The following is a 57,671-nucleotide window of genomic DNA, read 5'->3' on the forward strand; positions in this document are numbered from 1 at the left end:
TCCAAACTAGCTTGATAATCATAAGTCTTACGTAATTGATGAATCAGGTCAACCTCATTACCTTGACTATCTTCTACGGGTTCAAAGGCTGCTTGCACCAATTGGTCTACCTGCTGGTAATCAGTTGGTTGGATGGTCTCGAAACTTAAACTCACGTCGTCTACCTCTCATTTCTTAAAGCGATTGGTAACAATACTGTGTTATTATACACGTCTGTTAAGCAATAACGAAATGATCGGCAATGATTTTATAAAATCGCTTGAATTCTGACCCGTTTACCCCGTACACTGGATACAATACTATTATGGAGATGAGGCCGTTATTTTGACACAAAAACAGCGCTGGGCTGGCGTTTCAGTGGTACTCTATGTCCTTTTTGTCATCGCTGCCATCTGGCTGAACTTTTTGGACCCTGCTAAGATTGGTCTAGAGTGGACCATCTTCTGGTACTTTACCGCAGCGGGTGGTTGTTTTTACTTCTATTTCAAAAACTTTACTTACCGTGAGACCGTCTACTACGCCAAAAAACTAGGTCTCCACAAAGAAGACCTAGTCCCATTAATTCCTAAATTAAAAGCTAATCAGGATGTCCCCGATCCAGATCATCCCGGATTTCTGAGTCCCTTCGCTAAAGTTCCCTTTTCAGTTCTAAATGCCCTAACTGAGCAATTAGAGCCAAAAGCCAAGGCTCAAGGGATTCCACCCTTTCGGTAACTTACTTGCGACCAGAATAGGTCTGTGACTTCTTTAACCAAGCGGTATCGTCTGGGTCTGGACCCACTCGTTTGCCGGTATCGAGGTCACTAATCGCCTTCATTTCATCTTCATCCAGGCCAAAAGCAAAAATGTCTCGATTTTGTTGGATACGAGCTTCGTGAATTGACTTAGGAATCACAACTTCTTCACGTTGAACATGCCACCGTAAGATAATCTGGGCGGCACTCACGTCATGAGCAGCGGCCAATTCATTAATCACGGAATCGGTCAATGCGTTGTTGTTTCCCCCGCCTAGTGGACTCCACGCTTCATGCAAAATCCCTTGGCTTTCCAAGTAAGCGTGCATGTCGTTTTGTTGGAAATAAGGATGCGTTTCAATTTGATCGACAACCGGCTTGACCGTGCCGTGAGCCAAGATATCAGCCATCTGCGTCTGGTTAAAGTTCGACACACCGATATTCTTGATCTTCCCGGCCTTATACAGGTCTTCCATCGCCCGCCAGCTGTCTAAATAACCTGGGGCTGGCCAGTGAATGAGGTACAGATCCAAATAGTCTAAGCCCAGCTTATCTAAGGTTTCTTGGAAGGCGGCCTGCGTTTCATCGTAGCCGCGCACGCTGTTCCATAATTTTGAGGTCACAAAAATCTGATCGCGTGGCACATCACTTTCGCGGATGGCTTCGCCCACCCATTGCTCGTTGCCATAGTAAGCAGCTGTATCAATATGCCGATAGCCAGCTGCTAGCGCCCACTTAATGGCGTTCTTAGTATCCTCAGCATTATCAACCTGGAAAACACCCAAGCCCAACTGGGGAATCTGATGACCGTTATTCATGGGTAAGTCTGGAATATCATTATGCAAAATAAAACCACCTTTCAAACTTCGTTTCTCTTTCCATCATACAATACCCCGTCTCATTCTGGGGAAATTTGACCGAAAAAAGCGGAAAAATGAGGGTATCATTTTATTCTAACGCCCTTTTGCGGTATCATGAGGAGTGTGATAGTTTGTCGTTAAAACGACAAACTTGTTTTTTCACACCGTTCTGGACATGGAGGTTTTTCAGTTGAACAACCAAGAACCAAAATCACGCGTACAACGGTATAACTTTAATCAAGGGTCAGATCAACCGCCCCGGCGACGGCAACGCAAGCCCCGCCGTTGGTGGCCGTGGATTATGACGTTATTAACGCTGGCTATAGCTATTTTATTGGTCTTGGCCATCAATCATCACAATACAACGGGCTCGTCCACATCGTCGTCAACGAGTGCCAGCTCATCAGTGGCCGCAGCCAGTTCGTCAGCATCCGAACAAACGGCCTACGAAAGTTTTCGCTCAACGTACAGTAGCTACAACGACAACGGGTTAACCGTCACGCAAAAACAAAAACTACAAAGCATCATTAACGATGAATCTAATGATGCGATCCAAACCCGCGAACAAAATCTATTAGATCAAGCTAAGACGAAGAAAAGCTCAGCTAATACGACCAGTTCATCATCAGCACCGCAACAATCTTCATCTGCTTCTTCGGATTCAACATTCGATAGTACCCACACGTTCTCATCGGTCAATGACGCCCAAAACTGGGCTCAGGCCTCTAAGCAGCAGTGGTTACAAGCCGGATACTCTACCTATACCATTACGTCTGATGGTCAGGGTAACTATAATTTAAAGTTTGTCCGTTAATTGATAACAGCGGCCCCGTAGCATGACGATGCTACTAGGGCCGCTGTTATTTTTTATTTAGATTGATGCAGTCGCTCGATCTGTTGTTGTAATCGGTCAACTTTAGTGGTCAGCGTGTCGATCTTACTCAGCAATAACACAATGTCAGCTTGTTCCTTAGTCTTTTGGGCCGCGGCATTTTTTGATGCCCGCTCCGTCACAAAATCGGTAATGGTACTGGTTAACAAACCAATAAATCCGATACCACCAAACATCAGAAAACTGGCAATGATTTTTCCAAAAGCCGTGTGCGGCGTCTCATCCCCATACCCCACGGTAGTTGCCGTTGTAATCGCCCACCACAATGAATTAGCCAGACTTTGCTTTTCAGTTAACGAAAAGAGAAAGGCACTTAGAACAATGATGGCGACACTGATCGAAAATAAATAGATGAAGCCGGTCTTATAGATAAACCGATGATAAGCCTTCGTCCATTTTCCCGCGATTCCCAGCCGCCAGAAGAGATGGTGATAGCGAATCAGCCGGCCTAATCGCGCCAACCGAAAGAACGCAAACACCGGGTGTAACGGGATAATGCCCAACAAGTCAAATGCTGATTGGATCAAGAAGACCTTTCGATTTTTTGTCATGATAAAGCGGAACAGGTAATCGACCGCGAATACCACCAAAAGACCATTGGCAATCGCAAATTCTATTGCGTAATCGCCCCACTTCAAAAACATCAAGGTCACATTGACCACCGACCACAAGGTGAGTACTGTCACGCCTACATGATAGGCGATTAACCATGGGCGTTGTTGCTTTGCCATGTGCTATCCTTCTTCCCCCATTTACGAATTACCTTCTAATATACCTAGATTTCAGGAAATTACCAGTCACATTGGGAGAATTTTAAAGAATTACTGACGTTTGCTCGATTGCCCGATTTGCGCAAAGAAGGCCGGGACCAACGTTTCATAAAAAGTAATGGCCTGTAAATAATCATCCAATTCAATATATTCATCAACTTGGTGGGAGGTATCGCTTCCCGGGCCAATTTCAATACTAGTGAAATCCGCTTTGGCCCGTAAAAATTCGGCCCCATCGTTAGCTCCACCGGAACCCACAATCTGCGTCTCATGCTGACAAACGTCATCGCTAATCTGCTTGGCCAGCTGGACCAATGGTGCTTGAGGGTCGCCCGGAATGGCTTCTTCCGGATAACTATAACTCAGCTCCAGTTGAACCCCCGGTTCTTGATTTAACCGATCAATTAAGGCTTCCAGTTCGTCATAGAGGATTTGATTAGGATACGCTGGAATGGTCCGCATATTAGCCATTAATTCCGCGTGGGCGGGAATTGAATTGACCTGCTCCCCACCCGAAATCAGATCAACGTTATGGAGCAACCCGCCGAGTACGGGGTCAACTTTCGTATGTTTAGCCATCAGTGGTCCCACCGCATGATAAAACTTCATGAGGTTATCAATCGCGTTCACCCCATTTTCCGGCTGCGCACTGTGACTCGCCACACCCGTTGAGACCACTTTGTAATCAATCACCCCACGAGCGGTATAAACCACCTGGTCCAACCCACTGGGCTCCGCAATGACCAGGCCCGCCAGGTGATCGGCGTACCCCGCATCCGTGAGCGTTGCTGCTCCATATTCGCCCGTCTCTTCACCAACCGTTGCCAGCAAGCGTAGGCTTCCCGCGAGTGATGTACCCTGCTCTAGAAACTCTAGCATGGTAATCACAATGGCAGCCAGTCCACTCTTCATGTCCGATGCACCGCGCCCAAAAAGCCGGCCATCCACAATTTCGCCACCAAATGGTGGATGCGTCCAAGCGGTCTCATCGCCGGCCGCAACAACATCCATGTGGCCAGATAAACCAAGCTGAGGCCCAGCGGGATTACCGATCGTCACCACTAAGTTATCTCGTCCTGGCGCAAACGGTACCTTTTCAATCTGCGCTTGGGGATATGGCGCAAAGAGGCTTGCCAAATAATCAGCGACATCGGTCTCATGAGCATTAACGGATTTAATATGAATTAACGTTTGTAGAATTTCAATTTTTTGTTGGGGCGTCATCTCAGTCATCCTTCCTGAACTGCCAGTAATTGGTACTTATCATACACGAGTTCAGGGGAAAAACAATATATTTCTGGAATTATATTCGATATTTTTATTATATTCGGTTTTTTATACATAAATTATGAATATTCGCGAATAACTCCCCTCCTGCGGTATAATAAGAGTAAGTACCAATCATTAGGAGGGGTTTTATGCGAATCTTTGTGCCAACCGAAAATGGCTATCTAGCCGATGAATACAGTAAGCACGCCACAGGTGACGACGTCTATGCCGGTCAACCTGTAAAATCATTTCCGATCAGCTTATCCAAATTGCCTAAAAAAACGCAAACCATTGCGCTGAACCTCATTGATTTCGATGCCGTTCCCGTTAGCGGATTTCCCTGGATTCACTGGGTTGCCGCGAACTTTCCTGGAACCACGCGTGAAATTACAGCCGACGTTTCGCGCACCAATGCAATTCCACACACGCATGGCCGCAATAGCAATGCCGGTTCCCTAGTAGGCAACACTGATCCGGCCATTTTTCAAAACTACACCGGCCCATTTCCGCCGGATCAAGACCACGACTACAGCCTAACCGTCTATGCATTGAATACCAAATTAGACTTAGCGGAAGGCTTTTGGCTCAACGATCTCTTACATCAAATTAACGGTCACGTTTTGGATACCGCTACAATTACGTTAAAAGGTCGCGTCTAATTCACTAAAGAAGGCTAACTATGGCACAACAACATTACACAAATATCTTGGTTCCCGTCGATGGTTCCGTCCAAGCAGAATTGGCGTTAAAAAAGGCTGTGGCCTTAGCACAACAGAGTGAGCACGCCCACGTTGACCTGCTAAACGTCTTACGAATCAACCATTATGGTTTTTACGCCAGTGGATCAATGCCTGGTGATGTTATTCATGACCTCGCACAAGATGCGACGGCCTACTTAACGTCTCTGGTCGAAACCACGCGTGCGGCGACTGGGTTCAAAGAGCTGGCCATTCACGTGCGCTTCGGCAATCCCAAGACGGTCATCGCACATGAATTTGTCGCCGACCACCACAATGATTTAATCGTTCTGGGCGCGACTGGGATGAGCGCTGTTGCCCGTATGGTAGAAGGCTCCGTCACAGCCTATGTCAGTCGGATGGCAAACATTGATGTGTTTGTCGTTCGCACCGATACGACTGGTGCACCAATCGACACAAAACAAGTGGTTGCCAAGAATCGCGAGCAACCCAAGTTACCTTAACAATCTAGCATACTAAAAAGACCACAACTGATAGAATTCACATTCTACTAGTTGTGGTCTTTACTTTGCTATTTAATTGCGGCGACGCCATTCTAAAACCACATAGCCCCCCAGACTGAGTAGACCTAAAAGTACCCCTAGCCGGCCACCAGCCACATGATAGTGAATCACCACATGATTGTCACCGCTATGAATCGGGACGGCAATTAATCCGTGCAAGGCCGTTCGGGGAGTCACGCGTTGGTCATTAACGGTAATTTGCCAACCGTCTTCGGCCGGTAAACTCAATAACGCCCAACGTTTTTGCGCCGTTCCCGTCAGGTTCCCCACATAACTCGTCCGTAAGTGTCCACGGTACTGATGCAAGGTCAAGGCATGCTGAGCAACCTGGTGCCGCACGGCAGTCATTTTTTCAGCCGGCAAAGTTGCCACGTGCATCCCGGTGACGGTCGCCTGCTGACTCGCAAAAGTTAACTGGAGTCGCTGACCTCGGCGATACTGCCCCAGATTTACCATCATCGTTTGGTGATCAGCAAACCATTTGGGCTTAACCAAGTGACCATTAACCCGCATCGTCGAATACTTACTGGTACCGCTCGGATCATAAAAGTACAGGCGACCCGTTGCAGTCGGTGTAATCCACCAGCGATGATTATACGGAAAGGTCGTATCTGCGCCGTTAATCTGCCACTTGGTATACACCGCATCATGCCCCGAAGTAACCGTCCGAAAATACGGCGTTGTTTGTGGTCGTAACGCCTGTAGGATAGCCTCCTGGTTGGTAATTGCATCCGCGGATAAGTGGACCCGCAATAGTTGGGGTGATACGGCCATCCCCATACCAACATAACTCCCCACTCGTTGCGTCCCGGTGGTCGTTAATTTTTCCTTCACGCCCCAAATCAGCTCGGTCACTGGAGTAAATCCCTGTGGACTGAGACGGCGAACATTTCGAGTAAAAATCCCTAACTGCTGACTCATCTGAATGGTCGCGGCTGAAATGGTGGAACTATACGCGCCCGTTCCGTTATAACCTAACCACATACTGTCGTTATACGGATTATAATGCCCAGCAAACCCGGCGGCCACGGTTGGTACGTTATTCCGAATTCGATATACCGTTGCGGCCGTGGTTTGGGGCCGTAAGCGTTTGACTGCCTGCGTATAAGCTGCCGCATACTGCCGTTGATTACCGAAATCTGCGCCCGTGAGCGCCACATTAAAGTTCCCCAGTAATTCTAAGCCGACCAGGACCCCCAGTAATCCTGTCCACTGCGGCCGATACCATAACACCCCAGCCGCCAACACGAGTATCAACACACTCAGCGTCAAATTTCCCCAATTAACTGGCTGGAGACTGGTATAGTAAGCCGATTGTGTCCAGCTCGTCATGGGACCAATCATTACTGTGCCCAAAATCATCAGGCCACCCAAGATGGTTGGTAACCCCCATCGCCAACGACGAGACAGCTGCTGGACGCCAGCATGCCAAGCATCGGCTGCTAGTAGAATTAACACAAAACTAAAGAAGAAGCTGTTGCGAAACGGGTACCCAGCCGGGGCCGATAGCATGTGCCACACGGTATTAAATCCCCGCAACCACATCCCTAAGAAGACCACTAACAAGAGACTGGCCGAGCGCACTTTAGCGCCGCGTTTAACTTGAGGCAATGCAAAGTAAATGAGCACCAACAGGGCCACGAAAGTTGACACAAAAATACCCGGCGCATGATTTAACCGTTGCAGATACGTCGTGGTCCCCATTCCCAGCTGACTAAAAAATTCCAATCCAAACGTTGGTACCAAGAAAAAGTTCGATAATCCGGCACTCGCCTTGGGCGTTTTTAGCATACTCAAAACGGTTGGTAGTAAGATGGCTAGCGTGGTCCCCACACTCAATAATGATGTGACGATAAACCGCCAAATCAAGCCGCGTTGCTGATGCCACCATGCGCGTACTGATTGCCCCTTCGGCCACTCTGCCGTGATGACGTAGCCAAAGTAGGCCACGATAAACAAACACGTCATGTATCCCAGATAGTAATCTGTCACCACACTGACGAACAGCCAGCCGAAATAAGCGACCGTCCGTCCAGTTCGAACCAATTGATCCACGCCCCACGTAACCAGCGGTAACCAAATCAAGGCGTCGAGCCACATCACATTGAAAAAGTTTAAGGCCACGAACCCACTAAACGCAAACGCCAGCCCAAATACCAACACAAATCGACTCGTCGTACGCCAGTGTTCTTGTAAATAAAAGGTCATGGTTCCGGCAATCGTCGCTACTTTAAGCATAATAATGACGGCAATCATCACCGGAATCTGACTCGCCCGCCCCACGAACAAAAGCAGGTTAAACGGACTCAATATGTAATAGCTGATAACCGGCATCCAATTGCCGCCAAGTGCTTGGTGCAAATTCATAAATGACCAAGTATGCTGCCTAACCAGGCGAACAAAATCTGTAAAGAACGGGGTATATTGCACCCCTAAATCGCCGATTAACAGATTATGGTTCCCAAATGGCGTTATTCCCCGTAACGCAAAGAGGGTCACCATCATCATTAACGCCAATAGGGTGGCCGTTAATGGCTGCTGCCACCGTCCCCGCTGGAACTGTTGTCGTTGCATCTCTATTTCTCCCCTTAAAAATCCCTACCGCCGCCAGAATGTCGTGCAGTCGATCTTGTCCTCAATGTTGTACTGGATAATTTGTTTCAACAAATCATAGTCAACGTCTTGCGTCCATTTAATGCGGCCAAACTTTTTCCCCGGATTATACCCAGCCGCCGCGATTTGCTCGGCAAAGTGCACCATCCCCTGACCTTCTGGCGCAAATGCCATGTGCGGCTTGGCTACACTGAACCCAATAATAAACGTCCCGTGATCAGTAAACATCGGCTGATTCCAAGCGTACCGCTGCTCCAATTGGGGAAAAGTTTCTTGAACCCAAGTTAAGACCGTCCGTAATTGATCGCGATTTGCCGCATTGTCAACTCGATTAATATAACCTTCAAAATCTGCAATCATCGTTCTCACCTCAACTGATAAAGTTAGTTGACATCATTGTACCATTTAATAACCATTATCGTGGTCATTCACCATTTATAATTACTGTTATGACAAGCTTTACCGGATTCATACCATTCCGCGACACATTTTACACATGACTTTGCTATCTTGTTAGTAAGGGCTGATAACATGACCCCCCTTCCGTTATTAGCACGAGTATCACCATTTGCTTCAATTCTTCCAACCAGAAAATGGTCGTCGTTACTGACGACCATTTTTTGTATCCTATATTCCAGCTAAAAGGGCCTATCCACTAGTAGCGGATAGGCCCTTCATTGTGTTTAATTATGAAAGCTTAGTGGAACTGCATCCCACCATCAACTTCAAGTGTTTGACCCGTAATGTAGTTAGAATCGGGACCGGCTAAGAAAGCCACCCCGTTAGCCACATCTTCTGGTTCTGACAATCGACCTAAAGCGATGTCCTTTGAGAAGGTTTGCATCCCCCATTCGTCGTCTTTACCAGCATTTTGACCAACCTTGTGAGCGATGTCAAACATCATTGGTGTCTTAACAATCCCGGGTGCATAAGCATTGACCGTGATACCTTCAGCGGCTAAGTCACGCGCCGCAACTTGGGTCACACCACGAATGGCAAACTTAGTTCCACTGTACAGAGCTAAGTTCGGGTTACCAACAACCCCGGCTTGAGACGTCGCGGAAATGATCTTTCCACCATGACCCAATTCCTTGAACTTCGCATGGGCTGCTTGAATGCCCCAAAGAACCCCACCCACGTTAACGTGATAAACCGTATCAAACTGTTCTTGGGTGATGGTGTCAATTGGCGTGGTTGGGCCAAGGCCGGCGTTATTAACGATAACGTCAAAGCCGCCCAGCTTGTCGGCCGCTTCATTAACCGCAGCAAACACGCTATCACGATCAGAGACATCGGTCTTGACCGCAATGGCCTTGCCACCAGCAGCTTCAATATCAGAAACGACCTTGTTGGCATTGTCCAAGTTCAAATCAGCAATTGCCACAGCAAAGCCGTCGTTAGCTAACCGTTTCGAGATGGCTTCACCAATTCCTTGTCCGCCACCGGTAACCATTGCTACTTTTCCATTTGATGCCATGTGCCATTCACTCCTTTAGATAAGTAAATTTTCCAGGTACAACCTCATAATAGCGAATAAAACGGGAAAAAGAAAGCGATTGCGTCGGGAAGTTTCCACTAACCCATGACAACTAAAAATGGTCAGACCCGTTTTACCTGATCCCACCATTTTCGTAATCGTTTTCATTATTTTGTCGTACTTAATTCAGCAGCATCTTCGCCTGTCTTAGCACGTAAGGTGGCTTCGATATCTTCCAAAGACCGGTTCCGAGTTTCGAACACTTTCTTTTGGACGAACCAAATGGAAGCAAAACAGAGAATCCCGTAACCAATGAACAAGCTCCCGGTTCCGAAGAAGTCCAATAGAGATGGGAACGTCAAGGAAACAATCATGTTCGCTGTCCAGTTGATCACACTAGCAAAGGAGTTACCTAAGCCCCGAATGTTCAATGGGAAGACTTCCCCAATCATGACCCACATTACGGGACCCCAAGTTGCGGAGAAGAAGGCGATGTAAACTGTCAAAGCAATCACAGAGATGATCGCCGCGGTCTGTGACCCACCTGAGAACTTCATCCCGATGCTCATGATAAACAGGGAGATCCCCATTCCAACGGCACCGATATTTAGCATCTTTTTCCGGTCAATCTTATCCATGATGGCTACCGCAATCGCGGTCACAATCACGTTAAAGATCCCAATTCCAATATGCGCTAACAGTGCAGCTGAAACCCCGAAGCCAACATCCGTGAAGATGGTTGGTGCGTAGTACAGTACCGTGTTGCAGCCCATCACCTGTTGGAAAATGGCTAAACCAATCCCGATGATCAGTGAAGGTCGAACCATCTTGCCAAATAATTCGGACCAACCGCCACTCACGATTTTAGCGGATTCTTGAATATCGGTTAGTTCTTTATTTACAGCCGTTTGATCATGCTTATTCATCGTATCTAACACGTGACGAGCTTCATCTAAATGCCCACTCTTAACCAAGAACCGGGGACTTTCAGGTAAAATCAGCCCACCTAAGAACAATAAGGCAGCAGGAATGGCTGCAAACCCTAACATCCAACGCCAACCCGTATAGAAACCAGAGAAGCTATAGTTGGTAATGTATGCCAAGAGAATCCCTGTCATAACCATTAATTGGAACAAGCTGGAAACCGTTCCCCGTTTGTCAGCTGGTGATAACTCCGCCAAATACGTTGGAATCAAGGCCGAAGCAGCCCCAACAGCCATCCCCAAGATAATCCGGGAAATGATCAACGTCCAAAACTCTGGTGAAAAGGCAGAGCCCAAGGCCCCAACGAAGAAAATAATAGCAGAAAGCAGTAATAATTTCCGCCGACCAAACCGGTCGGACGAAGGCCCAATGATGGCAGCACCTAAGATTGCGCCTAACAAAACCGCACTAACCACCCAGCCTTGTTGCCAAGACCCTAAATTCATTTGCTTCTGAATAAACAGAATGGCTCCAGAAATAACCCCGGTGTCATACCCGAAGAGTAACCCACCAAGGGCGCCGAAGAAATAAACAAATCCGGTCGAAACTTTTCGCATAAATCTCGCTCCTTATTACGACGTTCACCGTCGTTTCCATAACTAGCAACTATCCAATATGTGTGTAAGTTAGTCTCGCAAACCGTTGGTTGATTGCCGCAACCAACCATGAACTTATCATAACACTTTCACAAGCTTTTTGAAACCGTTTTCTTTTTTGGGTAATCAAAAAATCACCAACAATCCCCCTTGGGGTTGCCGGTGATTTAGTCTAAAGCTCCGCTCGCCGATAGTCTAACAACTGTTCACTAATCGTTTTGGTCTGTTGGTAAACCTGCTTGTAAATCGCATGCATCTTTTCGTACTTCTTAACGTTTTCAGGGTTTGGTTCATAGGCCTTACCAAAGTGCACAAAGGTTTCCGCACAATCCTGCAAGGAGTCAAACCAGCCCAAGCCAGTAGCCGCAATCATCGCAGCGCCCATGCCAGGTCCCTGTTCGTTCGTCAGGCTGACCACTTTACGGTTAAAGATATCGGCCTGAATTTGGAGCCACAGCGGGCTCTTAGCGCCGCCACCGATGGAAACGACCGTATCAAAATCACCGCCATTTTCTTCATAGATGTCAAAGAGATCGCGGAAAGAGAAGATAATCCCCTCTAACACAGCTCGGACAAAGTCATAGCGTTGGTGCGTTCCATCAACACCGGTAAAGCTCCCACGAATGTCAGCATCGGCATAGGGCGCCCGTTCACCAACAATGTAGGGCGTGTAGAGTAGCCCATTGGCCCCAACCGTGGACTTGGCAGCACTAGCAACGACTTCCGTAAAGTCTTCAGCCGGCGCAAAGGTCTTCTTAAACCAGCTTAATGAGTAGCCAGCAGCCAACGTCACACCCATCGAATAGAATTTATCTGGGATAGCATGGTCTTCGAACTGTAAGACGCCGTGGTAGTTAACATCCGCATTGTCTTCGTACTTCAAGACCACCCCAGATGTCCCAATGCTCGATAGAACCATATTAGGGTGCAAAATGCCGGCACCAACGGCCCCGGCGGCATTATCCGCCGCACCACCAAAGACTTTGGTAGTCGTAGTCAAACCAGAAAATTCAGCGTAAGCGGGGGTTACCGTCCCAGCTAAGTCAACCGACTTAATCAATGGTGGACACATACTTAATGGGATATCAAAGGTGTCACAGATTTTTTTACTCCATTCGCCTTTCGCGACATCTAGCAAGACGGTCCCAGTAGCGTCGGAGTAATCCATCGCTAGATTACCGGTCATCCGGTAACGCACATAGTCTTTGGGCAATACAAAGTATTTAGCTTGGGCCCAAATGTCGGGTTCGTTTTCCTTTACCCAAAGTAACTTCGTCAATGTGAAGCCTTCTAACGGTTGATTGCGGGTAATATCCACGAATTCATCGCCTAATTTGGCTTCGATTTCTTCTCGCTGGGGCGTGCTCCGGGTATCGTTCCAAAGAATTGCTGGTCGCAAAACCTTTTTGTTTTCGTCTAGCAGAACCAGCCCGTGCATTTGCCCGGAGTAACTTAAGCCTTCAATATCGCTGGCGTCCAAGTGGTCATTTAAAATCAAGCGGACAATGGCAACGGTCGTACCAGAAACCCAGTCCTCTGGATTCTGTTCATTGTATCCTGGTTGCTGTTGAATCAGATCATAATCAAAGCTTTCTTGGGCGACAATCTGCCCGCTGTGGTCTAGGGCCGACACCTTGACGGCACTAGTTCCCAGGTCAACGCCAAGTACATATTTCCCCATCGGTCATTCCTCCTAGTTATTTTCGGTTTAAAAAAGGCGGACGAACACACCGTCCGTCCGCCAATTTCATGGTTAATTAGTTATATCTTAACACGCTCAAAGATTACTTGCTCAACGTATCGATGATGTAATGGTTGATCGTATCCTTAATTTCTTCTAAGTGATCAGAATGCGTTGCCGCGATCAATTCTGATTGTGGCTTGTCGATAGCGTAAGCTTCAAGGGACTTCAAGTCAGCCTTGCCACTTTCGATATCAGCACCAACACCAGACTTGTATGAGCTGTAACGGTCGGCCTTCAAGCTATCTAAGAAGCCATCTTGCTTCATTGCAGCAGCAACCCGGAGTCCAGCAGCAAAGCTATCCATCCCAACAATGTGGCCTAAGAAGAGGTCTTCTGGGGCAAATGAGGAGCGACGAGGCTTAGCATCAAAGTTCAACCCACCGCGAGGGCCAATGCTGCCGTTTTCGACAACTTCGTACATTGCAGCGGTCGTTTCGTATAAGTTTGATGGGTATTCATCGATATCCCAGCCAATTAACTTATCACCTTGGTTAGCATCCAATGAACCTAACAAACCAGCTTCACGAGCAACCCGGATTTCGTGTTGGTAAGTGTGACCTGCCAAGTTAGCGTGGTTACCTTCCAAGTTCAATTTGAAGTCTTTATCCAAGTCGTATTCTTTCATGAAGGCAATCGTCGTAGCGGCATCAAAGTCATATTGGTGAGTCGTTGGTTCCTTAGGCTTTGGTTCCAGCAACATTTGAGCATCGAAGCCGATTTCGTTAGCGTAGTCCTTAGCCATATGGAAAATCTTAGCTGCGTGTTCTTGTTCTTGCTTCATGTTGGTGTTCCAGAGTGATTCGTAACCTTCACGGCCACCCCAGAAGACATAGTTTTCAGAGCCAACCCGCTTACCAATTTCCAAACTGTGCTTCAATTGTGCGGCACTGTAAGCAAAGACATCGGCGTATGGTGAGGTTGCAGCCCCTTCAACGAACCGAGGGTTAGTGAACATGTTTGACGTGTTCCAAAGAACCTTCATACCAGAAGTCTTTTGGTATTCAACGATCTTGTCAACAACTTTGTCCAAGTTGGCGTTCGTTTCGCGTAACGTATCACCTTCTGGAGCTAAGTCACGATCGTGGAAGCAAAGGTAATCTACCCCTAATTTTTGATAAAATTCAAAGGCAGCATCAACCTTGGCTAAAGCCAAGTCCATTGGGTCGGTGTACTTGTCATAAGGACGTTGCGCGGTCCCGTCACCGAATGGGTCAACTAGGCGTTGGTCAAAGGTGTGCCAGTAAGCAACGGCAAACCGTAACCAATCCTTCATTTTCTTACCCATAATCTCTTCTTCTGGGTTGTAGTATTGGAATCCTAAACCAGATTTCTTATCTTGATGGCCGACGTATTGAATCTTGTCGACGCCTTTCCAGTATTCTTCAGTCATAATTATAAAAGCCCTCCTAGTTAGTTCGTTGCGACAACCAACTTACAAATACAAGTATACAAGGATTTATTTTGAATGCAAGCGTTTTCGCAAAAAAATTCAAAAAAGATGATCTCGCTTGTAGCGCACGCCTCACTGACCCGTCACTGCGAGGATTTGGCCTTGTTGGTCGCCTTTTGCTTATGTGAGTTACTGTCCTGGTCCTGCCGCCTTCCAAGACAGTAAATCAAAATTGTTCTAATCAGGCTTAGGGTGCAACCAACGTAACCATGACTCACCACGGTAGCCCGACGGGAAGCGGCAAATGGGCGGGCAAGCCCAACCAATAGTGGCTGGCTTAATCGCACTAAACCAGAAAACGAGCTGTTTCCCCCCCGATCAAGGTTCACTATCATTTTTTACGCAAAAAAAGCGTCCAACCAGTCAAAGACTGCTTGGACGCTTTCATACAGCACTCGCTTGCACGAGTGGATCTATCTCGGAATCCACATTCCCTCAAGATCAGACACGTCACAATACGGTGACATATGTGCCCTGTTGAAAAATTCACCTAGCCGCTTGCGCGGACGACCCGAAAGTCGCGTGATTTTCTCGACTCATCGCATAGATAAGATATTAGCACAATCTCAGCTAAAGTACAAGGCGTCACTGAATACACGAACTACTTTTTAACGTCAGTGGCTTCTTTGTTGGTCGCTGCTGCTTGTAGTTTTTCAATCTGCAAGTTTAGCCAATCATGAAGACTCTCGTCGGCCACTTTAGCTTGTTCAACATAGGTGGTAGCTGGTGCTAAGGCATCAATCCGCAACCCAGAAACATTAATATCAGGCGATTCAATCACGGCATACACGTTTAAATCGGCTTCCTCAGAAGTTTCCATAATCTTGCCAATCGTCTTCGTATCTTGCAATGGCAAATTAATCACACTTAACTCCAACCGAACTGACATCTCAGCATCGGTCACCTTGAGTTCAGCTTGGGCCAGTTTGTCAGCCCCAATTTGTTCACGAATAAATGCCGCCAGTGGCGCCATCGTTTGGTCCGGCTTGTCATAAAAATCAGCCACCGTGGTCTCCGCCGTAAAGTGTTGCATATCATCCTCAGCGACTGCATTAATAAATGCTTGTACTTCTCGTTTCATTTTCCCACCTCGTTTTAACGACCAAACCGTTTCCGGTCATGCCTATCTTGTTCCTTTTTGCGCAACCGTAATGCCAAGACCAGCCAGTACCCGTTTCCCACCATGAGGGCTAAGCTGAACGCCGACATGAGTAGTTTGACCATCATGGTATTCTGCGTTCCCCCGGTCCACATGTTCAGTAACACACTGATTAGCGCCAGCGTATACATCGCGATGACCAGTCCCATGACATAAAAGGATGGGCGCCAATCAATGGCCGCCAGCACTACCGGAATCGCATATAAAATGACTGCCGTCAGCGTTGAACGCCAAAAATCAGTCATGACTTTTGCGGTATTGGCCCCTTGACCAAAGAACCGTGACATTAAAAAACTAATAGCGATGAATCCAACTAGGGACACAATCGCCCAGGCAATAACGTTACGATCTTTCATTTTAACCTAAACCCCTCAATAATTTCTAAAATAAAAGACGTGGTCAAACCGACCACGTCTTAGTCAATTTCCTCTTCTATTCTAACGTATTCCCCGGTGAAAATCAGCTAATCACCAAAAACTAACGCCAGCTAATCAACTAATAAATCAAGAACTTCTGCCGTAGGAATGCCATTGAAGTATTGCTGGGTATCGACACTATCCAAAATGGCGCCCACGTGTTCTCGGTCATACCGCACGCCGGTTAGCTTATCCGCTAATTCAGTCGCATCGGCTGGGCCGAAGAAATCGCCGTAAAACTTTAGGTTCTTAATCTTGCCGCCCTCCACTAATAACCGTGCATCAATTGTACCGGCCGTAAAGTGTTGGCGCTTTTTCACCGTAAATTCAGGTGAATTGCCGTAGACCCAGTCCCAGTTATTGTAATAGTCATTGTAGATCTTATCGATTGCCACTTTTTCATCATCATTGATGGTGACTTCCTTATCGGCAATTGCTTTGAGATCCTTAACCTGGAAGAGTTCCTTTAACAAGGTATCCCGGAACTCCGGCACCGTTAAGTTTTGATATTCGGGAGCTAAATAGGGCTTCAAGTTCGTAACTCGGGACCGCACCGACTTAATCCCCTTAGACTTCATCTTATCTTCCGGGACATTTAAAGCGTGCGCAATCACATCTTGGTCGACATCAAGCATCAACGTTCCGTGAGAGAAGGTCTTGCCACTATGTGAGTACATCGCATTTCCAGAGAACTTCTTGCCGTCCACCAGAATGTCGTTACGACCAGAGACTTCAGCCGTCGTTGCGCCCATCGCATGCAATGCATCCACCACCGGTTGGACGAAAGACTTAAAATCACCGAATTCTTCGCTATCGCTATCAACCACGAAGCTAAAGCAAAGGTTGCCGAGATCTTGATAGACCGCGCCACCACCCGATAACCGACGGGTGACGGTGATGTTATGTTCTTCCACGTATTTTTGATTGATTTCTTCTAATGTATTTTGGTTCCGACCGACAATGATGCAGGGTCCTTCATAGTAAAACAATACCAATGGTTCATCGAACTTTTTGTTGTTCATTAAGTACTGTTCCGTTGCTAAATTGTGTCGAATATCATGTGACTTCATCGCATACCAATACATAACCCAAAACCCCTTTCAAATTAACCACGCCACGGCCCCGACTCCTAACTGTCGGTGTCTTGGTTACTTTAAATCATAGCACGAGTTGTAATCGATTACAATTCAGCTTTCATCTGGGTTTTCATTACCTTATTTATAGAAGATTATTGCTACTTTATCGCTGGTTATTGATCGAAAAAAGCCGTCCAGGTTCACCCCGGGCGGCTTCCAACGACATTAATGGTGACCGTAATCACCATTCCTCATCTACACCATAATTATAATCGGTTTGCTAACTAAAAAATAGCGTTTAGCTCACGTCTTTGCCAATAACTCCCAGCGGTCTATTTGGGGTTAATTAACTGACGGAAGAAACCATGTGCATGTAAGTCACGTTTTAAATCCGTCATCGTGAATTGGTGGTAGAACTTGCGATAGTCCTCATCGGCAAGGGTAAATAAATCCGTCAACGTTTGCGAGATGTTTGCCGAAATATCCGTCTCGTCAGTCGTCTGCGTTCCCTTAGAATCACCGGTGATAAACCGGGCATAGCTAATGGTCGGTGGAATTGTCAGGTCATAAAGCTCACCCACATTGATCTCCGCTAAATCCTTAATGAGTTGATAACCGCCATTTTTACCCACGAACCCCTCGATATAGCCCTGCTTATGCAGGACGGAAAGAATATTGCGAATCATGACCGCATTCAGTTGTAAGGAAGTCGCCAGCTCCCGACTTGCAATCTTACGTGGACGGTTCTCATCCAAGTAAAGCAAGCTGTGAACGGCAACTGAAAAGTCTAATCTCATCGTTCAGCCATCGCTTTCGAAAAATCTGTCATTACTGGTATCATACCACACTCTGCGATCTCGATAATAGTCACAAATTGGTAATCACAGGATTCCCTCATTCAAAATATACATGCATATTTGCGTGATCATTTGCATAGGATTATTCCATTACCGGGTAGTTTGATAACCCGATTATCCAACTTGGTGGATTTAAGTGAATTTTTTTATCATTTTTCAAAGCATCTGCGATGATTGCCATATCAAAGGATTTGAAGAATTTGTGAAAAATAAATGGCAAATTATTTAAAAAATGGTCTTGAAAATTAGAATTTGATTAACTATAATCAAACGCAATTATTGTTTAGGGCCAACTTGAATAGGTCCGAGCCTTTATTCATAAAGGTTTATTCAAAAATGAGAGATATATTAGAGAAAAATACATTGGGAGGGATTTCCGTGGACACTGCAGCAAACTTTTTGACCATTAAAGATGTCAGCACCGCCTTTAAAATTAACGGACAATTCTACGATGCCATCTCCCACGTTAACCTTCAGGTTCATCACGATGAGATTCTCGCGATTGTGGGTGAATCCGGATGTGGCAAGAGTACGTTAGCCACGACCATCATGGGTCTTCATGATGCGGCAGAGACTAAGATTACCGGTGAGATTGACTTCGAGGGAACCGATCTTTTACAGCTTGACGAGGATGGTTACAACCAATACCGGGGCGATAAGATTGGCATGATCTTCCAAGACCCCTTATCCGCATTGAATCCACTCAAACGAATTGAAGATCAAATCAGTGAAGTTATGGATTACCACACCGACCTGTCCAAGGATGCCAAGCATGCGCGGGTCCTAGAATTACTGGATCAAGTTGGCATTGTGAATCCGCAACGAACAGCGCGTCAATTTCCCCATGAGCTTTCTGGGGGGATGCGGCAACGGGTGATCATTGCCATTGCGATTGCCTGCAAGCCGGACCTCATTATTGCTGACGAGCCAACCACCGCATTGGATGTCACCATTCAGGCCCAGATTCTCGATGTGCTCCGTGATATTCAAAAAGAAAATCATGCCGGCATTATCCTGATTACCCATGACCTAGGGGTTGTGGCCGAAACGGCCGACCGAGTAGCTGTCATGTATGCGGGCCAAATTGTGGAACTGGGATCGGCTGAACAAGTCTTCAACACCCCAGAACACCCGTATACCCGTTCTCTACTCCGGTCAATGCCCCAGCGGGAAAACGAGAATGATGACCTCTATGTCATTAAGGGGAACGTCCCATCACTGCAAAAGATGCCCAGTCAGGGTGATCGGTTTGCGCCACGGATTCCGTGGGTTCCCGCCAGTGCTCATGAAGAACATCCCAGTATGCACGAAGTAGCGCCGGGCCATGAGGTTCGCTGCACCTGCTACAAGAACTTTCAATTTCCAGATCAACAAGGGGGCGTGACGGCATGAGCTTAGTTGAAATCAAAGATCTCAAAGTCCACTACCCCATCCGTTCCGGTTTCTGGAACCGGGTCACCGACTCGGTCAAGGCAGTCGATGGCATTACCTTTAACATCGAGGCCGGCGAAACTTACGGTTTGGTTGGCGAATCCGGTTCCGGCAAATCAACAACCGGTAAGTCCGTTGTGGGACTGGAAAAGGTCACTAGTGGCTCCATTATGTATGACGGTAAAGATATTACCGAACGGGCCAACCGCCGCAAGCTCGATTACAACCGCGACGTGCAAATGATTTTCCAAGATTCCTTATCGAGTTTGAATCCTCGTAAGCGGATTGAAGACATCATCGCTGAACCACTCCGTAACTTTGAACATCTGAGTAAAGAAGATGAGAAGCTCCGAGTATTACAGCTCCTTGATATCGTGGGACTAGATGCCGATGCCCTTTACAAGTATCCCCACCAATTCTCTGGTGGTCAACGACAACGAATCGGGGTTGCTCGCGCTGTTGCTACCAACCCCAAGCTCATCATCGCTGATGAGCCTGTCTCGGCTCTGGACTTATCTGTGCAAGCACAGGTGCTGAACTTTATGAAGAAAATCCAACGTCAATTTGGCATTTCCTATCTCTTCATCTCACATGACCTCGGCGTGGTTCGCCACATGTGTAACAACATTGCCATCATGAACCGCGGTCGGTTAATTGAGATCGGTACGCGTGAGGATATCTACAACCATCCGCTACATATTTATACGAAGCGCCTGCTTGCAGCCATCCCCGAAACCAACGTCAACCAACGGGCCGCTCACCGAGCTTCCCGGTTGGCCGTGGAAAAGATCTACGACGAACAACAGAGTAAATACTACGATGAAAACGGTGAAGCTTATCCGTTGGTACAAGTAAGTCCCACCCATTCGGTGGCCTTACCAGAAGAAATCGCTCACCAGCTAGCTAATCAAGAAGGGGAGGTGCAGGCCTAATGTGGAAAACCATTCTCCGTCGTTTCTTAATCATGATTCCCGAAGTTATTATTCTCAGTATTCTGGTCTTCCTCTTGGCCAAGGCGATGCCTGGTGATCCATTTACCGGTTCAATTAATCCCAAGGCCGACCCGGCTCAAATCAAACACTTGATGCGGATTAACGGTCTGTATGACCCCTGGTACCAACAATATTGGAATTGGGTCGTGCACTTATTCCATGGGAACTTGGGGAACAGTTACCAGTACCAGGAACCCGTTACGCGATTAATTGCGGGACGTGCGGGTAACACGTTATGGTTGGCATTATTCACCATGATTTTAACTTATGCTTTCGCCTTACCAATGGGTGTTTATGCCGGCCGGCATGAAGGTAAACTACCAGATACTATTATCCGGGTCTACACTTACGTGACCTACTGTATTCCATTCTTTGTCATCTTAGTTCTAGGCATTTGGATCTTCGGGTATGTCTTTGGTTGGTTCCCAACGACCGGGTCAATATCGTCCGATGCCAGCAGTTGGTTATCCACCATCGGATCTCGGTTCTATCACATTCTGTTACCTGGTTTATTGGGAGCGTTGTTCGGGACTGTCAATATTGTTCAGTACTTACGTTCAGAAGTGATTGACGCCAAGCATTCTGACTACGTCCGTACAGCGCGGTCCAAAGGGGTGCCCAACAAGGACATCTACCGGCATCATATTTTCCGGAACTCACTGTTGCCAATTGCCGCTTTTGCGGGTTACTCCATTACCGGGTTACTGAACGGGTCCATCTTTACCGAAACGGTCTTCTCTTATCCCGGTATGGGCCTCCTATTCGTGAACTCTATTAGTTATCGTGATTACACGGTTATTACCGCATTAGTGTTAATTTACGGGATTTTGAACCTCATTGGTACATTGCTTTCCGATATCATCTTAAGCATTGTTGATCCCCGGATTCGGATTCAATAAAGGAGGCTAAACCACATGGCAGAAAATTTTGAACAACACTCAGACGTTTCCGCAGCTGATTTAGCCCGGCTAACGCAAGAAGCACAAGCAGAAGCTACCCCTTCGACCGCCAAAATTATTTGGAGTGAATTCAAGGCCGATAAACCGGCGATGGCCGCTTTAATTATTATTGTTGGCTTTATTGTATTCGTCATGATTGGTGCGTTATTTATCAACACGCCCAAAATGATGGAAACTAATATTATGGCTTACTTCAATCAACCATTTACCAGTGATTTCTGGTTAGGGGCCGATTCCGGTGGCCGTTCAGTTGCCAAGCAGCTGATTGTCGGCTCACGAAATTCAATCGGGATCGCAATTGGCTTGACCGCAATTTCTTCGACATTTGGGATTTGCTGGGGGCTGATTTCTGGCTACTTTAATGGCTATATTGATTGGGGGATGCAACGGATCTATGACTTCATGATGATGTTACCCATGACCATGATGATCATTGTCCTCGTTACTATCATCCCACACTACAATTCAGTTACCTTAACGTTAATCTTTTCTATCTTCTACTGGGAAGGAACGTCTCGTTTAATTCGGTCACGAACCCTCGCTGAGTCGGAAAAAGATTACGTTGCTGCCTCACGAACTTCAGGAACAAATCACTGGAAGATTATCTTCAGAGAAATTATGCCTAATATTTCCTCATTGATTATCGTTGACTGTACCCTATCATTTGCCGAAAACATTGGGGTTGAAACGGGTCTTTCTTACTTGGGATTCGGGCTACCTAGCCAAACCCCTTCGCTGGGGACCATGATTGCCAATGCCAATGATCCCAACAACATTACCCAATACTGGTGGACTTGGTTACCAGCCGCACTAGAAATCATCATTTTATGTTTATCAATTAGTTACGTTGGTCAGGTTCTACGACGGTCCGCAGATGCTTCGCAACGTCAAGGATCAATTAACTAGTCCAATTCACGACTTTTAAGGAGATGGTGCCACCCTGACATCCCGCGCCCTAGTCTTATCGTATCATTCTGAGGGGAATGACACGCTTGTACCTAACTATTAATTAAGGGGGAAACATAAATGGATAAGAAAAAGCTCGCATTGTCAGCGATGGCTGTTCTAGCAACCGTTAGCCTCGCTGCTTGTTCCAGCAAGAGTTCATCTAGTTCTGAAAATGGTACCACTGCTTCTTTGAAATTATCACCGACTTTTAACAATAAGAAAGCCACTAATGCTTCAGCCACCAAGAATAGTACACTGAAGCTGGCTGAACCTAATGATTCACCCTTCCAAGGGATCTCTGATCAAGTTCTATCCACCAACCAAGAAGACGCTGATGTCTTTGCTCCTGGTGGTGGCGGCTCCCTATTCAATGTAGATAAAAATTACAAAATCATCGATGGTGGATTAGCTAACCAACGGATTAATCGGAAGGCTAAAACCGTAACCATCACTTTACAAAAAGACGCCAAGTGGTCGAACGGCTCTAAAGTTACTGCTAAGGATATCGAATACCCTTATGAAGTTATCGCTAACAAAAACACCACTTCACAACAATACTCAGCTGATTTTAATACCATTAAAGGAATGGCGGCCTACCATACTGGAAAAGCTAAGACCATTTCAGGAATTACTTTCCCAGATGGTGAAAAGGGACGCACTGCGGTTATCCATTTAACCAAAGTCACGCCTGCCATGAAGTACTCTGGTAACTCTTTCATTTGGGGAACTGTTGAACCATATGAATACATCAAGAATGTTCCGATTGCAAAATTGGCTTCGTCTAAACAAGTTCGGAAAAACCCCATCTTCACGGGTGCTTACAAGCTAGATAAGGTCGTTGAAGGTGAATCAACCACTTGGTCACCAAACAAGTACTACTACGGCAAAACCCCTCAAATCAAGCATATCAGTATCAATGTCGTTTCTTCTAACAATATTGATAAAGCCATTCAATCTGGTAAGTATGATTTTACGGTCCCTGGTAGCGTCTTGCATGGAACCGACTACAAAGAGCTTAAAAATGTGAAGAACTACAAGATTACTGGTCAGCCAGCGCTTTCCTATGATTACTTCGGCTTCAATGTCGGTCACTACGACACTAAGACCCAAAAGAACGTCATGGATAAGAATAGCAAGATGGCCAATAAGAGTCTACGTCAGGCGATGATGTATGCCTTGAACCTTGACGCCGTCAGCAAAAAGTTTGGTAATGGGATCACTTGGCGTGCCAATACGCTAATTCCACCAATCTTCTCAAAGTACTACGACTCATCTGCTAAAGGCTACCCACTCAACATCAAGAAAGCTGACAAATTGTTAACCGACGCGGGCTACAAGAAACGCAATGGTAGCAAATGGCGTTCTGATCCCAGTGGTAAGAAGTTAACCATCTACTTTGGCGCAATGACTGGGACTTCCGCACAAGCAGCCGAATACCAAGACTATCTACAGCAATGGCACAAGGTCGGCTTAAACGTTCAGTTCACTGGTGGCAAGACGATGGAAATGAACAGTTTCTACTCAACTCTGCAAAAGCCAAAACAAAGCTCCATTGATGTTTATGCTGCCGCTTGGGGCGTGTCATCTGAACCAACACCTACCCAACTTTATGGTGAAGATGCGACCTACAACATGGGCCACTTCGTCTCTAAGAAAAATACGCAATTGATGAATGAAATGAACAGTGATAAGGCTTGGAATGACACTTATCGGACTAAGGCCTTCAAACAATGGCAGAAATACATGAATGAACAAGCTGCCGTTGCTCCCGGCTCATTCAGTTACAACTGGGTTCCAGTTAATACTCGAGTTAAGGGCTTTGATATGGGTCCCGCTAACAATAGCTTCTGGTCTAACCTTTCGTTAACCTCATCAAGTCTCAAATAAGCCACACCAAAAACACCGAATCCCGTGAGGCTCGGTGTTTTTTTGCGTTCTCAATCCACTCAACTCATGTCCGCAACAAGAAGCGACTCGCCTTTTGTTCCATCAGTCTTGGGGACTCCGGCATCCCCCGCTCTAGCCACGTGACAGACAGATTAATCACGGCCCTCGCAAAGAACTCGATGTAGTAATCTTCCACAGTTAGCGGGGCCTTAGCCAAAATTCGGCTCTCCGCTAACAACCGGCGGTAGACCTGTTGAAAGGTCGCCATCAACACCCGAATTTTGCCATTTTTCACCAATAATAATTGATTGTCCGCCTCTCGTTGGGCCAATTCAAAGTAACGCGTCATCAGTCCCGTTAAATCAACCTGCTGGAAATTAGGTAATGCTCGCAAATAGCGACTGATCCCTTGTTCCTAGGCCGCCAAAATAATTTCGTCAAAGTTCCCAAAACGATTATAAAAGTACGTCCGCGATACCCCCGCTTGTTGGCACAACTCCGTAACTGAAATGTCCGGCATGGGCTTGCGCGCCAGCAGTAATAGCAATGCGCGGTAGCTCTCACGCAGCTTCTGGTCTTTCAATTCCTGTGGACTCATGATTGACAAATACCTCCTTTTTTGTCACGCAACTGTTTTCTTCCGGTATACCATCTTATACACTATCCCCACACAAAGGGAGGTCCTTCATATGACTCATTCACGTAGAATCTTACTCACAATGACCATTGGGATTTCTATCTGTATTCTGGACACCACCGTTATGAGTATCGCTTTACCCGCAATGCAAAGTGGCCTACACACTGATCTAGCCCACCTCTCCTGGGCGCTAAATATCTATACGATTCTCTTCGCTTGCCTCACAATCCCGTTGGGACGGATTGCCGATATTTATGGCCGTGAACGCCTCTACTTAGTCGGCTTAAGTCTATTTTTCCTTGGCTCCATTGCCTCTGGCCTGGCCCCCACCGTGGGCTTCTTAATCGCTGGCCGTGCCCTGCAAAGTGTCGGTGCCGCAATTGTTTTTCCGGCTAGTATGACCATCGGCATTCAAAGCACGTCGCTGGCAAGCCGCACGCAGGCCATCGCCCTTTTAGGGGTCACCCAAGGATTGGCCGCCGCCTTTGGCCCCACTATCGGTGGGGTGCTAACCCAATATTTCGGCTGGCGAACCATCTTTTTAATCAACCTACCGTTAGCCCTAGCAGCGCTCGGGCTGTGCCTACACCTCCTCGACTGGCATCACACCGGCGGTCAGCACGAAACGCTGGATATCCCCGGCGCTCTCACCTCAATGCTGGCACTTTTTAGCCTGTCACTGTTATTAATCAAAGGCAATGGTTGGGGGTGAACCAGCTGGCGGATCATCGGCCTGATAGGCACCTGTGGATTGGCTTTAGCTCTCTTCCTCGTGATTGAAAGTCACGTTGCTCAACCGATGATGCCACTCGCATTATTTAAGGATCAGCAGTTTAATGGGGCTGCAATCGTTACGGTGGCTGCGGGCATTTTCTTTGTTGCCTTAATGGTCATCTTGCCCAGCTTCTTCACCAAGATTCAGGGAGCAACAGAGCTACAGGCGGCCCTAATGATTACCCCCGCTTCCCTCATGCTCTTCATCTGCTCACCAATTAGTGGCTTTCTCTTAAGTAAGGTCGGGCCACGAGCCGTCATTGCCACCGGTTGTTTAGCTATTCTGAGTGGCTACATCACACTTAGCCTTAGCAATCCCGCCGTTTATTGGCAGGTCAGCATCGCCCTCATGCTGTCCGGTGCGGGGTATGGCGTCATTATCGGGCCAGTGACCGTGCTAGCTGCCGGCGACTTCTCTGGCAAGCTCCTAACCGCCTCACAAAGCGTTATTGGTGTTTTCCGCCAAATTGGCACCTCGTTAGCCGTCGCCATTTTCGTTTCCGCCCTATCTGCCAATATTTCTACCGCTAAAATCACCGTGTCTCACCATGCCGAACAGGCCGTGGCCGCGTTAACCATTCCGGCTAAGGCCAAACGAGACACCCTAAAAACGGTCAATCACCAACTGGCTACTGAACGCGTCAGCGCACCATCACCGACCACCTTTATCAGCACTCACGCAACCCAGCAGCTCATTCAAGGCCATTACCAAGCCGCTCTACAACAGGCACACGCGCTGCAAGCACCCGCACCAATCAAGCACCAAATTCACGCCCAAGTTAGCCGCCGTGTCAGCCAACAAGTCCGTCAGGCAAACCGGGCACTCACCCACACCGTGCGCGGGATTCATCGGGATGCCAAACGCCAACTAACGCGGGCCTTTATCCGCCCGTACCAACTAGCGATTCCCTTTGCCGGTCTCATGTTAAGCGTCCTCTTCCTTTTTAAATCACGACGCCGTTATCACCGTCAACTAGCTACCAGAACGGAGTGAGGGTTGATGAATCCACTACAAAAAAACACTTGGGAAACTATCCAGCAAACGACCGTTACCGATCTACGGGTTGCCCGGCAACACCTGTGGCTTAATGTTGGCACCTATCTTGGGCTTTTTGTCATCGAACTTAGTTGTGCCCAGCTAGCCCATTCACAAGTTCTGCGAGCGGATGCGTTTAACAATCTCTCGGGAATTTTCTCCACCAGCTTGCTGATGACTGGCCTTTACATGGCCGCTAAAACTCACGACAACGATCTGTGGGGCGCCCCTATTGCGCCCAGTGAACAGCTGGCTATGAGTCCGCGAATTCAACAATCCCGGTTTCGCTTCGAAACCCTTTACACCTTAGTGGCTGGCTTAGTCATGGTGGAGATTGCCGGCAACATTATTTACCAAGCGACTCGGGCGTTATTTTCTCCCACAACGCCAGTACTACAATCGCGGATTGCTGGCATTGGTGCTGGACTTTCAACGTTTATCCTCCTCTTATTGTGGCTAGCCAATTGGCATTGGGCCCATCGTTTAGCTAACACCGCTTTAGTTGCCGCCGCCCAAGATTCTTGGACCGATGCATTAACCAGCGGCGTTACCGTTCTCACCGTTGTCAGTGTCACAACACTGCACCTTCCCTGGCTCGACAGTAACATGAGTATGTTACTGGGTGGCTATATTCTTTATACCGGCATCCAGATTTTTCGAAAAAATGGTCTCGACCTCGTCGACTACTTCGATCCAACCTTGGAGCAGCGTTATCGCCAGGTCATCGACCACTTACCAGCTGTCAAAGCCGTGGTTTTCCTCAAAGCGTATCACGATGGTAACCTCATTATGGTTAGCGTCACCGTTGCCGTGAAACCAACGATGACTGCCGCTGAAATCTTCCAACTGACGCAACAAGTTGATACCCTCATGAAGCAAACCTTCAATGTGGCCGCCACTGCTCTAATGGTCATCCCCAGTGACCAACTGCCGTGAGGCGCCACCAGTCGTGCTTCCCAATTAATCGGTAATATTTTTGTAATTCTTCAATGCCCTAAATCACGGGGTTTTCATGCTCTTTCACTACATTTTTTCAGAATTAAGTGCTTACACTCTACGGAATAAATGATATAGTAAGGGTAAAGTCTTAACCATTGACTCGTGAAGGGGTGGCATTCCATATGTTACAACAATATAAGAATATTCTGGTTCCCGTTGACGGTTCCAAAGCAACGCAACCGGTTTTAGAAAAAGCAATCGAAGTTGCTAAACGCAACAAAACGCATCTAGATATTTTAAACGTGTTGGAAGTTAACCAATTTAGCGATACCTATGGTGGTGCCGTTAGCGGTGACGTCATTTACAAGCTTTCTCAAGACGTTCAAGATCGCCTTGATGCCCTCAAGCAACAAGCAATCAACGCCGGGGTAACGGACGTCAGCATTCACGTTCGGTTTGGTAATCCGAAACCCGTAATTGCGCGTGAATTCCCAGCCGATCACAAGTCCGAATTAATTGTGATTGGATCAACTGGATTAACTGCCGTTGAACGTTTGATGGTTGGTTCTGTGACCAACTACGTTAGCCGTTCTGCAATTTGCGATGTTTTGATTGTTAAGCCAGAAGCTACCAAATAACGAATAAGTACGTTAAGGCCGGGACCAGCTCCCGGCCTTATTTTATGCTCACACGGCTTCATATTGACCCATGTAAAAGGAGGTGCCGCCGTGCACTGGACTTATACGCAGCAACTGCCAGCCACTTATATAGCTACGCCCTTACGACAACAACTCATCGATTGGCGGCTCCCCAGTCACCTGATTCACGATCTTCGTATTCATCAGCGCGTGCTCGTCAATGGAGCTTATCGTTCAATGAATCAGATCGTCTATGGTGGTGACACCGTGCAATTGACCTTTTTACCCACTGACTTTAAAGAGCCTTTCCCCAACGTAGATCCTGATAGTGCCGCCACAGTAGCTGTCTTGTATGAGTCAGCTGACTTGTTAGTCATCAATAAAACACGTGGCAGTAAAACGCACCCTAACCAACCGGGAGAACGGGGAACCACCTTGAATCACGTGGCGGCTTATTTGGGACCTAATCAACCGGGACCTTATATTCTCAGTCGTTTAGACCAAGAAACGACGGGGGCCTTGCTCATGACCAAGACCCCCGCTGTCGTGCCCATCATGATTCGACACATTGCCGATAAGCAAGTGCAGCGCATCTATCTGGCTTGGGTCCACGGTCACTTGACTGGTGACGGCATCTTTACGGATCCCATCGGTCGCGACCCACTGGATAAACGTAAACGCCAGGTTAATGGTGACCATGCGCAACCGGCGGTAACTCACTACCACGTTTGCGATCACCGTGAACAAGCCACGCTCATTCAGCTTCGCTTAGAGACGGGCCGGACCCATCAGCTACGGGTGCACTTAGCCGCTGCGGGCCATCCGCTGATTGGTGATCCTTTATACGGCCCAGCGACCGACACCAATCGCTTACGGTTACACTGCTGGCAACTCACCTTTCCACAACCATTTGCCGTTAATGATATCCGCACAACCGTCACTGCACCCGTACCAGATGATTTTGACCAATTCAGTTAGTACTTAAACGTCGAAATACAGCCGATGTCGTCGTTTAGCCAACGTGTCACTAAAAACCTGTTACACTAATTCTAGAAGTTTGGGGGGATTGCATGCAACATCGACAGAAAGTTGCGCTCATTATTCTGATCGGGTTACTCGCTATCTTGTTAATCTGGGGAACGCTTAACCTAATTAAATAGTTAAAGGCGCGAGAGATTAGTCCCGCGCCTTTTGGATTGCTATTTATATTATTGTGCCGTATAACCACCATCAACCACGAACTCCGCACCGGTTGAGAAGGAGGATTCATCGGAGGCCAAGTAGACTGCCATGTTAGCAACTTCACTGGCTTCACCCAACCGGCCAACCGGGTGCAAGGCTTCTAGTTGCTGCCGCATTTCAGGATAAGCATCGACCATTGGTGTGTGAATATATCCTGGATGAATCGAGTTAACTCGGATCGGGTAGTGTTGTTCCGCACAGTATAACGCTGCCGATTTATTCAGCATGCGGACGCCACCCTTAGCGGCGTTGTAGGCGAAGAGATTTGAAATACCGATTAATCCCGCGATCGATGACAAATTAATAATTGAGCCACCATTGTCTTTCATATGCGCAATCGCGTGCTTAACACCATACATGACACCGTCCAGATCAACCGCTAAAACCTTGTGCCAGCTATCCTCGGTCACTTCTTCGGCATTGTTAAAGCTTAAAATCCCCGCATTGTTCATCAAGACATTCACGGGACCAAAAGCCTTCTCGGCGGCCTCAAAAACGGGTTCCCATTGGGCTTCATCCGCAACATTTTGCTTCACAAAAATAGCATTGTCTTGGCCAATTTCCGTTAATGCTGCTGCGCTATTACGCTCATCAACATCCGTGATGACCACCTTCGCGCCTTCCTGAACAAAAGCCTTAGCCGTTGCTAAGCCAATTCCCTTAACACCACCAGTAACAATTGCGACTTTACCATCTAAACGTGCCATGAGTCATTTCCCCTTTTCCAAAATGAAATTTGGTTGTTCGGAACAAGTACAGACACCAGTGAATCTACTCTTAGTCTAGTCGTTTGTTCGCAATTGTGCAAGCGCTTACATCTCAACCTGTCATAAAAATTATCAACCCCTCTGGAACCACAAAAAAACCGGAGTAACCACTCTCCGGTTCCCACTAGCATCATTAGAGTTGCAACATAATCACAGTTTGTAGTCAGGATAACGCTGTCACTCAAATCAGCTTCATCTCAATATGTAGGTATTGAGCTATTCAAATCACTTTTAGTTAATTAAAACTAATCGTGCCGTGAAGATCATTCTAATGAGAAAAACTTCACAAAATCAAGAACCCGTAAAACCACAAAATTTTCCGGCTTCTCTGAAAGATTGATTGGTATTACAATTATCAGTATATCAGACGGCCGTAGAAATGCAAGCGTTTTCAGAACTTTAATTTGTTCACTGACCTTATGTTCATTAAGCACCTGCTAAGGCTTACTTTGTGAAACTTTCAGAACATTATTTCAGGCAAATTAGCCCTCACTTTTGGGTAATGCAACCATCAATTGTCCCCAATGAAGTTTCAATTGCAGTGTTGCGGTAGCTTTAGCCGGTAAATTTTTATGAACATAAGAAAAATCTAATGTCCCCTGGCTGGCCGTTACCCGACTATGCCCATCCAAACGAGCATCCTTGGGAATTGGAAAGGTCAATAACCAGCGAAGCTGTTTTGCCGTTTCCCGCAGCTCAAACGTCACCAATGCCGGTTGTTGGCGGCTGAGAACCGGTAACAAAGGTGGCAGCGTCACATCCACCAATTGTCCTATCTTCTTAATCGTCGTGACGGTGGCAGTTAGTGGTTCTGGCACTTGAACAAATAGCTGGACTCCGGCACGTTGGGCTAAGAGATAGTTATGATACAACTGAAGACGTAATCCGGCACTTGGAACATTTTCTAAATCTTCAACCGTTAAATCAGCCGCATCACTAGTTTGCCATCCTGAACGAATGTCAATATAAAGTTGGCGAAATCCTTCGTAATCGTGATCATCTAGATACCCACCTAAACCCAACAACATATTTTGATAGTCGTGTTGAAACTTACGAACTACACCCATTTGCCGATTCAATTCGGTCGCGTATTGTTCTCTAAAGGCTTGTTGCTGTGCTTGTAGTTGCATATGTTGCGCCTGTAAGTGTGTCTGCATGAGCATATAGGTACTCAGCGACAGACCTATCACTAAAGTCCCCGCAATACCACCTAAGAAGAAAAGGTACTGGGCTGAATTCTCCAATGATTGTAACGAGTATTCAAATAGAATATAGACCGTCGCCAATGCTGACATAAAGCCTAGAAATAGATATTCTGTTGAGCGTCCTAACATTGATTGGATGAGATTCTCCATCGGCGCACGCGTTAGCCACAGACCGGAAGCTGCTAACGCAAAAATAACATTGTTAATCACCAGCTCAACTAACGTTCCCCACAAGCTCGTGGCAAATATCAAACCAGTCAGCCAAATCATCAGTGCCAATACCATTAGGTCTACAAACTCAACTAACAAATAAGCTAAGATTGACACCTCAATAAATGCTGGCAAATATTCCGTTTGCTGCCGAATCCCTATCAAAAAGAACTCTAACCCCAACAGAAGGATAACCGGTAACGCACCTAACAGGGCACCGCTAAACGTAAACGGATTCACTAAATCCACGGTCGTATAGCCAATGGCGACCAAGAAACAGAATAACGAGAGATGCTTGAAAACTACTAATTCAGAGAACCAATAATATTGAAAATAAATGAACCAGTAGACCATCGACAGATCGGCCAAAGCAAAACTCAACGTACTAACCGCTATCACGCAATTCACCTCCGGACTTCAGTAGAATTATCGTAAAATATAATTGATCATGTTTTAAAGCCAGTTGTAGTGCTGCACCTGGCGTTTGACCAATGATCTCTTGAACAATTCGCAGACCCTGACCATGACCAGTCCCCTTAGTCGTATACCCAGCGGCCATGATGTGAGCCAATTGTGGTGGGTTCTTCATGGATACCGGGTTTGCGACTGCCAATTCGACTGCGTCTGGATAGTCCAGAATCGCGCAGTGAATTTCTCGTCGCTGACCAACTCCCCCAGCTTCAATAGCGTTGTCTAGGAGAATCCCCATCACCCGCAGCAATTGGACGCTATTCATGGGCACGTACTGAATTAAATCTGGAATCTCCAACCGCAAAATTAGCCCCTGTCCTTGGGCCGTCAGCAATTTTTGAAATAATAGACTCTTCAATGATGGATCATGCAGTCGTTGTAACCCCGCCGCCTCTAGACCTGCCAACTGACTTGTTGTCTGCCATTGTGAATTTAACGTTTGATAATAAGTGGCTAATCCCACGTAGTCCTCAGCATCTAAATAATCCCCTAATTTAAGCATTTGTTGTTGATATCGTTGCTTAAATAAACGAATAGCTTTTACTTGATCGGAAATCCGTTGATCATAACGTGTTCGTAATAAGGCCTCTTGGTATTGGGTCTGTACGCGTTGACGATGAAAGAAACTTTGTAAGAAAACAAATAAACTGGCACTAATCGAAAGAATCATGACCAATTCAATACTCAAATCAAACGTTAGCATGGCATGTGAAACCACGAGGTGATGAATCACCACCGAAGAAAGCCGTGCCAACGTTGCCAGACTAACCAATAACGCCATTACTGTCCACTGCTCTTTGCGACTAAGGGCTAATATTTCCAGATTTCCTGGCTGCAACCGCATTCCCGAAACCGCCACAGAAAACAATGTATAGACGATAATCTGGAAAACCAAACTTAACGTAATCACTGGCATGGATTGACTGACACTCCAGCCAAAAATTTCAATAGCTACCGCCCGAACTACATCGTTAACCATCACAACGACCAAAAAGACCACGATTGTCGCATTCACAAAAATCAGCGTCAATCGTGGTTGGTGATGAATTAGGTACAACAAGGCACTGATCGGCGGTAACAATAGCGCCCACGACTGACCAATCACTGCCGGGATCAAGGCCCATCCCATCCACTTCAAAGGCAACTTCCAGTTCTGAGGTCGAATCACGCCAACCCATAGGGTGATAAACCACTGCATGGTCATTGCTAATACAAAATTTATCCAAAAATGCGGACCCAGTATTTGCATATTTTGTCACCTTCTTAGGCCTTTAAATGCTTTTGTACTAATGTCTTAACTTCATGAAACCGCCGAGTTGCCACATCCGTTTTATCACCATTGGGGAAAATCAAGCGCCGTTCATCGGCATCAATTCCCACCACATTATCCAAATTCGCTAAAAAGCTCTTGTCCGTACGATATAACTCTGTATACTGATCCGCAATATCCTTTAAGAATCCCGGGAACTCGACCAGTTGGCTCGCTGCATGAACAATGACCTTGTGGGGTGTTTCGGCTGTTTCCACGAAGTACACGTCACCCATGGGCAAACTAAATTTTCGACCACCAATCATATAACTGAAGAGATTTTCAGTATTACCCAGATAGTTGGTATACCGTTCATAGCCATAATCAATATTCTCTCGTAACTTTTGATAAATCTGTTCGGGACCTAGGTCTTTCACCACAAAGTCCATCGGCTCAACCTTGCGCTCAAAGGTGAGTAATGCCATCTCAGAGTGCGTTGTCACAAAAACAATTTCCGCAAAACCTAACTGCTGGCGAATCCGAATAGCTGTTTCCAATCCCGTCAGATGCTCTGCCGGAAACTCAATATCTAAGAAAAACAAGGCATATTCAGGCGGATTACGCGTTAAATCTGCCAACAAGGCCTTCGGACTCGGCGTTGCTAATCTGACTTGCATATCATAATCATTGATCATAATGTAACGCTGAACCACCCGCGTGTACTGTTTTAATTGTTCGGGATTATCCTCACAAAGATAGACAGCTAGCAAAGCTTATCACACCCTTTTACCATGTCCGTTAACATCTGTCTCCACTAATGTAACCTGAAATTCATCAGTTTGCAAACGTTTGCTCGTGCTTTTCCCACCGAAAAAAAGGAACTACCCCCCATGGTAGCTCCCCTTTCTAAGCAAATCCTGAACCTTACTACCGGCTAAATTAGCACTCCCCCAAGTTCTAACTAGTCAAACTCCCTCGGATCGTCCAATAACCATCGTTCACTCTTTGGACATTGGTAACACCGAACACACCGGTTACCCACACAGCTTATCGTTCAATCAGACCGCTTATGTTGATTAGAGAATCATCAGGGGCCATCCGCCAATCTGGCTTGTGTATACTCGCACACACACTAACCGATTGACTAGCGAAATCAGTTATCGAAGAACTGATCCCCTTTCAACTGTCACTACTTTAACATGGAATCCCCACACTAAATAATAACTGGCACAAACGTCTATTTTTAGACGATAATGCCGAGAAAAACAGCACAATTTAATTGTGCCGTAACGAATATGTTAGAAATCCGCCTAAGATCAGTGGGCCCACAAATATCAGCACCACATCAATTATCCCGCGCCAGTACCAGGCTAATGCTGTCTTTGGCGCAGCCGCTAGCCGCGGCTCACGGGCCTTGGGGGTCATCTTTTCATAGATCGAGGCGGTCTTATCAGCAGCCCGTTGCGCCCGGGTCCGACGCCGGATTGTGGGGGCCTGCAGATCTCGGTTATCCTCTAAAATGACCCATTTTGCCAACGGAAAACATAGCCAACACAAGGCAAACCACCAATCGGCCATCGTCCAGCCTGGTAACAGCCGCCATTGCGTATAGTTCAGATGGCCTAAGCCAGCAATTACTAAAACGACCACCAAACCGATACCAGCCTGTTTCAACCAATACTGCCAGGTTATTTTCATAGTGGAGACTCCTTTTCTTTTACAATCGAGTTCGTTAAAATGAGTTTAATCGTCACTGATTAGGGAGGATATTATGCCAAATTCACGCGATTTCAATCCAATTACTGCAGCTGGTTACCAAGACCTTCAAGCTAAAATTGCTGCGCTCGAAGCTGACCGACCAGAAAAAATTGCCATTTTAGCCGAAGCCCGAGCCCACGGCGACTTGTCGGAAAACGCCGAATATTCAGCCGCTAAACGGGATTTACGTCACTTAGAAAGCCAATTACGCTTTTACACCAAACAACTCCAATACGCCAAGGTGGTAGCGCCCAGTAACTCCGATGTGGTTGACCTAGGTAAATGGGTCACCGTAACATTCCTGGACGACCATGAACAAGCCACCTATCAACTAGTAGGGACACAAGAAGCCGACCTAGCGGCTGGTAAGATCACTCGCGTGTCACCATTGGGTAAGGCCTTACTCGGCCACCACCCCGGTGATACGGTCACTATTTCAGCGCCGCACGCCAATTACCGGGTCAAAATTAATCAAGTCCAGTTAACCTTAAAATGAGAATAGCCTTAGTATACCATTAAAGAAACGCGTCTGGGGCCGTTGTCCCAGGCGCGTTATCTGCAATTAGTTTATTGATAAATCAATTTCAAACTGGCAATATCTCCATTTGATAATTGGGTTTTCCCACGCGTCACCGGGTACATGACCGACGACCGGGATTTACTGTGGTCCAGTCCCAAAGCGTGTCCCAGCTCATGAATGGCCACCGCGTCACTATAGGCCTGCGAGTAATCACCATTAAGGCTGGCCACTGCATGATTAACACTCTTGGTCCCCCAGTCAGTCGTGGTTTGAATAATTTCTGGACCACCATGTCCCAACTCAACGAATTTAGATTGACGGGGCATCTGCTTGTGGTAAACGGAGAAGGTAATCTGATTGTGATTCCCCCAGCTACTGCCAGTCACCAAGTGGACTACCCCCGTTTGATTATAGACTTCTACGGCATCACTAAAGGCCTGTTTACCGTCAGCATTCAACTGGTCACTAAACCGATAGTGGTACGTTTTATCCAAGCTCACGCCCCGCACAATACTTTCTACGGGCGTAGCATTCTTGGGTACCTCGAACGAATGAGCGTGCGTAACCACTTGTCCTTGTGGCGTCATCAAACCAGAAATTCGGTTCCGCGCTTGGTCAATTGTGGCCGTTAGTTGTGGAAACTGACCGCTACGGTACCCCAACCCAATCATTAACAGACCACCTAACAGAACTAGCAAAACTCCCCGACCCCAACGCATGATGATTCCCCCTATTTTTTAACCGCTTAACTATTTATTATTTATATCACAACTCCTGTTTGAATCATAGGGTTAATTTAAAGGGATGACCGGCAATTTGCCTGATCATCCCTTTCTCACGTCTATTCTTCATCTAAAGAGACAAACGTGTTATAGTTCAAATATTGGTAATGGAGGCGCATGTTTGACACTTCAAAGGGGGTCCCATCATCGAGGAAGAAGACCCCTTCCATGATGCCCACCGGTTCGACCGGCTTTAGATGTAACAAGGTCTGATCCTCTGCCGTCGAGGGCTGCGCTTGAATTGACATGAAAGACTTGGTAACGACCTTTCCCTGACTCTCCAAATAGTTAAAAATGGAGCCAGAGACTGTGGCCTTCGATAAATTCGGCGCAATCTTAATGGGAATGTACCCCGTCTCAATCATGAACGGCTGATCATTAAACGTCCGTAGCCGCTTGATTTCATAAACGAAATCGCCATCTTCCAAAAAAAGATCCTGTTGAATTTCTTTACTGGCTGGAACCACGTCAAACTGTAGCAATTGAATGCCTGGCGTCTTGCCAGCAGACTTCATACTATCCGTGATTCCCAAATTTGAGCCCTCATATTGAAAAATTGTTTGGTTTTTCATATATAATGGGTTAATGAAGGTACCGGACCCTCGTTTTTTAAAAATAATCCCTTGATTGGCAAGCACACTCAAGGCGCGCTTCACCGAGCTGCGACTAACCCCGTAGGCTTCGCTCAGACTACGTTCATCTGGCAAACGCTTATTGGGAAATTCATTTTGATGAATGCGTTGCTTCAAGTCGCGCATCACTTGTCGATAGACTAAATCTGCCATGGTATCTCCTCATACTCTTTCAACTTGACGTGTCACTGTCTAAGAGTATAGCAGGTTTTACGTGTGGTGTCTGCATTTCTCTAAAAGCAACCGGTCCAGCTATTTTTAAAGTGCGGTCCAATCTATATATGAAAGGTGACCAACATGGCTAAGAAAAAGAAAGGCAAGCGGCTCCATAAGACCCTTGTCGAACAGATTCTCGATAAAAATAAGATTCCTTACAAGCAATACGAATTTGCTACCCACACAAAAGGTGACGTCGCCCAGATGGAGGTCGATCACGACCAAGTAGACGAACACCACATTTATAAGACCCTAGTTCTCAGTGGTCCCACCACCGGCCCCGTCGTCGGTGTACTCCCAATTGATGAGCATCTCGATGAAAAGAAGCTCGCCAAGGTCTCCGGCAACAAGAAGGTTGATATGGTCCCCCTCAAGGACCTCGTCAAGACGACTGGCTATGAGCATGGGGCCAACACCCCCGTTGGCATTTGGGAAAAGAACCACTTCCCCATCTACTTCGACAATTCAGCTCAGGAACAGGGACAAATCTTGGTATCCTCCGGTCAAATTGGCCGTTCCGTAGAACTCGATGCTACCGAATTGGCAACGCTCGTTCACGGTACATTTACGGATCTACTGGAGTAACGGATGAATACTGACTTAGGTCTGATTTTTAAAAATCTCGGCATCGTGGGATTAGACGTTATTGTGATTCCGTTTATCTTTATTACCGTCCTAACCTACCTCAACCGGGATACCAAACGGTTCTTAGCTAACGGCTTTGGCCTCAACAGTGAACTATATCTGGGCTTTCTCGGCATCTTCTTTCACGAGCTAAGCCACCTCGTAACAGCGCTAGTCTTCGGCCATCGCATCGACCGAGTCCGCTTGCTCAAGCGCCTCCATCCCGACCAACCCGGCTTTGACGGTCAACCCGATCTCGCACTGGGTTACGTCAATCACTCATGGAATCAGCGAAATTGGTACCAAACCACCGGTAATTTATTCATCGGCATTGCGCCAATTTTTGGTTGTGCGGCCGTGCTACTGGGGCTAACGGCTGTGCTGGTTCCCAGTCTATTTCAAGGGATGCTGACACTGGTTGCCAACCCCTTTGCACTTGACTGGGTCGGATTTCGTCAAGCACTCGGTGGTGATACTCATGCCGGTTTACGGTGGACCCTGATGTTGGTTTTATCGCTAAATATTAGCGTTGGCGGCTTTGATCTGAGTACCGCTGACTTTGCTAACTCACGGATTGGCTTCATTGGTTTTGTTACACTGGTTACGATCCTAACGGTTGGCTTAACCATGCTTAACCACGTGGCGGCATTTCTTAAAATCGTTACGGCGGCCATGATCCTACTCGCTGTTGTCTTGAGTTATGCGTTACTGGTCTCACTGATCACCAACCTTCTAGTCCGATTAGCCTTACAGATTAAAGATCATTAGCACGCAAAAAACAGGCCATTAAACGCTGACAGTTTAATGGCCTGTTTAAGTTATGCTATTTCGTTTTTACGAACGTTTTGTTGGCGGTAATGTAATGGCCATTGGTTAATTGATAACGATTGACCAAACCATTGCGAACAATTATCCGCCGAATTTTTAACACTTTTCCTTTGGGAATCTTATAAGATCGGCCCGTCAGATTCTGATGCTGATAGCCCCTAATACCTGAGCGAGCAATCACGCGAACTTGACGGCTGTGTGGTCGGCCTTGGTAATACAGATTTGTCACTAACCGTGGATTACCAGAAATATACCCGCCAGCAACTTTGTATCGCTTAACGCCCGTCAGGCGATTACTCGTGTTACGTGAATAATCTGTGTAGCTAACTTTGAAGATGGCCCGCTGTTTACGTTGATAATGACGGTTCTTTTTATCCAGATTAACCGTTTGATAGCGATTCAAAGCGCCTTTAGCCATAACGTACTTCGGAGAGGAATGACCATGACTAACCAAGAAAGTCTTTGGGATAAAATTGTGAAACACTTTTACAGAATTTCGGGGAATTTTGATGAGTATAAACGTCAAGAAGTTAATCGGATCGGGAACAATGCCTTCATGATTTCCTGGCCGATCTTGCTCATCGCACCAGTGGTTGCCTGTTTTTGGGCAGAAAGTTCGCCGGAAAATGCCTTGCTGGGGCTAATCTTAACGAACTTTTTTTACTTCACATTAGTGGTCTTGCCCTATATCGCTTGGGCCAGCCGTCAAGCAGGCTTAGCCACCCACGAAATCAGCTATCAGGATCGGCACGCAGCCTACCGGCATATCTTTTGGGTGTCGGTGGGACAGGCGCTATACTTTTTCATTCTGGAATCTTTAATGATAGCTCTAATCGACACGGTCTTTGATGGCACTAACTTTTGACACGACCTAATGTCCATGCACCAGCTCACCAAAACAGGCCTTGCCAGCATCTTCTTTGGTGCCGCCATGGGGCTGGTTTCCGTATCCCGACTTAAAAAGTATTAACCACAAATAAGGGTTCAGAACCATTTGTCCTGAACCCTTATTTATGGTGATCACTTTTCCAAAACGTTTACCCAAAGACAAGTTACTTATCCGTCGTTTGATACCGAAAAACAATCGTATAGAGAATAAAGTTCAACAGGCCCAAGACTAAGATTAAACCAAATGCCAGTTGACTCCCCACCGCCGTTTCATGGGCATAAGACATTTGCCCATTCTTAACCGACGACATCAAGGCCGCTAAAATGGTTGTCCCCAGTGATCCCGCAAATTGCTGCCCCGTGTTATAAATCGCATTGGCATCCGCACGTTGCTGGATGGTCACTTCTTTTAACCCGTTCGTCATGGTGTTACTAAATGCCATCGAGCGACCAATACTAAAGACAATGTACAGTACCGCGATAATGATCACACTCAGGTGCTGGCCCATCAGCGTAAAACCAAGCGCCGCCAGCACAAATAGACTGTTTCCCAACAAAATGGGAAGCCGAGCACCATGGGCGTCTAGCAAATGGCCAAACCACGGCTGGCAAACCGCTGTAATTAAGCTTCCTGGTAGCAGCATTAAACCACCAATCAGTGAGCCAGCGCCCACCACGATTTGCGCGTAATTCGGTAAGGCAAAGTTGATCCCTATATTACAAAATTGCAGACTCACATACGCAAAGAAACTGTAGGTGAAAACCGGATTTTTAAATATTTCCAGTTTCAATAGTGGTTGCGCACTCCGTTTGGCAACTTGCACATAGCTCAGAATGGCAACGATGGCTAAGAGTACCCCCCCTAGGAACTGCCAACTCAGCCAGCCGGCCGTACTCAGACTATTGACACCTAACATACAGCTAATAAAGGCCACCGCCAGCAGGCCAAATTGTTTCCAATCAAAGCGGACCGGTCGGACGTCACTAACTTGACGAATCGCCCCATACCCCAAAATTAGAATCAATGCTTCAATCGGTAACGTAGACCAAAAGATCCAACGCCAACTACCGAGGGCCACCATTACCCCGCCAAAAGTTGGACCACTAGCGGGGGCAATCATCAAAATCAGTCCGGCCATCCCCATATAAAAACCTAATCGGGCGCGGGGAACCGTCTCTAAGACCACGTTAAACATCAACGGAATGGCAATCCCGGCACATCCCGCCTGGACAATCCGCCCCAATAATAAGATCCAAAAGTTAGGTGCGAACGCACAAATCAGGTCGCCCAGAATAAATAAAGAGGCCCCCACCACAAAGAGTTGTCGGTTTTTAAACTGCTGATGCAAGAAGGCCGAGGTAATCATCAGTAAGGCTACCGTTAACAAATATCCCGTCGTAATCCACTGCACGAGATTTAAAGAGACGTGCATCGTCTTCATTAACGTGGGGAAGGTCACATTCATCGAGGTTTCGACGAGAATCCCCACAAAGGCCATCAAGGCAACGGCAAAAATTGCCACCAGTTCCTTACTAGTGACTTTGGTTGAATTAGACAAAACAAGTCGCTTCCTTTTCATTCATTTTCATCGAAATTATAATCGCTTCTCTATTTATCATACGCATCTTTTTCCGCCAAGTCAGGCCCTAAATTGGACTTTTTCACATGCGAAAGCGGTTAATCAAAACTTTTTTAACTGAAACCCTTTCCAATTGTTTTCATATTCTTGACTTATTTTTCTGAAAGCCTTACGATGTTCACGTGAACAAATCAAGAGAGCAGAAAAGGGGATTATCAAATATGCGTGTATTCAAAACTGTTGTTGCTATCGTTGCTGTTGTTGCTGTTTTAGGTTCTGGTGCTTTTGCCACTAAGGCTTGGGCTGATTCCAGTGCCGCAACCACGAGTCAAGTTAACCACAACCACTCCCTTTCAACGACTTACAAGGAATTGGTTCAAAAGCAAATCGAACCACTACAATAAATGAAAGCTACTGAAAGGCCCCACCGTCACGACTAATGACGAAGGGGCTTTTTTTAGACTGCCATACTTTTTACAAAACAACCGCGTCAGTGGTGCTCTGGGCAACGAAGGCTATGATCTGAGCAACCATAGCGGTCGTCACTACGCGACCGAACTGAACTTCGTCGTCTGTTCCAATCATATTGAATCCAAGTGACAGTTCACCTTTAAATGTGCTGCAAGCCACTTGGAACATGGGGGCCGTCCGAAATGAGCCGGTTAACAGACACTGGGTCACTGGTAACTGGTCAAAGACTAATCGCTGATCGTCGATAACCCCAAAATTTGTGTAACCAATCTCGCGCACGTGATAGTTGGCTTCAACAATCTGTTGAAGTTCATGAATTCCCAGCGTTTGGTATTGGGCCATCAGTGACCGAACCGAATCCAAGAATTGATCTCGCTGTTTCAACTGCGTCATTTCCGTATGCATCTTCTGCACTGCTGTTCCAATGGGTTCATCACTAGCCGATGTTACCACCGGATTATACCGAGCCGTATGGTTAGCAATCCTTAAATCGTGATTATTCTTGATGGCTTGCCGCATATCAGTTGGACATGCGATCGCCAAGGTTGTATTTCCCTGATTGTAGGCCTGAATGGTCTTACCAAAAGTGGCTAACAAAACATCATTGACCGTCACGCCCTGTTCATGAGTGGCTGCCATCAAGTCCCGCGTTAACTGTTGGGAAAGCCGTAAACCGCTAACTTGAGGCCGTTGCTGTTCTGTCGAAGCCGCTGCTAACTTAGGTAATTGCAACGGTTGGGCGGGGTGATCCACATTCCCCGTTTGCGGTGCGGAGTGACTGGCCAACAGTTCTTTTAACCAGCTCAACTCGACCACATTTTTCACACCCGTAATGGCTACTGGGCCACGATTATAGCAATCGCTTAAGAGATAAAGGTATTGTTTAAATCCACTCCCATCGGTCAAAATATGACTGATCGTCAACGTTAGTGTAGTTCCCGAAGATGTTGCCTGCACCTGAACTCTGAGCTGGGGTTGCGTAAACCAGTCCGGCGTATCATCTAACGGCGCATCAGCTGGCACTTCTTGTACAAGTGTTGAAGCGTCAGTGACCACTGGCTGCCAACTATTATCGGCTAGTTCGTAGCGGCAAAAGAGTTCTGGCACCACTTTAGCTGTCAAGTTAACGGCCTGAATTAACCGTGATACATCCAATTGACCGGCCGATTTCAACTGACAGCGGATGACCGGGTACAGGGCCTTTAGCCCGATCGTGTGCAAAATATTTAATGGATTATCATTCATGTGACTCACTCCTTTTCTAGCGTTTTCTCCGATTACCTCAATAGTAACCCCAATTGGGCTTCAATTGAGATGAAACTCGTTTAGTTTTAAATTGGGCAAAGAACTGGTCACCCTTTGGTCGCGGTAAATGAGCTGGAACATACCGGACACGACTTTAAGCCCAACACTTGTGGGTTTCAAGGATCGAAGGCGCGCCTCCAAGACTCGCATGAGACCCGCGTCTGGAAGGCGCAGCATTTTTAATCCAAAAAAGGTATCGTCCAACCAAGCTCACCGGCTGTGGCTAGACAATGCCTTCATGCAATCACCAATTAAGCCTTGGCGGTCGTCTTAAATAATTCGTCCGGTGTCTTGTCTGGGAAGAAACCGAAGAACTTATAAGCATTGTTGTAAGAAATATCTTGAACAATTTGACCCAACGCTGCTTCATCGTTTGGTACACGCCCTTGTTCGGCTAACTTACCGTAGAAGTTGCAAAGCACCCGACGGAAGTATTCGTGACGTGGGTAAGACAGGAAGCTTCGAGAATCTGTCAACATCCCAACAAAGTTTGGTAACAAGCTTTCTTGTGCGAAGATTCGTAACTGGTTGTCCATACCTTCAGCAGTATCATTGAACCACCAACCGGCACCCAATTGTAACCGTTGTTGGCCGCCTTCTTGGAAGGCTCCCATCATCGTTGCCAATTGCATCCAGTCATTATCATTCAAGGAGTAGAAGATACTCTTTGGAATATCGTTACTGCTACGCATCTTGGTGTACAGCTTTTGCAGTTCACCCGCGATGTCTGGTTGGGTCCCAACGGCATCGTAACCCGTATCAGCACCTAACTTGTCAAACATTGGCCGGTTCAAGTCCCGGATGGAGTTCACGTGGAACTGCATGGTCCAATCGAATTCCTTGTTTAACTTCATCAGGTTTTCCAATAACATCGTAATGTATTGGTCCAGTTCCTTAGGGGTTAAGTCTTCGTTGTTAACCCCCTTGTTAACGATGGCATCCAACTCACTATCTGTGGCTTCAACGAAGTGATAAGTCAACAGCGAATGGTCAGACAGCCGGCCACCCATCTCATTAAAGAAGGTAAAGCGTTGGTGCAAGGCTTTAATAATGTCCTTGAACGAACTGATTTGAACACCGGAAATATCACCTAATTCTTTCAGGTAAGCCGCAAAGCCGTCCCGATCGATTTGGATCAACTTGTCAGGCCGCATCGCTGGTAATGTCCGGAAACCATTTTCCGCTTCGTCCTTCTTGATTTCCTTGTGGTAATGCAAGTCAGACGCTGGGTCATCCGTCGTGCAAACAGCCTTGACGTTAGAGTTCTTGATTAAGTTACGTGGCTTGAAGTCTTCCGTTTGAAGTAAGGCGTTGGCCTTTTTCCAAATTTCTGGCGCAGTCTTGCGACTGAAGACTTCATCAATGTGGAAGAAGCGTTTCAATTCCAAATGGGTCCACTCGTATAGTGGGTTCCCCATGGACTTTTCAATCGTTTCAGCCCAAGCCATGAATTTATCATAGTCGTCGCCGTCACCGGTGATCAACTTCTCTGGAACACCATTGGCCCGCATCAAGCGCCACTTGTAGTGGTCACCATAAGTGCCTTCGTTTAGCCAAATTTTGGTGATGTTTTCGTAGTTCTTGTTTTCATAGATTTCTTCTGGGTTCAAATGGCAATGGAAGTCAATGATTGGCATGTTTTGTGCGTAATCGTGGAACAGCTTCTTGGCCATGTCGTTTCCGAGTAAGAAATCGTTGTCCAGCAAGTCCATTAGTCTTGTCCTCCTTAATTAATGAAGAATCATCGTGATTATTCGTTGATTTTTGGTTCGTACTTCGCTTGAACTTCTTCCTTCGTCTTGGCTAAGCCTTGGAGTAAGTCGAGATGTTCGGCGATGTGAATGTTCAGGTACTTGTCATACAAGTCTTGGTTTTCTTTCAAGATCTTGAAGAACTTATCACGGTAAACGTATTCGTAACTCTTTTGCGCATTTAAGAGTGAGCCATACATGGTGTGCAGAACCTGACGTGAGTCGTCGCCTTCCAGCAAAGTCATAACATTGCCTTCGTTAATGGTTTCTGGCTTAGGTGCCTTACCATCCGTTTGGGCATTGAAGACATAGAAGGAAGCCACATCATCCAAGTTTTCATAAGCAAACTTGTACATTTCAACCATGAACTTAGGATCAACGTGGGCAATTACCCGCAATGCTTCCAACCAGTTCGTTCCGGCAGTCTTAACGTGCCAGCCATGCTTCTTGGACAAACGACCAATGATTTCATAAACAGACAGCTTATCGGAACCAGAGTGGATACTCAACTTGTAACCAAAGTGTTCGGCGATAGCTTCGTGAACCACGTATTCGTCTTCAAAGCGCTTAACGTCACCAATGTAATCAATAGCTTTTTGGAATTCACCATAGAACTTAGGGGCCAACGTTTCTGGCGTGATGCCTTCACGGTTCAATTCATTCGCAAAGAAGTAGTGGTTAGCTGGTGTCGTTGGCACAATCGTTTCATCCATGGAGATCTCAAAGTCCAAGTTGTAAGGAACAATGAACTTGTGGTAGATAAAGATGGCATATTTAACGGCACCGAAGAAGATCAAAACAGATTCTTCCAGGTCACGCTTGGAGAAGTGAACCGCAGCATCGTCGCTGATTTGGAATGTCTTGTCTAAATAAGTTTCGTTGAAACGGTCAACCAAGTCCTTGTTTAAGGCGTTGTACTTCGCATCCAACTCTTCATCAGAGAAGTCGGCAACTTCGTTGTGGATCTTTTCAGTCGCATCCAAGGTAATCATGGTGCAACCAGCTTTAACCGCATAGTCCACTTCGTGTGGGTTCTTAACGTGGTCACCATCGTCAACCCAGCCGTCCGTATAACCTTCTTCAAAGACTGACCAGCCGGCATCTAATAAGACGTCCGTTTCGGTCCGGTTCATCAAAAGTAATTCACGAATGGATTGTTGGGCTAAGACTGGCACAATCCCACGGCCCTTGAATAAGCGTAAATGAGCGTTAGAAGCATTACCTAACCGGTCACCTAAACCAAAGGTGTACTTGTAACCATGACGAGAGGTTGGCTTGATCCAAGCAAAGCGCTTAGCTAAAGCGTGCCAGTTGGTTTCGTTTAAGTCACCAATGATCAACGTCTTGTTAGCATCTTGGATACTATCCTTAGCGTCAAATTCCTTGGCGTCATCACGATCTTCGTAGACCACTAACGTTTTAACCGTTTGCTTGTTTTGGGTTTCGTGCAAAATGAAGTAAACATTGCGCCGTTCTACTTGAATAGAAGGGGCATAAACTTCCTTGTCTGATAAGTTATCGTAGTTACCTTGTGCGTCGATAATTTCATAAACGTCTGAAACTAATTTTTGTAAATCCATCAATATTGCCTCCAATATAGTTATCTAAACCATTTTTAAGAAACATAAGACCTAATTATTTAAGGTTGCCACCAATCTTGCCGTGTTCCCAACGACCATGATCCAAATCATCAGCGACTTTAGCAAAGTTCTTGTCATCCAGTTTGTATAAGAAACCAATGACAACTGCGGCGACTAACAAACAAATTCCTGGGTACAGCGTCATCGCTGCTTTAATCCCATTCAAAGCTTCTGGTGTTTGCTTAGCGTTGGCCACGTAACCCGTTAAGGCCAAAACACCGGCACTAACCAAAGCAGCTAAGGACTGTGCTAACTTCCGTGAGAAGTTAAATGCGGCGTAGGTAATGGCCTCTTTTCGGACACCGGAACGCCATTCACCATAATCAATCGCATTAGACACCATGGCCCACGTAATCCCGTTTGGAATAGCTAGCGCTGTGTAACCAATCGTTACCAAGACAACGAATGTAATCACATTGGATGGTAAGAAGTAGTTCAAGATGTTAGCGGCGGCCCCGATAACGAAGCTCCACATTGCCGTCCGCTTTTGACCAAAGTGCTTAGTCAACGTTGGAATCATGAAGACCCCAACGATGGAGCAGCCCATCATGATAGCGTTAACAATTGGCTGCAAGCCAATATTACCTAAGTTGTATTGTGCGTAGAACACCATCATTTGGTTGTTGGTGTTCATGGCAGAAATGGTAAACAAAGTCATCAGAATCAAAGCACCCAGTGGACCGTTCTTGAAGATAACGCGGATGTAATCTTTGAAACCTTCCTTTTTGGCACTCTCACCGGTATTCCGGTGAACTTTGACGTTCTCCTTAGTCCCTAAGAAACAAACGGCAAACATCAAGACCCCGATAACCGCAAAGACAGCAGCGGCCCAGAAATACCCGTGTTCTTCCTTAACACCAGTATTCCCATTGGCAATCATTCCCATCAATGGGATAAAGGCAACCCCAGCGATGAATTGCGCGCCGACCGAACCAACTTGACGAGAAGTTGCCATGAAACTCCGGTCTTGCGAATTCCGAGACATGACGGATGCCAACGAACCATACGGGTCATTGGTAAACGAGTAAACCAGTCCCCAGATCATGTAAGCTGCATAAGCATAAATGATCTTCTGCGTTCCACTCAAGCCACTTGGCATGGTGAACGTGACCACCGTCATGATCCCTAAGATAATTGCAGAAATCATCATGACGGGTCGGAACTTACCTTGCTTCCCAATCTTCTTACGATTATCAATCACCGATCCGGCAATGGGATCCATGAAGGCATCAAAGATCTTGGTGAAAGCAAAGATTCCGGCAACAGCCCCTGCACCAATACCACAGGCGTCAATCCAGAACTTAGTCAAGTAAGCCTGACCTAAGTCAAACATGAACCCGTTCCCAAAATCACCAAAACCATAGGCGATCTTTTCACGAGTGGGGATCTGCTTAGACGAGTCATTAATCATGGCCTCATCTTGTGTACTTACGTCTGCTTCTGGATGAGGATTTGTTGCTGCATTCTCACTCATTCGAGCACCTCCTAAAATTATCAACAGCCAAATACAAAGCGGTTCCAACAGAATACACACGGTAACAAAAATAACGATATGTAACCCATCAGCATCGCTGATAAGCCGTAGAACGCCGTGAACCACCAAAACACGATGTTCTACTTAAACGCCTTAGTAAGCGCTTTCCATCTAACAATGATTATCTTATCACAAAGTTCTGCACACGTTAACATTTTTTTGCAAAAAAAAGGATTTAATTTCTTAAATCCTTCACAGAATCCCGGACAATCAAGGTTGGGACGATAATTTTTTTCGTCACTTTTTCTGCACTGTCATCCAATAATTGGGTCAAAGCCGCCACGCCATCCTTGACGATACTGTCAGTTGGTTTTCGGACAGTCGTCAATCGGGGAATCAAATATTTAGCATAACTCATGTCATCGTACCCAATAATTGAAATGTCGCCAGGAATACTATAGCCGAGGTCCTGACAAGCGCGCATGGCCCCGACCGCCATATCATCATTAGCCGCAAAGATACAAGTTGGCACCGTGGAGGCCCCTAGAATCGCCCGCATGGCCTCGTAGCCACTATCTGGTAAGTAGGTCCCCCGCTTGCGCCATTCGGGCTTAACCGTCACCTGATGCGTTCTAACGACGTCCTCAAATGCTTGCTGTCGATCGGCCGCCGAAACGAAGTCCGTTGCCCCTTGAATAATCCCAAATGTCTGATGGCCCATGCGAATGGCATATTCCAGAATCTTTTCAGTTCCCAAGTAGTCATTAGTCGCAAAGTTGGGAACATCTTGGCGATCAATCTCACGGTTTAGCACCACCACCGGCAATCCTTGTTTGATCAGCATCTCAATGAACGCATCATCGTGCCGCGACTGACTAACCACAATGGCACCATCGTATTGATGACGAGAGATACCACTACTTTTGCTCAAAGATTCAATACTATCTAATGACAACGAATAACCTGCTGGCAAAGCCACTTTGGCCCGGTTAATCACGTCTACCAAGAAACTCGGTGACGTCCCCGTATCTAGTTCCGAAAAAAAGATCCCAATTAAAAACGACCGGTTTTCAACCAAGCCCTTAGCATTTAAATTCGGAACATAGCCCAATTCATCCGCTAATTGTCTAATCTTGCGTTTCGTTTCTTCTTTCACCAATGGACTATCGTTGAGTGCACGCGAAACCGTTGTGTGTGAAACGTTGGCGCGCTGTGCAATCGTACGAATCGTTACTTCCGTCATCTCGTCTCCCCCTCTTAGGATACCCGCATATTTTAGTTGTTATAGAATAGACCTTTTTAGCAATGAATGCAAAATCACGCCTGCTTTTCTAAGGCTTCCCATAAACCATTCAAGTAAGTAATTCCCAGTGCCCGATCGTACAACCCATATCCGGGCCGACCACTTTCGTGCCAAATATCCCGTCCATGATCCGGTCGAATAACACCCGAGAATCCAGTCTCATGTAAGGCCTGCATAATCGCAAACATATCTAGCGAGCCCATCGATGATAGGTGCGCCGACTCATGAAAATCACCCTGATCACTCATGAACTTAATATTCCGCGCATGTACAAAAGGCACTCGCCCTTGAGGAACAAACTCACGAATGATTGCTGGAACATCGTTTTGCGGGTTTTCACCCAAACTACCGGTACAGATGGTAAAACCATTAGCTGTTGAGGGGTTCATCGCAACGATTCGGTTCATATCCGCGAGATTCTTATAGATCCGCGGTAACCCAAATAATTCCCGTGGTGGATCATCCGGATGCAAGGCCATTTGAACATGGCATTCCTCGCACACGGGAATAATCGCGTCCAAAAAGTAGTTAAGATTAGCTGCTAATTGGGTCTCATCGACCCCCGCATACGCATCAAAAAGCTGTTGAACTTGTGCCAGTCGCTCCGGCTCCCATCCAGGTAGAACAAAGCCGTTCGCGTTATTTTCAATCTCATGAATGATGTCTTGCGGTTGGCGTTGCACCTGCCGGTGTTCAAAGGCCAACGCCTGCGACCCATCGGCCAAGGAAAAGTGCAGATTCGTTCGGACCCAGTCAAAAATCGGCATAAAATTATAACAAATTGTGCGGACACCCGCGGCTGCCAGGTTGCGAATCGTCTGCTGATAATTTTCAATATATCGATCACGACTGGGTAAACCAATCTTGATATCATCATGAATATTAACCGATTCGACCACTGTAAATTTTAGCCCAGCCGCCTCAATTTGGTGCTTGAGCCGGATAATCTGGTCCTCAGGCCACACCTCGCCCACTGGAATATCAAACAGGGCCCCGACGACTTGGCGGACACCGGGTATTTGACGAATATCTGCCAAGTGGATCTGATCATTCTGACTGCCATACCAGCGAAATCCCATTTCCATGATTATTTAACCTCTTTCTTATCACTACGCGGCTACGCTTGGATACCCGCTAAGTCCTCATCACTAACGTTCATAAAATAATCTGGAAAACGACTCAACAAATACTTCCGTTCGCTTAACATTAGTCGTAAATGAGCGGTAATTTCAAACCGGACATCGTCTAGGTTGCGATCATGAACGGCCTTCAAAATATCGCGGTGTTGATTTAAGAGCGTGGCCCAATTCAAATCACTGACTTTCAATCGAATCCACCGAAACCGGTTCAGTTGCGTATTAATCGTCTGTAACCAGTTCCAAATCTCTTCGCGATCGGCGGCCATATAGAAGAGTTTATGAAACGCTTCATCTGCATCAAAAAAAGCATCGGGATCGCGTTTTTGAACCACCCGTTCCTGTTCAGCCATATTCGCTTGTAGTTCTTGATAGAAGGCATCCGTCATTCGCCCAGTTGCCTCCAACATAATTTCGCCTTCCATAATCTGCCGGACGAAACGCGCATTATTAGCGGTATTCATATCAATTTTTGAAATGTACGTGCCACTTTGCGGAATGACATCAATCAAGCCATCCCGTTCGATACGAATAATGGCCTCTCGGACTGGTGTTCGTCCAATTCCCAGCTCATCTGAGATCACCTTTTCCGACACCTTTTGACCCGGCGTATATTTATTGTGCATGATGCGATAACGAATTTCGTTGTAAGCCTCGCTGCGCATATTATTTGTTAGTTGCATTGGTCACTACCAGTCCTTCACTAGGGATTTCCCCTAAATATTTAACCATTATTCTAGCACAAAGCAGATCATCTTTAATCCAAGAAAAAAGGGCCGTACTAAATATAGTACCGCCCTTCGTTATAATCAAAATTTGTTTAAATTAAGCCTTGTCAACTGCGTGGCCACCGAAACCGTGACGCATAGCAGAAACAACCTTACCCGTAAACGTATCGTTTTCCATAGAACGGTAACGCATCATCAAGGATAAAGCGATAACTGGTACTGGGATTTGTTGGTCCAAAGATTCTTCCAACGTCCACTTACCTTCGCCAGAACTGTGCATCGTCCCTTTGATTTCGTCCAAGTTAGCGTCGTTAGCAAAGGCTTCTTGAGCCAATTCCATGAGCCATGAACGAACCACAGAACCAGAGTTCCACAGACGAGCAACGGCTTCGTTATCGTAGTCAAATTGGCTGTGTGCCAAGACATCGAAACCTTCACCGATAGCTTCCATCATCCCGTATTCAACACCGTTGTGCACCATCTTCAAGTAGTGACCTGAACCAGCAGCACCGGTGTAGAGGTAACCATTTTCTTGAGCGATACCTTCGAAGACAGGCTTCAAAGCAGCGTTAAAGGCTTCAGCACTGGTCCCACCGATCATGAAGTTACCATCAGCACGGGCACCAGATTGACCACCAGAAGTCCCACAGTCAAAGAAGTTGATGCCAACTGCTTCGGCCTTCTTAGCATCTTCAACGGAGTTCTTCCAGAATGAGTTCCCACCGTCAACGATGTAGTCGCCGGCGCTCAAGCTACCAACCAACGTATCAATCGTTGATTCAGTTGGCTTACCAGCTGGGAGCATCAACCAAACAATCTTTGGTGATGGTAATTTGCTTAAAACGTCATCCAAAGATGTGGCCGTTTCGGCACCAAAACCTGCTGCTTGGTCGACAAAGTCCTTGTTCAAGTCAAAACCAACAACCTCGTGGCCGTGATCCATCATGTTTTGTGCTAAGTTGATACCCATCTTGCCTAATCCAACTAATCCAATTTTCATTGTATGCGTTCCTTCCTGTGGTTAAAAATTGTGATATACTAGCTCGGTTTTTATTATATGAAAAAAATTTACATATATCAAGGTAAAACCGTAAAAAAATTACAAAAGTTTTATTTATGGCTGATTTGAACTCAATTTATGGTTAGTCATCGTTTGACCTGGCTGGGCTACATTTATGGATGAGCCTAGCTTTCGGGCCAAAACTAGTTAAAATCAGTTACAGCCACGGATAATTATCACCTTAACAATAGCCAAAGTTCAAACTAACACTATCCAACGTTTCTGCAGCAATAATCATTAACTAGCGTGGCCATGCCACACTAGCCCAACAAAAAGCGGCAAATGGGCTCAGTACCGTCGTTATCCTTAGTAGGATAAGACCAGACTTTAAGACAAGCGGGCTACTTGACTTAAAGTCGTGTCCGGTACGTTCCAGCTCATTTGCCGCAGCCAGAGGGCAGACAGCCATCACCTCAATTAAGCAACGAACAAGTCATTAAAAATTGCTTTATTCCTTCGGTTCCCGCTTACGCTGGTATTCCGCAATGGCACTGTATTCGCTCTGTAGCTTCCGTCCCAAACGAATATAAATTGGCATAATTTCACGATAGTTTTCAAAGGTCTTGGGATCAGGCTGGTAGGTGTTCTTCTTGCCAATAAATTTGTTAACCACTGACAAGTCATCTGCCAGTCCCAAGCTGATTTGGGCAATGACCATTGCCCCTAAACAACCACTTTCAAAGGCTTCCGGAATCGTAACGGGTTCTTCGAAAATATCGGCCAACATCTGCCGCCACAGGGGTGACCGGGCGAAGCCGCCCGCTGCACGGATTTCAGTTGGTTCTCCGGTTGCTTCCTTCAGTGCCAGTTCAACGGTGTAAAGGTTATACACAATGCCTTCTAGGGCCGCACGAACCATGTGAGCCCGTGAATGTTGCCGCGTCAAGCCGAAGAATGAAGCCCGCGCATTACCGTCCCAAATAGGGGCCCGCTCGCCACCCAAGAATGGATGGAAAATTAAGCCGTCGGAGCCAGCAGGAACTTGTTTAGCAATTGATGTCAATACATCGTATGGGTCTTCACCCAATTCCTTGGCCATCACTTTTTCCGGTGCAAATAATTGATCGCGAACCCACCGGAAGACAATCCCACCGTTATTGACGGGGCCACCAATGATCCACTTGCCTTGCATAACGGGATAACAGAAAATCCGTCCCTTGGGATCGATTTGTGGCTTGTCAACGAACGTCCGTACAGCACCGGATGTCCCAATTGTCACAGCAACTTCACCATTATTAATTGCCCCTAAGCCGATTTCAGACAATGAACCGTCCGTTCCGCCCATAATGAATGGCGTATCGGCTGGGAAGCCAATTTGTTTAGCGTAGTCTGGATTCATGCCCGTCAGTTGATGAGTTGCATCAACTAATTCTGGTAATTGATCACGGGTAATTCCCACTAGCTTCATGGATTCTTCGTCCCAATCCATCTGGTGGATGTTAAACAACCCAGTCGTTGCGGCCATGTTGTATTCTTGTTTCAACTGACCAAAGTAGCGATACAACAGGTATTCCTTCAAGCCAACCCAGTAACGCGTCTTCTTGTAAATCTCTGGATGATCATTCTTCAGCCATAAGATCTTGTAGACCGGACCCATTGGATGCGTTGGTAACCCCGTCCGCTTGTACAAGGCCAAGCCGCTACCATCTGCGGCCATTTGTGAGGCGTACTTTTCCGCCCGATTGTCCGCCCAAGTGATGGTGTTCGTCGTTGGTTGATGGTCCTTGTCCAACCCAATTAAACTATGTTGTTGGGTCGACCAAGAAACCCCTAAAATCTTCCCTTGCGTTTGATCAGCCTTCGCTGTAACTTCAGCCAAAGCGTCAATTGTGGCTTGGAAGATGACGTTTGGATCCTCTTCTGCCATATCCGCATTTTCTTGAATCAAGGGGTAGAGCTTGTTTGCGTAACCAAATATATCTCCATCTGTATTGTACAAAACTGCTTTCGTACTCGTCGTTCCAACATCAATTCCAATTAAGTAGTCCATTTCGTTTCCCAGCTTTCTTTCAGTCATACCCGCTTGATTAGCTAAACAAAACCACGTGTCAATTCACGCGCACATGGTTCTGTTTAAACTCATCGTTAGGCTAAAGTACTTGTTAATTCACGAACCAATGGCTTATCAGCAATAACGTTCTTCACATCACTCACGCACTTTTCACCCATACCATGCAAGCATTCGTAAGTGTAAGCAGAGGTATGTGGGGTTAATAAGATACGGTCATTTTTCAAGAATGGGTGGTCAGCGGGAACGGGTTCAACTTCAACAGCATCGGCAGCGTAACCAGCCAACTTACCAGATTCAACCCCAGCCAAGACGGCATCTTCATCAATCAAAGCGCCCCGACCGTTGTTGCATAGGTAAGCGCCATCCTTCATCAAAGCAACTTTATCAGCGTTGATCAAGTGGTAATCACCATCGTTTAAGGAGGCATTCAAAGAAACATAGTCACAGTTCTTTAAGAGCGTATCCAAGTCAACGTGTTGCACGTTGTGATTCTTCAACCAGCCAGCTGGTGCCTTAGGATCTGGATCAGCAATGAAGACTTGCCCGCCAAAGACACTGAATAGTTCAGCCACTCGGCTACCAATATTCCCACAACCAATCACCCCAAAGGTCTTACCGCTCAATTCATTCCCCATGAATTCGGCCCGATCTTCGTAACGGCCAGCTCGTTCACGTTCAGCAGCCGGTACCGTACGCCGAACCATGGTTAACAGGTTAACCAGTTCATTTTCAGCGACGGAGTCCCGTTCAACCAATTGTGGCACGATAGTTACCAACGTCCCGTGGGCTTTGGCTGCTTTCACGTCAACGTTGTTGAAGCCAATACCGTGACGAGAAATCAGTAGCAAGTCATCCTTGTTATCGAAGAATTCTTGATTAAACATTGGGGTCACTGAAGCAATGATAATGTTGTAGCCATGAAGTGTTTCGGCTAATGTCTTACCATCAATGTCGGTTGGCAACATGAACCGCTTCACTTCACCGATTTGTTCCAATTCTTGCCAATGTTCCTTGAACACTTGACCAAAACTACTTGAGTTCACAACTGCAATTTTATATTCTGACATGGAAAACTTACCTCCAAAAATTTTTATTCTCTCATTAACTAAGTCGGTTGTAGCTAGTAACTAGGCCATCGAATCCCGGATTGGCCGTAGTGAGTTGTAAGGTTGTCACCCCACCATTAGCCGGAAAGCTGGATAACACATCGAATTGAGGCCCAAAGCGCAAAACCAGTGAACGGATAAAAGTGCCATGGGTCACCACCAGAATGCGGTCCTGATCGGCATAACGGGATAATAACCGTTGTAACCCAGCATCGACCCGCCGTTTAAACGTCAACCCATTTTCCGATAGCTGGCGCGGGTCCGCTTGATGCATGGCATCTCTAGCCGCCTCAAATGAATACTTCTGAATGATCTGCGCTTGGGTTTGACAACCTAGGGACTGACCAACCGTTTGCCAAGACTCATCGTTATCTAAACCTTCAAAGGACCCAAAGAAGACTTCCCGAAAGGCCGTGTCGGTTTGCAACTCCCCGGTAAAAGCATTGGGTTGGAGAATATGCTGTGCCGTATCCATTGCCCGCTTTAGATCAGAGGCATAGGTGGCCTGATAGGTCACATTCTTTAGGAGTTGCCCAGCCTGATCAGCTGTCGCAATCCCGGCCTTAGTCAGTGGTGAGTCGGCCCAGCCTTGCAATTTATTCATTGTATTGAAAATCGTTTGACCGTGACGGACAAAGTCAACGGTAATGGTCTTCATCTGTGATCCCTCCTTAGCAGTTAATCCACCGTAATCGTATAAGCCATCGTTTCGGATTGACCCACAGCGACGTGATGATTGCCTTCCTTAGTCGCTAGTTCACGCAGATCACCCGCCACATCTGGCAACCCATTAAAGGGCTCCAAACACAGGAATGGCGCTTGAGCACCTTCCTTGGTCCACAATGTCACGTAATCAAAGTCATCCAAATTCAGAGAAATGCTATGCTTGGACTTCGTTGACTGTAGCGTAAGGTGCGCTAAGTTAGGCGCCTTTAAAATAATTAAGCCGGCATCAAACATCGGATAGTTAAGTTTAATGACCCCCTTATCTGTCGTCACCGGTAACTCTTTGCCGCCTCGATAAGGATTAGGGGTTTTAACAATTTCAAATTGTTGCAAGTCCGTTGGGGCTGGATCGAGGACTAATTCATAATCCGTAAAGGCTTCCCCGGCCTCAAATGGGACGTTAAATGCCGGATGTGATCCTAACGAATAAGATAAATCCTGTTGCCCGTGATTTTGAACACTAAAGGTTAGGTTCAAGCCAGTTGCAACTAACGTAAAGGTCACTTGCAGTTCAAAATCAAAGGGATAGTACACCCGCGTTGCGGCATTGGCCGTCAACGAAAGCGTCACTGCCGTTGGGGTCTGATCAACAATCATAAATGTCTCGCCACTGACAAAGCCGTGTTGGGGCATTTCATATCTCTGACCATCAATCAGATAGCTGTCTTCATTCGACCGCCCGATTGCCGGAAATAATACTGGCGCGTGTTTCGGCCACAAATCGTTGTTCCAGATCAGGTCCCGGTGGCTTGCTTGGTCCACTAAATGAGTGAGTTCCGCGCCCACTTCATTGATAGTTGCTGTGAAACGATCATTTTGAATCGTTACCATGATATCGGCTCCTTTGCCTAGTCAACTGCTTGGGCGTGATCAGCTAAAGCTTTTTCTAGCGTGGCAACAATGGCACCTTTACCCGCAATCATTTGCTTAAAGTAATTTTCAACCTTTTCGCCTAGACCAACTGCATAGAGATCTTGACCAAAGATCGACGTATTCGTCAAAACATCCTTCAAGTGGGCGTGGACATCCACGTCATCACCCAACTTGATATCACCAACATACTTCTGTAAGTCGGCCATCATTGGGTCAGGACTCGGTTCGAAGCTAGCGCCTTCATCATTGACAGCCATCAGGTAACGGAACCAAGCGGCAATCGTCAATGGAATGAATTCCAAGGTTGCTGGGTCAAAACCATCGCGTTCATCGTAGTGCTTGATTGTGACACCATACCGAACTGGAATCTTCTGTGAGGTATCGGTTGCAATCCGTTGTGGCGTATCAGGGATGTATGGGTTAGGCAAGCGCTTCGTGACTAATTGGTTGATGAAGTCCTTCGGGTTAATCACCTTAGGATCAGTCACAACTGGTAAGCCTTCGACGTAACCAATTTGCTTGATTAAAGCAACTAAGTCTTTGTTTTGGAGCTCCTTGGCAATGGAATCAAAGCCCAGAACGCTCCCAAAGATGGCTAGCGCGGTGTGCAAAGGATTCAGACAAGTCGTTACTTTCATTTCATCAGCATCGTTAACCGTGTCACGGTCAGTCACAATCACACCAGCATCTTCAAACTTTGGCCGGCCATTTGGAAA

Annotated in this window: 55 protein-coding genes and 1 pseudogene (2 of these 56 running past the window's edge); 18 read left to right on the top strand and 38 right to left on the bottom strand. The window is 46.5% G+C overall.

All coding sequences use genetic code 11. The features are described from left to right. Nucleotides 1-155: the 5' end (the start) of a GNAT family N-acetyltransferase gene (locus ACP4IT_RS01845; RefSeq protein ID WP_024855249.1), read on the bottom strand. It extends 379 nt beyond the left edge of the window; 155 of the gene's 534 nt are visible here — the first part of the coding sequence; its start codon is at nucleotides 153-155; its stop codon lies off the left edge, out of view. 169 nt (nucleotides 156-324) lie between these two features. Between ACP4IT_RS01845 and ACP4IT_RS01850 the strand changes: the two genes are divergently transcribed. Next, nucleotides 325-714, top strand: coding sequence for a hypothetical protein (locus ACP4IT_RS01850; RefSeq protein ID WP_011666998.1), 390 nt, complete (start codon nucleotides 325-327; stop codon nucleotides 712-714). 1 nt (nucleotide 715) lies between these two features. Here the strand turns inward: ACP4IT_RS01850 and ACP4IT_RS01855 are convergent, their stop codons facing one another. Further along, nucleotides 716-1,579, bottom strand: a complete 864-nt coding sequence (locus tag ACP4IT_RS01855) for an aldo/keto reductase (protein ID WP_024855250.1) — start codon at nucleotides 1,577-1,579, stop codon at nucleotides 716-718. A 205-nt stretch (nucleotides 1,580-1,784) separates the two neighbouring features. Here ACP4IT_RS01855 and ACP4IT_RS01860 point away from each other — a divergent pair, with 205 nt between their 5' ends. Further along, nucleotides 1,785-2,408, top strand: coding sequence for a hypothetical protein (locus ACP4IT_RS01860; RefSeq protein ID WP_024855251.1), 624 nt, complete (start codon nucleotides 1,785-1,787; stop codon nucleotides 2,406-2,408). A 53-nt stretch (nucleotides 2,409-2,461) separates the two neighbouring features. On the opposite strand, the gene ACP4IT_RS01865 is transcribed toward ACP4IT_RS01860, so the two are convergent. Then, nucleotides 2,462-3,217 (bottom strand): potassium channel family protein, encoded by a 756-nt coding sequence (locus ACP4IT_RS01865; RefSeq protein WP_011666994.1) that lies wholly within the window; start codon nucleotides 3,215-3,217, stop codon nucleotides 2,462-2,464. A 90-nt stretch (nucleotides 3,218-3,307) separates the two neighbouring features. Continuing rightward, the gene (locus tag ACP4IT_RS01870) at nucleotides 3,308-4,480 is read right to left on the bottom strand and encodes an ArgE/DapE family deacylase (protein ID WP_024855252.1); all 1,173 of its coding nucleotides are present in this window, start codon (nucleotides 4,478-4,480) and stop codon (nucleotides 3,308-3,310) included. A gap of 194 nt (nucleotides 4,481-4,674) precedes the next feature. On the opposite strand from ACP4IT_RS01870, the gene ACP4IT_RS01875 reads away from it, so the two are divergent. Continuing rightward, the gene (locus tag ACP4IT_RS01875; protein ID WP_011666992.1) at nucleotides 4,675-5,184 is read left to right on the top strand and encodes a YbhB/YbcL family Raf kinase inhibitor-like protein; all 510 of its coding nucleotides are present in this window, start codon (nucleotides 4,675-4,677) and stop codon (nucleotides 5,182-5,184) included. 20 nt (nucleotides 5,185-5,204) lie between these two features. Then, nucleotides 5,205-5,726: a universal stress protein gene (locus ACP4IT_RS01880; protein ID WP_011666991.1), complete on the top strand. Its 522-nt coding sequence runs from the start codon at nucleotides 5,205-5,207 to the stop codon at nucleotides 5,724-5,726. A 72-nt stretch (nucleotides 5,727-5,798) separates the two neighbouring features. Here the strand turns inward: ACP4IT_RS01880 and ACP4IT_RS01885 are convergent, their stop codons facing one another. The 10 genes from ACP4IT_RS01885 to ACP4IT_RS01930 all read right to left on the bottom strand — a co-directional run bounded on the left by ACP4IT_RS01885 (nucleotide 5,799) and on the right by ACP4IT_RS01930 (nucleotide 18,098). After that, nucleotides 5,799-8,360 (bottom strand): YfhO family protein, encoded by a 2,562-nt coding sequence (locus tag ACP4IT_RS01885; RefSeq protein WP_086231777.1) that lies wholly within the window; start codon nucleotides 8,358-8,360, stop codon nucleotides 5,799-5,801. A gap of 24 nt (nucleotides 8,361-8,384) precedes the next feature. After that, entirely contained in the window at nucleotides 8,385-8,759 is a 375-nt protein-coding gene (locus ACP4IT_RS01890) for an iron chaperone (protein ID WP_011666989.1), read from the bottom strand. A 337-nt stretch (nucleotides 8,760-9,096) separates the two neighbouring features. Further along, on the bottom strand, nucleotides 9,097-9,876 hold the full coding sequence (locus tag ACP4IT_RS01895) for a (S)-acetoin forming diacetyl reductase (protein ID WP_015473105.1): 780 nt from the start codon (nucleotides 9,874-9,876) through the stop codon (nucleotides 9,097-9,099). A 167-nt stretch (nucleotides 9,877-10,043) separates the two neighbouring features. Next, the gene (locus ACP4IT_RS01900; protein ID WP_015473104.1) at nucleotides 10,044-11,417 is read right to left on the bottom strand and encodes a sugar porter family MFS transporter; all 1,374 of its coding nucleotides are present in this window, start codon (nucleotides 11,415-11,417) and stop codon (nucleotides 10,044-10,046) included. Nucleotides 11,418-11,628: 211 nt separating this feature from the next. Next, complete coding sequence (gene xylB / locus ACP4IT_RS01905; protein WP_011666985.1) at nucleotides 11,629-13,137, bottom strand: xylulokinase; 1,509 nt, start codon at nucleotides 13,135-13,137, stop codon at nucleotides 11,629-11,631. A 103-nt stretch (nucleotides 13,138-13,240) separates the two neighbouring features. Beyond that, a complete protein-coding gene (gene xylA / locus ACP4IT_RS01910) occupies nucleotides 13,241-14,590 on the bottom strand; it encodes a xylose isomerase (RefSeq protein WP_011666984.1) in 1,350 nt (449 codons plus the stop codon). 661 nt (nucleotides 14,591-15,251) lie between these two features. Beyond that, a complete protein-coding gene (locus ACP4IT_RS01915; RefSeq protein ID WP_011666983.1) occupies nucleotides 15,252-15,731 on the bottom strand; it encodes a hypothetical protein in 480 nt (159 codons plus the stop codon). A 14-nt stretch (nucleotides 15,732-15,745) separates the two neighbouring features. Next, nucleotides 15,746-16,165, bottom strand: a complete 420-nt coding sequence (locus ACP4IT_RS01920; protein WP_011666982.1) for a hypothetical protein — start codon at nucleotides 16,163-16,165, stop codon at nucleotides 15,746-15,748. 131 nt (nucleotides 16,166-16,296) lie between these two features. Then, nucleotides 16,297-17,310 (bottom strand): lipoate--protein ligase, encoded by a 1,014-nt coding sequence (locus ACP4IT_RS01925; RefSeq protein WP_011666981.1) that lies wholly within the window; start codon nucleotides 17,308-17,310, stop codon nucleotides 16,297-16,299. A 323-nt stretch (nucleotides 17,311-17,633) separates the two neighbouring features. After that, complete coding sequence (locus ACP4IT_RS01930; protein WP_015473102.1) at nucleotides 17,634-18,098, bottom strand: Rrf2 family transcriptional regulator; 465 nt, start codon at nucleotides 18,096-18,098, stop codon at nucleotides 17,634-17,636. A 438-nt stretch (nucleotides 18,099-18,536) separates the two neighbouring features. Here ACP4IT_RS01930 and ACP4IT_RS01935 point away from each other — a divergent pair, with 438 nt between their 5' ends. The 5 genes from ACP4IT_RS01935 (at nucleotide 18,537) to ACP4IT_RS01955 (ending at nucleotide 24,375) form a co-directional block, all read left to right on the top strand. Then, complete coding sequence (locus ACP4IT_RS01935) at nucleotides 18,537-19,550, top strand: ABC transporter ATP-binding protein (protein ID WP_011666979.1); 1,014 nt, start codon at nucleotides 18,537-18,539, stop codon at nucleotides 19,548-19,550. Next, nucleotides 19,547-20,521: an ATP-binding cassette domain-containing protein gene (locus ACP4IT_RS01940; RefSeq protein ID WP_015473099.1), complete on the top strand. Its 975-nt coding sequence runs from the start codon at nucleotides 19,547-19,549 to the stop codon at nucleotides 20,519-20,521. The genes ACP4IT_RS01935 and ACP4IT_RS01940 overlap by 4 nt, the downstream gene beginning before the upstream one ends. Next, nucleotides 20,521-21,480, top strand: coding sequence for an ABC transporter permease (locus ACP4IT_RS01945; protein ID WP_011666977.1), 960 nt, complete (start codon nucleotides 20,521-20,523; stop codon nucleotides 21,478-21,480). Before ACP4IT_RS01940 ends, ACP4IT_RS01945 begins: the two co-directional genes overlap by 1 nt. 15 nt (nucleotides 21,481-21,495) lie before the next feature. Further along, nucleotides 21,496-22,446: an ABC transporter permease gene (locus tag ACP4IT_RS01950; RefSeq protein ID WP_011666976.1), complete on the top strand. Its 951-nt coding sequence runs from the start codon at nucleotides 21,496-21,498 to the stop codon at nucleotides 22,444-22,446. Nucleotides 22,447-22,566: 120 nt separating this feature from the next. Then, the gene (locus ACP4IT_RS01955) at nucleotides 22,567-24,375 is read left to right on the top strand and encodes an oligopeptide ABC transporter substrate-binding protein (protein WP_011666975.1); all 1,809 of its coding nucleotides are present in this window, start codon (nucleotides 22,567-22,569) and stop codon (nucleotides 24,373-24,375) included. A gap of 64 nt (nucleotides 24,376-24,439) precedes the next feature. Here the strand turns inward: ACP4IT_RS01955 and ACP4IT_RS01960 are convergent, their stop codons facing one another. Both ACP4IT_RS01960 and ACP4IT_RS01965 read right to left on the bottom strand, forming a co-directional pair. Then, nucleotides 24,440-24,769, bottom strand: coding sequence for a TetR-like C-terminal domain-containing protein (locus ACP4IT_RS01960; RefSeq protein WP_015473098.1), 330 nt, complete (start codon nucleotides 24,767-24,769; stop codon nucleotides 24,440-24,442). 21 nt (nucleotides 24,770-24,790) lie between these two features. After that, nucleotides 24,791-24,973 (bottom strand): TetR/AcrR family transcriptional regulator, encoded by a 183-nt coding sequence (locus tag ACP4IT_RS01965; RefSeq protein WP_024855258.1) that lies wholly within the window; start codon nucleotides 24,971-24,973, stop codon nucleotides 24,791-24,793. 91 nt (nucleotides 24,974-25,064) lie between these two features. On the opposite strand from ACP4IT_RS01965, the pseudogene ACP4IT_RS01970 reads away from it, so the two are divergent. The 4 genes and pseudogenes from ACP4IT_RS01970 (at nucleotide 25,065) to ACP4IT_RS01985 (ending at nucleotide 29,377) form a co-directional block, all read left to right on the top strand. After that, a pseudogene (locus ACP4IT_RS01970) lies at nucleotides 25,065-26,780 on the top strand (MFS transporter). A gap of 6 nt (nucleotides 26,781-26,786) precedes the next feature. Beyond that, the gene (locus tag ACP4IT_RS01975) at nucleotides 26,787-27,758 is read left to right on the top strand and encodes a cation diffusion facilitator family transporter (protein WP_041815081.1); all 972 of its coding nucleotides are present in this window, start codon (nucleotides 26,787-26,789) and stop codon (nucleotides 27,756-27,758) included. Nucleotides 27,759-27,943: 185 nt separating this feature from the next. Then, nucleotides 27,944-28,399 carry a universal stress protein gene (locus ACP4IT_RS01980; RefSeq protein ID WP_021742399.1) on the top strand — a complete coding sequence of 152 codons (456 nt, stop codon included), beginning with the start codon at nucleotides 27,944-27,946 and terminating at the stop codon, nucleotides 28,397-28,399. Between the two features lie 90 nt (nucleotides 28,400-28,489). Beyond that, on the top strand, nucleotides 28,490-29,377 hold the full coding sequence (locus ACP4IT_RS01985; RefSeq protein ID WP_051053359.1) for an RluA family pseudouridine synthase: 888 nt from the start codon (nucleotides 28,490-28,492) through the stop codon (nucleotides 29,375-29,377). A 230-nt stretch (nucleotides 29,378-29,607) separates the two neighbouring features. On the opposite strand, the gene ACP4IT_RS01990 is transcribed toward ACP4IT_RS01985, so the two are convergent. From ACP4IT_RS01990 to ACP4IT_RS02010, 5 genes are all read right to left on the bottom strand, one after another. Then, complete coding sequence (locus tag ACP4IT_RS01990; RefSeq protein WP_011666970.1) at nucleotides 29,608-30,348, bottom strand: glucose 1-dehydrogenase; 741 nt, start codon at nucleotides 30,346-30,348, stop codon at nucleotides 29,608-29,610. A gap of 542 nt (nucleotides 30,349-30,890) precedes the next feature. Further along, entirely contained in the window at nucleotides 30,891-32,222 is a 1,332-nt protein-coding gene (locus tag ACP4IT_RS01995; RefSeq protein ID WP_011666969.1) for a hypothetical protein, read from the bottom strand. After that, nucleotides 32,209-33,543 carry a GHKL domain-containing protein gene (locus tag ACP4IT_RS02000; RefSeq protein WP_011666968.1) on the bottom strand — a complete coding sequence of 445 codons (1,335 nt, stop codon included), beginning with the start codon at nucleotides 33,541-33,543 and terminating at the stop codon, nucleotides 32,209-32,211. The genes ACP4IT_RS01995 and ACP4IT_RS02000 overlap by 14 nt, the downstream gene beginning before the upstream one ends. 14 nt (nucleotides 33,544-33,557) lie before the next feature. Beyond that, on the bottom strand, nucleotides 33,558-34,313 hold the full coding sequence (locus ACP4IT_RS02005) for a response regulator transcription factor (RefSeq protein ID WP_011666967.1): 756 nt from the start codon (nucleotides 34,311-34,313) through the stop codon (nucleotides 33,558-33,560). A 505-nt stretch (nucleotides 34,314-34,818) separates the two neighbouring features. After that, nucleotides 34,819-35,241 carry a hypothetical protein gene (locus ACP4IT_RS02010; RefSeq protein ID WP_011666966.1) on the bottom strand — a complete coding sequence of 141 codons (423 nt, stop codon included), beginning with the start codon at nucleotides 35,239-35,241 and terminating at the stop codon, nucleotides 34,819-34,821. A gap of 73 nt (nucleotides 35,242-35,314) precedes the next feature. Here ACP4IT_RS02010 and greA point away from each other — a divergent pair, with 73 nt between their 5' ends. Then, nucleotides 35,315-35,797 carry a transcription elongation factor GreA gene (gene greA, locus ACP4IT_RS02015; RefSeq protein ID WP_011666965.1) on the top strand — a complete coding sequence of 161 codons (483 nt, stop codon included), beginning with the start codon at nucleotides 35,315-35,317 and terminating at the stop codon, nucleotides 35,795-35,797. Nucleotides 35,798-35,868: 71 nt separating this feature from the next. Here the strand turns inward: greA and ACP4IT_RS02020 are convergent, their stop codons facing one another. Next, on the bottom strand, nucleotides 35,869-36,540 hold the full coding sequence (locus tag ACP4IT_RS02020; protein WP_011666964.1) for a matrixin family metalloprotease: 672 nt from the start codon (nucleotides 36,538-36,540) through the stop codon (nucleotides 35,869-35,871). Nucleotides 36,541-36,662: 122 nt separating this feature from the next. Next, nucleotides 36,663-37,388, bottom strand: a complete 726-nt coding sequence (locus ACP4IT_RS02025; protein WP_011666963.1) for a GntR family transcriptional regulator — start codon at nucleotides 37,386-37,388, stop codon at nucleotides 36,663-36,665. A 144-nt stretch (nucleotides 37,389-37,532) separates the two neighbouring features. On the opposite strand from ACP4IT_RS02025, the gene ybaK reads away from it, so the two are divergent. Continuing rightward, on the top strand, nucleotides 37,533-38,036 hold the full coding sequence (gene ybaK / locus ACP4IT_RS02030) for a Cys-tRNA(Pro) deacylase (RefSeq protein WP_011666962.1): 504 nt from the start codon (nucleotides 37,533-37,535) through the stop codon (nucleotides 38,034-38,036). Nucleotides 38,037-38,039: 3 nt separating this feature from the next. After that, complete coding sequence (locus ACP4IT_RS02035) at nucleotides 38,040-38,843, top strand: hypothetical protein (RefSeq protein WP_011666961.1); 804 nt, start codon at nucleotides 38,040-38,042, stop codon at nucleotides 38,841-38,843. A 55-nt stretch (nucleotides 38,844-38,898) separates the two neighbouring features. Here the strand turns inward: ACP4IT_RS02035 and ACP4IT_RS02040 are convergent, their stop codons facing one another. Further along, nucleotides 38,899-39,321 carry a DUF5776 domain-containing protein gene (locus tag ACP4IT_RS02040; RefSeq protein WP_024855263.1) on the bottom strand — a complete coding sequence of 141 codons (423 nt, stop codon included), beginning with the start codon at nucleotides 39,319-39,321 and terminating at the stop codon, nucleotides 38,899-38,901. Between the two features lie 24 nt (nucleotides 39,322-39,345). Between ACP4IT_RS02040 and ACP4IT_RS02045 the strand changes: the two genes are divergently transcribed. After that, nucleotides 39,346-39,768 carry a DUF3278 domain-containing protein gene (locus ACP4IT_RS02045; RefSeq protein ID WP_011666960.1) on the top strand — a complete coding sequence of 141 codons (423 nt, stop codon included), beginning with the start codon at nucleotides 39,346-39,348 and terminating at the stop codon, nucleotides 39,766-39,768. A gap of 187 nt (nucleotides 39,769-39,955) precedes the next feature. Here ACP4IT_RS02045 and ACP4IT_RS02050 read toward each other — a convergent pair whose 3' ends face one another. Continuing rightward, nucleotides 39,956-41,371, bottom strand: coding sequence for an MFS transporter (locus ACP4IT_RS02050; RefSeq protein WP_015473084.1), 1,416 nt, complete (start codon nucleotides 41,369-41,371; stop codon nucleotides 39,956-39,958). Between the two features lie 221 nt (nucleotides 41,372-41,592). On the opposite strand from ACP4IT_RS02050, the gene ACP4IT_RS02055 reads away from it, so the two are divergent. Beyond that, nucleotides 41,593-41,775: a hypothetical protein gene (locus ACP4IT_RS02055; RefSeq protein ID WP_011666958.1), complete on the top strand. Its 183-nt coding sequence runs from the start codon at nucleotides 41,593-41,595 to the stop codon at nucleotides 41,773-41,775. Between the two features lie 70 nt (nucleotides 41,776-41,845). Here ACP4IT_RS02055 and ACP4IT_RS02060 read toward each other — a convergent pair whose 3' ends face one another. From ACP4IT_RS02060 to ACP4IT_RS02120, 13 genes are all read right to left on the bottom strand, one after another. Continuing rightward, nucleotides 41,846-43,087 carry a hypothetical protein gene (locus ACP4IT_RS02060; RefSeq protein ID WP_156646247.1) on the bottom strand — a complete coding sequence of 414 codons (1,242 nt, stop codon included), beginning with the start codon at nucleotides 43,085-43,087 and terminating at the stop codon, nucleotides 41,846-41,848. Nucleotides 43,088-43,398: 311 nt separating this feature from the next. Further along, nucleotides 43,399-44,859 (bottom strand): glucuronate isomerase, encoded by a 1,461-nt coding sequence (gene uxaC, locus ACP4IT_RS02065; protein ID WP_011666956.1) that lies wholly within the window; start codon nucleotides 44,857-44,859, stop codon nucleotides 43,399-43,401. 38 nt (nucleotides 44,860-44,897) lie between these two features. Beyond that, nucleotides 44,898-46,478: a tagaturonate epimerase family protein gene (locus tag ACP4IT_RS02070; protein WP_011666955.1), complete on the bottom strand. Its 1,581-nt coding sequence runs from the start codon at nucleotides 46,476-46,478 to the stop codon at nucleotides 44,898-44,900. Between the two features lie 55 nt (nucleotides 46,479-46,533). Beyond that, complete coding sequence (locus tag ACP4IT_RS02075) at nucleotides 46,534-48,012, bottom strand: glycoside-pentoside-hexuronide (GPH):cation symporter (protein WP_011666954.1); 1,479 nt, start codon at nucleotides 48,010-48,012, stop codon at nucleotides 46,534-46,536. A gap of 235 nt (nucleotides 48,013-48,247) precedes the next feature. Continuing rightward, the gene (locus ACP4IT_RS02080; RefSeq protein WP_011666953.1) at nucleotides 48,248-49,255 is read right to left on the bottom strand and encodes a LacI family DNA-binding transcriptional regulator; all 1,008 of its coding nucleotides are present in this window, start codon (nucleotides 49,253-49,255) and stop codon (nucleotides 48,248-48,250) included. Nucleotides 49,256-49,329: 74 nt separating this feature from the next. After that, nucleotides 49,330-50,400, bottom strand: a complete 1,071-nt coding sequence (gene uxuA, locus ACP4IT_RS02085; RefSeq protein WP_011666952.1) for a mannonate dehydratase — start codon at nucleotides 50,398-50,400, stop codon at nucleotides 49,330-49,332. Between the two features lie 32 nt (nucleotides 50,401-50,432). Next, nucleotides 50,433-51,134 (bottom strand): GntR family transcriptional regulator, encoded by a 702-nt coding sequence (locus tag ACP4IT_RS02090; protein WP_011666951.1) that lies wholly within the window; start codon nucleotides 51,132-51,134, stop codon nucleotides 50,433-50,435. 142 nt (nucleotides 51,135-51,276) lie between these two features. Next, nucleotides 51,277-52,179 (bottom strand): phosphogluconate dehydrogenase (NAD(+)-dependent, decarboxylating), encoded by a 903-nt coding sequence (gnd, locus tag ACP4IT_RS02095; RefSeq protein ID WP_011666950.1) that lies wholly within the window; start codon nucleotides 52,177-52,179, stop codon nucleotides 51,277-51,279. Nucleotides 52,180-52,687: 508 nt separating this feature from the next. After that, nucleotides 52,688-54,229: a gluconokinase gene (gene gntK / locus ACP4IT_RS02100; protein WP_011666949.1), complete on the bottom strand. Its 1,542-nt coding sequence runs from the start codon at nucleotides 54,227-54,229 to the stop codon at nucleotides 52,688-52,690. 95 nt (nucleotides 54,230-54,324) lie between these two features. Beyond that, a complete protein-coding gene (locus tag ACP4IT_RS02105; protein ID WP_011666948.1) occupies nucleotides 54,325-55,317 on the bottom strand; it encodes a D-isomer specific 2-hydroxyacid dehydrogenase family protein in 993 nt (330 codons plus the stop codon). A 34-nt stretch (nucleotides 55,318-55,351) separates the two neighbouring features. Next, entirely contained in the window at nucleotides 55,352-56,014 is a 663-nt protein-coding gene (locus ACP4IT_RS02110) for a histidine phosphatase family protein (protein ID WP_011666947.1), read from the bottom strand. Nucleotides 56,015-56,034: 20 nt separating this feature from the next. Next, nucleotides 56,035-56,913 (bottom strand): aldose 1-epimerase family protein, encoded by an 879-nt coding sequence (locus tag ACP4IT_RS02115; protein WP_156646245.1) that lies wholly within the window; start codon nucleotides 56,911-56,913, stop codon nucleotides 56,035-56,037. A gap of 17 nt (nucleotides 56,914-56,930) precedes the next feature. After that, a protein-coding gene (locus tag ACP4IT_RS02120) for a mannitol dehydrogenase family protein (RefSeq protein WP_011666945.1) crosses the window boundary here: on the bottom strand, nucleotides 56,931-57,671 show its 3' end. 897 nt of this gene lie beyond the right edge of the window; the window shows 741 of its 1,638 coding nt (coding positions 898-1,638); the start codon falls outside the window, past its right edge; its stop codon occupies nucleotides 56,931-56,933.

Origin of the sequence: Levilactobacillus sp. LN180102 (genome assembly GCF_050106635.1) — a bacterium.
Classification (GTDB): domain Bacteria; phylum Bacillota; class Bacilli; order Lactobacillales; family Lactobacillaceae; genus Levilactobacillus; species Levilactobacillus brevis.

What these genes read in the sequence shown, in the direction of transcription:
- ACP4IT_RS01865 (WP_011666994.1), bottom strand. Translation starts at nt 3,217, where the DNA reads ATGGCAAAGCAACAACGCCCATGGTTAATCGCCTATCATGTAGGCGTG.
- ACP4IT_RS01870 (WP_024855252.1), bottom strand. Translation starts at nt 4,480, where the DNA reads ATGACGCCCCAACAAAAAATTGAAATTCTACAAACGTTAATTCATATT.
- ACP4IT_RS01875 (WP_011666992.1), top strand. Translation starts at nt 4,675, where the DNA reads ATGCGAATCTTTGTGCCAACCGAAAATGGCTATCTAGCCGATGAATAC.
- ACP4IT_RS01880 (WP_011666991.1), top strand. Translation starts at nt 5,205, where the DNA reads ATGGCACAACAACATTACACAAATATCTTGGTTCCCGTCGATGGTTCC.
- ACP4IT_RS01885 (WP_086231777.1), bottom strand. Translation starts at nt 8,360, where the DNA reads ATGCAACGACAACAGTTCCAGCGGGGACGGTGGCAGCAGCCATTAACG.
- ACP4IT_RS01890 (WP_011666989.1), bottom strand. Translation starts at nt 8,759, where the DNA reads ATGATTGCAGATTTTGAAGGTTATATTAATCGAGTTGACAATGCGGCA.
- ACP4IT_RS01895 (WP_015473105.1), bottom strand. Translation starts at nt 9,876, where the DNA reads ATGGCATCAAATGGAAAAGTAGCAATGGTTACCGGTGGCGGACAAGGA.
- ACP4IT_RS01900 (WP_015473104.1), bottom strand. Translation starts at nt 11,417, where the DNA reads ATGCGAAAAGTTTCGACCGGATTTGTTTATTTCTTCGGCGCCCTTGGT.
- xylB (WP_011666985.1), bottom strand. Translation starts at nt 13,137, where the DNA reads ATGGGGAAATATGTACTTGGCGTTGACCTGGGAACTAGTGCCGTCAAG.
- xylA (WP_011666984.1), bottom strand. Translation starts at nt 14,590, where the DNA reads ATGACTGAAGAATACTGGAAAGGCGTCGACAAGATTCAATACGTCGGC.
- ACP4IT_RS01915 (WP_011666983.1), bottom strand. Translation starts at nt 15,731, where the DNA reads ATGAAACGAGAAGTACAAGCATTTATTAATGCAGTCGCTGAGGATGAT.
- ACP4IT_RS01920 (WP_011666982.1), bottom strand. Translation starts at nt 16,165, where the DNA reads ATGAAAGATCGTAACGTTATTGCCTGGGCGATTGTGTCCCTAGTTGGA.
- ACP4IT_RS01925 (WP_011666981.1), bottom strand. Translation starts at nt 17,310, where the DNA reads ATGTATTGGTATGCGATGAAGTCACATGATATTCGACACAATTTAGCA.
- ACP4IT_RS01930 (WP_015473102.1), bottom strand. Translation starts at nt 18,098, where the DNA reads ATGAGATTAGACTTTTCAGTTGCCGTTCACAGCTTGCTTTACTTGGAT.
- ACP4IT_RS01940 (WP_015473099.1), top strand. Translation starts at nt 19,547, where the DNA reads ATGAGCTTAGTTGAAATCAAAGATCTCAAAGTCCACTACCCCATCCGT.
- ACP4IT_RS01945 (WP_011666977.1), top strand. Translation starts at nt 20,521, where the DNA reads ATGTGGAAAACCATTCTCCGTCGTTTCTTAATCATGATTCCCGAAGTT.
- ACP4IT_RS01950 (WP_011666976.1), top strand. Translation starts at nt 21,496, where the DNA reads ATGGCAGAAAATTTTGAACAACACTCAGACGTTTCCGCAGCTGATTTA.
- ACP4IT_RS01955 (WP_011666975.1), top strand. Translation starts at nt 22,567, where the DNA reads ATGGATAAGAAAAAGCTCGCATTGTCAGCGATGGCTGTTCTAGCAACC.
- ACP4IT_RS01965 (WP_024855258.1), bottom strand. Translation starts at nt 24,973, where the DNA reads ATGAGTCCACAGGAATTGAAAGACCAGAAGCTGCGTGAGAGCTACCGC.
- ACP4IT_RS01975 (WP_041815081.1), top strand. Translation starts at nt 26,787, where the DNA reads ATGAATCCACTACAAAAAAACACTTGGGAAACTATCCAGCAAACGACC.
- ACP4IT_RS01980 (WP_021742399.1), top strand. Translation starts at nt 27,944, where the DNA reads ATGTTACAACAATATAAGAATATTCTGGTTCCCGTTGACGGTTCCAAA.
- ACP4IT_RS01990 (WP_011666970.1), bottom strand. Translation starts at nt 30,348, where the DNA reads ATGGCACGTTTAGATGGTAAAGTCGCAATTGTTACTGGTGGTGTTAAG.
- ACP4IT_RS02000 (WP_011666968.1), bottom strand. Translation starts at nt 33,543, where the DNA reads ATGCAAATACTGGGTCCGCATTTTTGGATAAATTTTGTATTAGCAATG.
- ACP4IT_RS02010 (WP_011666966.1), bottom strand. Translation starts at nt 35,241, where the DNA reads ATGAAAATAACCTGGCAGTATTGGTTGAAACAGGCTGGTATCGGTTTG.
- greA (WP_011666965.1), top strand. Translation starts at nt 35,315, where the DNA reads ATGCCAAATTCACGCGATTTCAATCCAATTACTGCAGCTGGTTACCAA.
- ACP4IT_RS02020 (WP_011666964.1), bottom strand. Translation starts at nt 36,540, where the DNA reads ATGCGTTGGGGTCGGGGAGTTTTGCTAGTTCTGTTAGGTGGTCTGTTA.
- ACP4IT_RS02025 (WP_011666963.1), bottom strand. Translation starts at nt 37,388, where the DNA reads ATGGCAGATTTAGTCTATCGACAAGTGATGCGCGACTTGAAGCAACGC.
- ybaK (WP_011666962.1), top strand. Translation starts at nt 37,533, where the DNA reads ATGGCTAAGAAAAAGAAAGGCAAGCGGCTCCATAAGACCCTTGTCGAA.
- ACP4IT_RS02035 (WP_011666961.1), top strand. Translation starts at nt 38,040, where the DNA reads ATGAATACTGACTTAGGTCTGATTTTTAAAAATCTCGGCATCGTGGGA.
- ACP4IT_RS02040 (WP_024855263.1), bottom strand. Translation starts at nt 39,321, where the DNA reads ATGGCTAAAGGCGCTTTGAATCGCTATCAAACGGTTAATCTGGATAAA.
- ACP4IT_RS02045 (WP_011666960.1), top strand. Translation starts at nt 39,346, where the DNA reads ATGACTAACCAAGAAAGTCTTTGGGATAAAATTGTGAAACACTTTTAC.
- ACP4IT_RS02050 (WP_015473084.1), bottom strand. Translation starts at nt 41,371, where the DNA reads ATGAAAAGGAAGCGACTTGTTTTGTCTAATTCAACCAAAGTCACTAGT.
- ACP4IT_RS02055 (WP_011666958.1), top strand. Translation starts at nt 41,593, where the DNA reads ATGCGTGTATTCAAAACTGTTGTTGCTATCGTTGCTGTTGTTGCTGTT.
- ACP4IT_RS02060 (WP_156646247.1), bottom strand. Translation starts at nt 43,087, where the DNA reads ATGAATGATAATCCATTAAATATTTTGCACACGATCGGGCTAAAGGCC.
- uxaC (WP_011666956.1), bottom strand. Translation starts at nt 44,859, where the DNA reads ATGGACTTGCTGGACAACGATTTCTTACTCGGAAACGACATGGCCAAG.
- ACP4IT_RS02070 (WP_011666955.1), bottom strand. Translation starts at nt 46,478, where the DNA reads ATGGATTTACAAAAATTAGTTTCAGACGTTTATGAAATTATCGACGCA.
- ACP4IT_RS02075 (WP_011666954.1), bottom strand. Translation starts at nt 48,012, where the DNA reads ATGAGTGAGAATGCAGCAACAAATCCTCATCCAGAAGCAGACGTAAGT.
- ACP4IT_RS02080 (WP_011666953.1), bottom strand. Translation starts at nt 49,255, where the DNA reads ATGACGGAAGTAACGATTCGTACGATTGCACAGCGCGCCAACGTTTCA.
- uxuA (WP_011666952.1), bottom strand. Translation starts at nt 50,400, where the DNA reads ATGGAAATGGGATTTCGCTGGTATGGCAGTCAGAATGATCAGATCCAC.
- ACP4IT_RS02090 (WP_011666951.1), bottom strand. Translation starts at nt 51,134, where the DNA reads ATGCAACTAACAAATAATATGCGCAGCGAGGCTTACAACGAAATTCGT.
- gnd (WP_011666950.1), bottom strand. Translation starts at nt 52,179, where the DNA reads ATGAAAATTGGATTAGTTGGATTAGGCAAGATGGGTATCAACTTAGCA.
- gntK (WP_011666949.1), bottom strand. Translation starts at nt 54,229, where the DNA reads ATGGACTACTTAATTGGAATTGATGTTGGAACGACGAGTACGAAAGCA.
- ACP4IT_RS02105 (WP_011666948.1), bottom strand. Translation starts at nt 55,317, where the DNA reads ATGTCAGAATATAAAATTGCAGTTGTGAACTCAAGTAGTTTTGGTCAA.
- ACP4IT_RS02110 (WP_011666947.1), bottom strand. Translation starts at nt 56,014, where the DNA reads ATGAAGACCATTACCGTTGACTTTGTCCGTCACGGTCAAACGATTTTC.
- ACP4IT_RS02115 (WP_156646245.1), bottom strand. Translation starts at nt 56,913, where the DNA reads ATGGTAACGATTCAAAATGATCGTTTCACAGCAACTATCAATGAAGTG.